This is a genomic window from Terrabacter sp. RAF57, assembly GCF_052113925.1.
In the GTDB taxonomy this organism is placed as follows: Bacteria; Actinomycetota; Actinomycetes; order Actinomycetales; family Dermatophilaceae; genus Terrabacter.
Genome location: NZ_JBFRDT010000004.1, coordinates 57672 through 114131 on the forward strand (window position 1 = coordinate 57672; position 56460 = coordinate 114131).

Here is a 56460-nt window from a genome sequence, read left to right on the forward strand (position 1 = left end):
GTGTCGTGCGCGCAGCGCACTGCCCGGTCGTCGTCGTGCCACCCGCGCTCGGCGGCCGCGGGTCGAGCCCGCTCGGGGCGGCCGCCAGCAGCTTCGGCCGCTCGGTCGAACGCGCCGCCGGCACCGCCGGGCGCCCCGGCTTCCAGCGCCCGCCCTCGACCTGACGCCTTCGTCGCCTCTCACGAGACCGTATGCCGTGTGGCCCGGTCCCGGGACCCGAATCCTCCGCGAATTGCACCGATTCGGGCCCGGGACCCACCGCGCCCTGGTTCGGTTCGTCCGGAACCCGATCAGGGCACGAGCATGACCGGGCAGGTCGCGTCGCGGATGAGCTGGTAGGAAGACTGCTCGGACAGCACGGCAGCGGGCGCCTCTCGGAGTGGCGCACCGACGACGAGCAGTCCGGAATGTCCCGTGGCCTCCGCCAGGGCCGAGACCGGGTCGCCGGTGAGGATCTCGACAGTGACCACAAGCGCGGGGTGCTGTGATGTCAGGGAGGCGATGGCATACGGAATCCTCTGTCTCGCAGCATCACTGACGCCCCCACGTGTGGCCGTGACGAGCCGCAGCGACGCACTGCAGGCGACAGCGATGCGGGCCGCGGCGGACACGATTCGCTCTACGCGCCCAGCGTGCTCCTCCCCGTCCCCGCCGGCGATGGCGCAGACGACCTCGCCGCGCGGATCCGGGATCCGCGCGTCACCGCTCGCGAAGGACGCGAAGCGGCCGAGGTCGTGCAGGACGACGACGGGGCAGTACGCATGGGCGACGACCGCGTAGGAGACGGAGCCGATGAGCGCGGGCGGGCACGTCCCCGGCCGCGGGTCCCCAGCACGACGAGCTCGGCGGACATCGATGCATCGACCAGCGCGGGCGCCGGCCCGCCGACGGCATGGACCGCACGCACCCGCCCTCGGGCAAGCGCTGGGCCGGGCCAGGTCGACGGACCGCCGACGATCGTCCGGGCCACCATCTCCAGCGAGGGGCTCAGCGGGCGCAACGCGTAGCCGCGCCGGCTCGGCACCAGGTCGAGCTCGACGGCATGGATGATCTTCAGGCTGTCGTCGAGAACGCGAGAGACCGCCGCGGCCCAGACCAGGGCACACTGCGAGGCTGGGGACCCGTCGTAGCCCACGACGATCTGGCCGCAGGCTGGTCCGACATCCTGGATGCGAATTCCCTTGACCACCAGTGACGTCGAGTCATCTGCCGCGTCAGCGAATCACCATGACGGGGCACGGCGCGTCGTGGACGACCCGGTGACTGACCGAGCCGAGCAGCATTCCGGTGAAGCCCCCGTGACCGCGAGAACCCATGACGATGAGGCCGGCCCTCACGTCCACGGCGTAGGCCGCGACTGCAGCACCGGCCCCGCCACCGAGGACGGTGGTCTGCACGTCGAGCCCCGGGTGGGCACGTCGCGCGTCCTCCGCGACGTCGCGCAACAGCTGGCCGACGTGGAGGTGCATCTGGTCGATCATCTCCTCGCGACCCAGGATCGTGTCGGTCTCCGGCCACGCCTCGAGGCCACCCACGTTGTCGACGGCGACGATGTGCAGCGACGCCTCCGCGGCCGTGGCGATCTGCACGGCGGTCTCGAGCGCCTTCTGGGAGTTCTTGGAGTCGTCGAAGGCGACGACGACAGGATGCGACGGACCCGCGTGGATCACGGAGGACCCACGGACCACGACCGCGGGGCAGTGGGCGTGGGCCGTGACGGCATACGCCGTCGAGCCCAGCAGGCCACCGGAAACCGCCCCGTGGCCGCGTGACCCGGTGACGACGAGGTCGGCCCTGGACGAGATGCCGACGAGCTCGGCGGCGGCGCCGCCGATGACGCTCAGCGGGTGGACGTCCTTGCGGTCCAGTGTCTTCGTTGCGATGTCGATGGCCTCCGCCAGGACGCCTCGCGACATCTCGTCGTACGCGTGCGCCTGGACTCCGGGGTCGTAGGCGCGGAACGTCGGCGTCATCGTCAGCCCGACGCAGTGCAGCAGCGTCAGCTGGCGGTCGTCACGCTTCGCGGTCTCGACGGCCCAGTCGAGGGCGAGGCGTGCTCCCGGTGACCCGTCGTAGCCCACGACGATGCCGGCATCCATCGTCTCGTCGGTCGACTCGCGGGTCGACTCGTTCGTCGAGCTGACTGCGGCGCTCATCGCTCTCCCCTTCCACGGCGGTCGGGGCCGCATGCTCCGGCCACTCCCATCGTCCCGCGTCGGGCGTGCGTCGGCAGGGAGTTGTGACTGCTCAGACAGGTCGGCGGCGGGCGGCCCCCCCGCCGCCGACCTGGTGTCAGGTGCCGATCAGCACATTCACCGACGTGTTGTCGGTGCAGTCGGGGATCTCGCGGATGGCCCACCGGCCGCGGAGCCCGTTGCCGTCGAAGTTGGACTCGGCGTCCCGCTCCTCCACCTCACCCTCGGACGCCGACCAGCCACGGGTCGAGTAGGCGGTCTGCATGTCGGCGAGCGTCTGCTTGAACGGCTTGGGCGACACCGCGGTGACGACCGTGCGACCGGCGCTGCGGGCCTCGACGCTCGTGACGACGTACCCCTCCGGCACGACCGCGCTCGCGGGGAACGACGCCGGCACCGTCACCGGCTTGGCGTCCTTCGCGCAGACGAGGGCCGCACTGGTCGAGCTAGGCTGCGCCGCCATCGCCGACTCCAGCTCGTCGTTCTCGCAGCCGGCGAGGACGAGCGCCGTGACGAGCGCCCCGGCGGCGAGGGCGACGCGAGGTCCCGACCGCTGGTTGAGCCGTCTCATCTCGTCACCTGGAGCTGACGCTCGTTGTCGGCCTCGTCGGACTCCCGGATGCGTCCGTCCGGGTCGACGACGACGGCGACGACGTGCGTGCCCTTGCCGAGACGGACGCCCGGGAACGTGACGGCCGCCGAGCGGCCGGGCTGGACGTCGACCGGCGACGAGGTGGCGACGTCGACGCCGTCGACGCGGAGTCGCGTCGTGACGGCCCCGGCGGCGGCCTTGCCGGGGTTGGCGACGGTCGTCGACGCGGCATAGAGGCCGCCGGCCTTCGTGACGGACACGGAGGTCGGGGTGATGTTCGGCAGGGCGTCGTAGGCGGCATACAACGTGTTGCCCGCCTGCTGGCGCGCGATGGTCGCATAGGCATCGAAGTTCTGGGCGCCGCCCGACTGCGCGCAGGCACCGGTGCACCCGTCGGCATACCCGACCTCGACCCGGCCGGTCCGGTCGACCGTGACGTCCATGAAGTCGAGGAGGTTGCGGTCGTTGCCACACGTGGTGCCACCCGTGCAGATGGAGCCACGCTGGACGGGGTCGCTGGGCGTCGTGTCGACGGTGACCCAGCTCTTGCCGCCGTCGTACGTCGTCGCGACGTAGAGGTGCCAGTCACCCTTGAAGGTCGTGGCGTCCTGGTAGTTCCCGGCGGTGGTCGTGCCGATGAAGGCGAACGAGGCGCGGTCGTCGTCACCGGCCACGACAGCGGGGAAGACGGTGTTGTGCACCCCGAGGCCCGCGCCGACGTTCTGGTCGTCGGTCCACGTCTTGCCCTTGTCGCGGCTCACGGCGATGCGGGGGGTCCCGTCCGCGGCCTGGTAACCCATGTAGACCGTGCCCTTGGAGCCGATCCCGACGCTGGGGTCGGAGTCGCCCGCGGTGCTGGCCGGGTCCTTGCGGACCGACCACGTCGTGCCGCCGTCCTCGGAGACCGCGACCGCCTGGTTGCCTCCGCACGACTTGTTGGGGACATAGACCGTGCCGTCGTCCGGGGCCACCTTGACGTGACCGTGCAGGCCACCGCAGTCGAGGAGCGAGTACATCGGGATGGCGGGTCCGAAGGTGACCCCGCCGTCATGGCTCGAGGCGCAGTTGGCGTCGGCTATGTCCTGGCTGCAGTAGTAGACGGCGTTCGGGTAGCTCGACGTCGGCAGCGCACCGACGCCGTTCGGCGAGTAGGGACCTCCACCCACGGTCTGGTGGTCGACACCCGAGTTGAGGCCGCCGCCCTGGCTGGGCGACCACGTGGCGCCCTCGTCGTCGGAGTAGCACATGAGCGAGGTCTTGCCGGCGAGCTGGCTCTCGAAGACGCGTCCGGTCGCCCGGTCGGTGAAGCCGATCGGGTCGAGCGACGTCGATCCGCCCGTGGCGCAGCCGTTGGCCGGCTTCGCGGACACGTCGGACCACGTCACCGCGGACGGCGTGACGCTGTCGTCCCATGTCGCCCGGTACGTGTCGTAGAGGGCCTGGTAGAACGTCGAACCGGTCGTGTGGCTGCTGCCGATCGACGGCTCGCCCGCGTCGTGCGCGCGCCCGAACGACTGGGGTGCGCCGTACTGGCTGTAGGTCGGCGGCGTGGCTGCGCTCGGCGCGGGGTTGGCCGGGACGTCGGTCAGGGTCGCCGTGCCCGTGACGGACTCACCGAGCGGGGCATACGGCACGACCCTCACCGTGTAGTCGCCGCTGGTCGGTGCCACGACGAGGGTCTCGGGGTCCGCGCTCGAGGCGGACGACGCCACGACCGAGCCGTTCTGGTCGAGCAGGTAGATGTCGAAGTCGGCAGCAGGATTGGCCCAGCCCACCTTGACCGTCAGCTGGTGGGTGTCCCCGTAGCCGCTCGGGGTCGACACGTGCAGCGCGAAGTCGTCGCAGAGCCCGGGCCCGCACGTCACGTCGCCCGTCGTCCCGGTGACGTTGGGGGCGATGAAGGGGCCGGCGGTCCACCGGACGCTGGTGCTCGTGTCGGTGACGGCTCCCCCGGTCGGTGTGGCGGCGAGCGCGGGGGCGGCCACCCCCAGGGCGGCGACGAGGCCCGCGGCAGCGATGAGCGGGACGGCTCTGCCCCGGGCGCCGGCGCGGAAGCGGGGGCGGGCCCGCGAGGGAATGGTCGGCAGCATGGGTGCAGCTCCTTGATCCGAAGAGGATGACACCCCCGAGGTGTCCGGTCCGAGGACCGTCGAGAGAGGGCACGAGGACCTCGCTCGTCGGGTCCAACGAGTCGGAGGACCGGGCGGCTACGGATGCACGAGTCAAGAATCGGTCAGGAGGGGCTGGGATTCTGCTGGACATCCGCTGGGGACACGGCTCCGGCGGCACGCAGGATGGCATCGGCGGAGATGTCGATGTCGTGCTCGCTGGTCGTGGCGTTGGACACCGAGACGCGGATGAGCCGCTGACCGTGCCAGGTCGTGGCGCCGACCCAGCACGTGCCGTCACGCCGGACGGCATCGACGATCGCGTCCGTGCGACTGGGATCGCCGATGCTGACGAGGACCTGGTTGAGCACGACGTCGTTGTGCACGGTGGCACCGCCGACTGCGAGGCGCTGGGCCATGCGCAGCGCCAAGGCGCAGGATCGGTCGACGAGCTCGGCCACACCCTCGGTGCCGAGCTCGCGCAGGGCGGCCCAGACCGCGAAACCCCTTGCCCGTCTGGATGACTCGGGCGTCAGGTCGCCCAGGACGTGGTCGGACTCCGCGCCCGATCCGGTGAGGTATGCCGCCGCGTACGACATCGTGGCTGCGTGCAGGTCCGCGTCGGCACAGAAGGCGAGTCCGCAGTCATAGGGGACGTTGAGCCACTTGTGGGCGTCCGTGCCCCACGAGTCGGCGAGCTCGACCCCGTCGACGAGATGGGCGGTCCGGGGGCTCGCGGCCGCCCAGAGTCCGAAGGCACCGTCGACGTGGACGTATGCGCCGTGCTCGTGCGCCATCGTCGTTGCGGTCCTGAGGTCGTCGCACGCCCCCGTGTTGACGTTGCCCGCCTGCAGGCAGACGATCACCGGCCGGCTGCCGACGGACTCGAGGGCGATTCGGAGACGGTCGACGTCGATGGCGCCCTGCGGCGTGGCGGCGACGGGCTCGATGCTGCCCGTGCCGAACCCGAGCAGCCGAGCGGCCCGGTCGATCGTGGCATGCCGTTCCTCACTCGCGACGATGGCGATCCTGGGAGCACCGAAGAGACCGTCCCGCGCGACGTCCCACCCGACATCGGCGAGCACCCGCTGCCGTCCGACCGCGAGGCCCACGGTGTTCGCGGCCTGGGCACCGGTGACGAAACCCACCGAGGCGGACTCGGGCACTCCCAAGAGGTGCTTGGCCCAGCCTCCGGCCGCCCGTTCGGCCGCCGCCGCGGCGGGTGAGAGGACCTCGTTGTAGACGCACTGGTCCCAGCCCGCTGCAAGCAGGTCGGCGGCCGTGGCTGCCGCTGACGCTCCCCCGATGACGAAGCCGAAGAAACGTGGACCGACGGTGCCGACGAGGCCTGGGCGCGCGGCGACGATCAGCTCGTCGACGACACGGGTGGGATCGGTTCTCCTCGCTGGTAGCGGGCCGCCGAACGCTGCCGCCAGTGCGGCGCGATCGGCCGAGGGCTGCACCGGCCGGTCTGCGACGGTAGCGCGGTGCCGCGCCCCTTCGGCGGCGGCGTGAGCGAACAGCTGGTGCAGGTCGACATCCATCCCCGCACGTTCCTCCCGGAGGTGCACACGCACAAGGGGGCCGACAGCTGGGGCTGGTCATCGATGGCCGCGGCATGACAGTGCGCATGATCCGGCGATGCCAATTATGCTGCCGGACAACGAGACTGGGCTACTCCACCCCTTGACCAGCGAGTCGAACAGGTGTTCTACTGGGGTATGGACGGCGCGGCGGCAGTGAGGAGTCATCCCTCGACCGACCTTGCCCAGGCTTCCGATGCCGTCGTCGACCTCGACCGTCTCGCGACCCTCTATCGATCGAGGGTCGAGACCCGAGTGCCCGTCCGCCAGCGCGACCTGCCACGTCTCGAGCGCACGCTTCGAAAGCACGTGGCCGAGGCGGTGCTGACGCAGGTTCTGCCGGCGCTCGTCGGCGAGCTGGTCGAGGCCGTCGCCGACGATCTCACGACGGCGCAGGACGGCCAGTCGCGGACGGAGCTCGAGGCGCTGGCCGATGCGGACCTCAGGGTCGTCGAGTCCGTCGAGCGCTGCAAGGCGGTGCTGGACGCGGTCGCCCTGGAGGCCATGGCTCGGCTTCGCTCGACGATCGAGGCGGACGAGCTGGCGCGCTTCGCCGACCTCGACCGGCCGCGTCCTGCGGGCTGGATCGACCCCGACCAGCTGACTGCGATGGAGGTGTGCACGGCCACCGGGCTCGGCACCCACGAGGTGCGGAGTCGGCTCGACCTGGCCACCGCCGGCACTCCTGGGGCTGCCGCCCTCCGCGGTCGCCTGCAGCACGGCGCGCTCACGCTCTACCGCGCGTGCACGATCCAGGCTGAGATCGCCGCACTGCCGTCCGAGTGCGGGCCGGGCATCGTCGACTCCGTGCTCCGGTTCAAGGACGGCGCTCCACCCTCCCCCAGCCTCTTCCGCCAACGGCTCACGCGCGCGTGCCTGACCGCCGACCGCGAGGCCGGCGAGCGCCGACGCGCCGCCCGACGTCGTCGAGGCGCCCACGCGCAGATCGACCACGAGGGCCTCGGCGTGCTCACCGTCGTCAACGACGCCGACAAGATCATCGCCGCGATGGAGCGAGCCGATGCCGTCGCCCGGGCCGCTCGGGCCCAGGGCGACCCGCGCGATCTCGACTCGCTGCGCGCCGACGTCATCACCGACACCCTGATGTTCGGCTGGCCCGCGCCCGTCGGCACCGACCCGTCGATGACCGGCGCGACCGGCGCGACCGGCGCGACTGGCGTTGATGATGACGGATGCCGTGCCGGCAGTGAGTGGTTCACGCATCTGGGCCGTCGGCCGGCGGCGGCGGTGACGCTCGTGGTCCCGTTCACGACGGCCGTCGGGCTCACCGACACCCCCTGCGAGGTCCCGGGCCACGGCTGGGTGACGGCCGACCACGCGCGCCAGATCATGCTCAACGACGGCTCGGTGTGGCGTCGACTGGCCGTCGATGCGGACACCGGCGCTGCCGTGCACCTCGAGACGCAGGCCTACCGGCCGACCCCGGCGATGCGAGCGCATGTCGAGGCCGTCGACGGGACGTGCCGCGCGCCGGGGTGCACCGTGCCGGCCGCTCGGTGCGACCTCGACCACGACGTCCCTTGGCCGCACGGCCCGACCGAGGTCACGAACCTCACGAGCAAGCACCGTCCCCACCACAACCTGCACACGAACGGCCACTGGCTCGTCCGCCGCGAGGGCGACCGGGTTCGCTGGCGCACCAAGGCCGGTCGCACCTACGACACCTACCCAAGGGACTGGCTCGACGGCGTGCGAGACACGTCGCTCGCGCCCCCACCTCGGGATCGGTCGACCCGACATCGCTCGACCGATCCCGAGCCCCACCCTTCTGAACGTGCGGTGATTCTGAACGTGCGGTGGTGCCCTGCCAGACACCCTCACGACGCGGCGGTGAGTGGCTCGGGCAGGCGGAAGACTCCGTCGCCGGTGGCGAGGTAGAAGCCGAGCAGGTCGACCTCGTGGTCGGCGCAGCGGTCGATCGCCAGCTGGTGCCAGGCACGGTCGACGTCGTCGGGCGCCGTCCCTCGCGGTCGGCCCCGACCGATGAGGATGGAGCCGTCGTTGTCGGCCACGAGCGGCAGGAGCATGCCGAGCAGCTGGGCCAGGCCAGTGGCCTCGGCGTCCGGCGGGACGTCGTGGAGCAGGATCGGTTGGATGCCGCGGTCCTCGGCATCGCAGATCATCAGCGCGACGCACCCGGTGGCGCGGTCCGCGTCGCCGATGATGAGGTCGATGACGTCGGCGGCGACGCGACGGTTGGTCAGGGGGATCTCACTCGCCCGAGGGGGCAGGTCCTTGAAGGTCATGCCCGCCATCGTCATCCGGACGCGAGGCAGCCCGTCGAAGTTGTCCCCAGCCCCGGCGCCCGGCGCCGCCTGACACGACTGCGTCACCCGATGCCGAGCCGGTGAGCCACCTGGGCGCCACCGATCTCGCGGATGAAGTCCGGGTCCCCCACGACGACGAGCTCGTCGGTGGCGCGCGACATGCCCACGTAGAGCATCTCGCGGGCGCGCTCGGTCTTCTTCGCGTTGACGCAGAGGACGACCGCGCGGCGTTCGAGTCCCTTGCAGCCGAGGACGTGGCCATAGAAGACATCGTCGTCGTCCCAGAAGGACCGCCAGTATCCGACGTGGCCGTCCGCCTCCTGACGCTCGACCTGTGCCGGGTGCCGTGAGCCCATCGTCAGGAGCGCGACGTGCTGCGGCCGCCATCCCTCCTCGAGGAGCAGGTCGACCTGGTCGTCGGCGCTGCCGATCGCCTCCTCCCGAGGGCAGGCGACGAAGCGGACGTCGGCGCCGACTCCTCCCCGGAGGTGCATCCGCATCGGTGCGAGCGGCCCGAAGGCCCGGGCGATCTGCTGCGTGTTGCGCAGGTTGTGGTCGAGCACGAGTGGGACCAGTGGCACCGGCGGCCGGCCGAAGCGGGCGAAGATCCGCTGGTTCTCGTCGGAGTAGACGTAGAGACCGCCCTCGTCCTCGTCGCGTAGCGCCTTCATGAGGGGGTACCACCAGTGGTCGGCGAAGTCCTGGGCCTCGTCGACGATGACGGCGTCGAACTTCTTGCCGTCCGGAAGTGCTGCAGCGATCTCGGTCATCCGGGCAGCCAGATCTCGCTCCCAGAAGGCTGCGTCGTTGCGGTCGTGCGACGCGGTGTCGATCCCCCACTCGTTGGCGAGGTCCTCGAAGGAACCGACGAAGGCCGGCCGATGGTGCCTCGGCACGCTGGCGAGCTGCCGTTTGAAGTACTGGGAGAGGCCGATCGAGTAGCAGACGAGTGCCACACGCTGCGCCTTGCGATCGCCCTGGCCACGGGTGAGGTCCTTGGCTTGGGTGAGGGCCAGGATCGTCTTGCCGCTGCCGGCGCCACCCCGGATCTCCATCCGCCTGATGAGCCGCGTGACCTGGAGCAGAGCCGCCTGTTCCTGGGTCAGTCGGTCCGACGTTGCCTCCCGCTCGTCCGCGTCAGCGGCGATGTCGGGTACGGGGAAGCTTCTGCCCGTGAGGATCTCGACGATCAGCTCGACGTCCTCGGCAGTGGGGACGCGCTGGTCGTTCTCCTGCAGGGCTGCGACGTCGTGGACCCGGCCAGCGAGGTCGTCGAGGTCTCCGCGGCCACTGATCATCCAGCGCGGGCAGTCCGGGGTGGCGAAGTCGTCCGCGACGTCCGTGAACGGGACGACGACCGCGTGGCCAAACCGGACCCGGCTGCGTCGGTTCTTCCAGCGGGGGTCGGCCTCCACGAAGTCGCGCAGGGCGTACTTGCCGTCGCGGCACTGCTCGACGGGGCGCACCCGGCTCCGGCGCGCACCACCACCGGACCACCAGTGGCCCTGCGCGTCGACGGAGACGCTGCCGCCCTTGACCTCGACGACGACGACGCCCACGTCGGGCATGAGGACGACGACGTCGAGCTCGTGGTCCTTGCGCTGTGAGGTGAGGCGGATGTTGGGCAGCAGCACCGTGCCCTCCGCGACGCCACTCGCCAACCGCTCCCAGACGAGACGCTCCGACTCGTGCGCGAACCGCGCACCCTCCCCCTGTGCCATGCCCGCAGGGTAGCCGTGCTGCGCGACCCGACCTCGTAGTTGCGCAGATCCGTCGAACCGCACCCGCGTCCGCAGCACCGGCGTACGCTCGACAGTTGTGCGAGCGGCGCTCCCACACCAGCGAACATCCGAAAGGTGGCCAGGCTCCGCTCGACACATCCGCGCAGATTCTTCCGGAGGTGCTCATGCGAAAGATCATCGCCATCAGCGGAGCCGCGGCCATCGCCGCAGCGCTGCTGAGTCTGCCAGGAGCCGCGAATGCCGCCCCTTCTGACACCCGCCAGATCACGTCCTCTGGCACGACCAGTATCCGCAGCCTCGGCACCGGCGTCGACGGGCTCCAGCAGCCCGAGCTCAGAGCCGGACCCGACGACGAGCAGGGTGGCGTCCCGTCGACCCGCCCCGACCCGAACTTCAAGCACGGCATCTTCCCCAAGCACCCGCTCGATGCCCCCGTGGTGGCGTCGAGCGCCGTCGCTGCGACGAACCCGGCGGTCCGGGCCAGCATCCAGGGCCTCAACCACCGCGACCAGCGGCTCGCGAATGGCGGCAACCAGTTCTCGCTCGAACCGCCAGACCAGGCCCTCTGTGTCGGCAACGGCTTCACCGTCGAGTCGGTCAACAGCGTGCTCCGCGTCTACGACTCGAACGCCGTGCCGCTGACCGGGGTGCAGGACCTCAACACCTTCTTCGGCTACCCCGCAGCCATCAACCGGACGACCGGCGTCGTCGGGCCCAACGTCATCGACCCGATCTGCCACTACGACCCCGACTTCCAGCGCTTCGTCGTGGCCATCACGACGCTGCACGTGGACGCGAACGGCGACTTCAACGGCAGGAACACCATCGACGTGGCCGTCTCGAACTCGAGCAGCCCGACGGGCACCTGGACCATCTACTCGGTACCGGCCCAGAACGACGGCACCGAGGGCACGCCGAACCACGGCTGCACGACGGACGGCGTCACGCCGGGACCGTGCTTCCAGGACTACCCGCACATCGGTGGGGACGCCAACGGCATCTACATCACGACCAACGAGTACGACCTCTTCGGGCCGAACTTCAACGCAGCCCAGGTCTTCGCGTTCTCGAAGGCGCAGCTCGCCACCCACCCGGCAGCGGTCCGCATGACGCTGGTGCCGAATCTCAACCTGGCCGGCACGCCCGGCTTCACCGTGTGGCCGGCAACCTCACCCGCGGGCCAGTACGAGAGCGCCGCCAACGGCAGCGAGTACCTGCTCAGCTCGGTCGCCGGTGACGGCTCGGAGACGGGCAACCCGACCGGGACCGCCCGGCGCATCGGCCTGTGGGCGCTGACCAACACCGCATCGCTCGACGCCGCCACCCCGGCGCTTGCGGTCACGAACAAGCTGGTCAACAGCGAGACGTACGTCTTCCCGCCGAAGGCCGACCAGAAGGCGGGCGACTTCCCGCTCGGCCAGTGCATCAACGACACGACGATCGCGACCCCGTTCGGTCCCGGGTGTTGGCAGCTCTTCTTCAACCCGCCCGAGCCGGCGCACGACGAGGTCATCTCGCACCTCGACTCCAACGACACCCGCATGCAGCAGACGTGGTTCACCAACGGCGTCCTGTGGGGCTCGGTCGACACCGCGGTGCGGGTCAACGGCGAGCTGCGGGCCGGCATCGCCTGGTTCTCGGTGGAGCCCAAGATCAACGGCGCCGGCAAGGTCGGCGGCAACATCAAGAAGCAGGGCTACCTGGCCCTCGCAGGCAACAACCTGACCTACCCGGCCATCACCATGCTGACCACCGGTCAGGGCGCCATCGCCTTCAGCGTCGTCGGACGGGACCACTTCCCCAGCGCGGCCTACGCTCCGATCTCGTCGAGCGGAACAGTCGGCCCGATCCACATCGTGGCCGAGGGCATCGGCCCGGCGGACGGCTTCACCAGCTACAAGGCCTTCGTCGGCACCCCGATCCGCACCCGCTGGGGGGACTACGGGGCAGCCCTCACCGACGGCCGGTCCATCTGGATCGCCTCGGAGTACATCGCCCAGACCTGCACCCTGGCGCAGTACCTGACTCCCCCGATCGGCAGCTGCGGCGGCACGCGGACCTCTCTCGGCAACTGGTCCACGCGCCTGACGAAGCTCACGCCGTAGCGACCGCCTGACCACGCGGCCACGCACGTGTGCCGCCCAGCCTCGCGAACCCGGCTGGGCGGCATACGTTGTCGGGCATCAGGGTCCGACGTCAGGCGACGCGCTGCTGCGGCGCCGTCTCCTTGGTCTTGCCCGGGTCCTTCTCGACGATGTCGCCGAGGACGTCGTCGATCTTCGTCATGAGCTCGGGCTCGAGCTTCACCCCGGCCGCCTTGACGTTCTCGGCGACCTGCTCGGGACGCGAGGCGCCGACGAGCGCGGCCGCCACGTTGGGGTTCTGGAGCACCCAGGCGACGGCGAGCTGGGCCATGGTCAGACCGGCCTCGTCGGCGATCGGCTTGAGCTTCTGCACGCGGGTCAGCACGTCGTCGTTCATGAAGCGCTTGATCATGTCGGCGCCGCCCTTCTCGTCGGCGGCGCGCGAGCCCTCGGGCGGCTGCTGGCCGGGCTGGTACTTCCCCGTCAGCACGCCTTGGGCGATGGGGCTCCACACGATCTGGCTGACGCCGAGCTCCTCGCACGTCGGCACGACCTCGCCCTCGATGACACGCCACAGCATGGAGTACTGCGGCTGGCTCGAGATGAGCTGGAAGCCGAGCTCCTTCGCGAGAGTGACGCCCTCGCGGATCTGGTCGGCGGTCCACTCGCTGACGCCGATGTAGAGCGCCTTGCCCTGACGCACGACGTCGGCGAAGGCCTGCATCGTCTCCTCGAGCGGCGTCTCGGTGTCGTAGCGGTGGGCCTGGTAGAGGTCGACGTAGTCGGTCTGGAGGCGCTCGAGCGAGCCGTTGATCGACTCCATGATGTGCTTGCGTGAGAGGCCCGTGTCGTTCTTGCCGCCGGGGCCGGTGGGCCAGTAGACCTTCGTGAAGATCTCGAGGCTCTCGCGCCGCTCGCCCTTGAGGGCGTCGCCCAGAACGCTCTCGGCCTTGGTGTTGGCGTAGACGTCCGCCGTGTCGAAGGTGCTGATGCCGGCGTCGAGCGCCGCCCGGACACACTGGGTGGCGACGTCGTTCTCGACCTGCGAGCCGTGGGTCAGCCAGTTGCCGTAGGTGATCTCGGAGATCTTGAGTCCGCTGTTGCCGAGGTATCGAAAGTTCATCCGTCCACCGTATGCCGCCTGCGATGTTGCTCGGACCCCGCTCCCCGGCGAGGGGACGCACGTACGATCGCGAGGTGACGCTTCTCGAGCGCGTCGAGCACCTTCGCGCAGTCGCTGGCTACCTGGACGACGCACGCGCTGGGCACGGGCGACTGGTCTACGTCTCGGGCGAGGCCGGCATCGGCAAGACCACCTTCGTCTCCGCCGCGGCCTCCGAGCTCGAGACCGGCGCACGCGTCGCCATCGGCAGCTGTGACGGATCCGCCACCCCCGCACCTCTCGGTCCGTTGCGCGACATGGTGCCCTCGCTCCCGGCGGGCCTGTGGCCGGAGGAGGCGAGTCGGCAGGACGTCTTCACGCGCCTCGTCGACACCCTCCGAGACGCGCCCCCGGACCGGCCCTACCTGCTCGTCATCGAGGATGCGCACTGGGCCGACGAAGCCACCCTGGACCTCCTGCGCCACGTGGCTCGGCGCGTCCACGGCTGCCATGCCCTCGTGCTCGTCACCTACCGCCCCGAGGACGCGGGTGCCGGCAGCGCTTTGCGAATCCTCCTGGGGGACACGGCATCCGCCAGTGGGACCCGGCGGATCGACCTGCCGCCGCTCAGCCCACGGGCCGTGGCGACCCTCGTCGCCGAACGCTCGCGCGACCGGCTGTCTCAGACCGGGATCGACGTGGAGCGACTGCACGACGTCACGGGCGGCAACGCGTTCTTCGTCACTGAAGTGCTCTCCGGTGACACGGTCGGCGTGCCCCCGACGGTGCGCGACGCGGTGCTCGCCCGCGTCGCTCGTCTCCACGAGTCGTCACAGCGAGCCCTCGAGGTGGTCGCGCTGACCGGGTCGAGAGCCGAGACCGACCTGCTCGAAGGACTCCTGAGCGAGGGTCTGGCCGTCCTCGACGAGCCGCTCGCCCGGGGACTGGTCGTCATGTCGGGCCGGGAGGTGACGTTCCGTCACGAGCTGGGCAGGCTCGCCGTCGCCGACGAGGTTCCTGCCGGACGACGGCTCCACATCCACCGCCGGCTCCTCGCGGCGCTCGAGAGTCGCGGGGCCGACCCGGCACGGATGGCGCACCACGCCGACGCCRCCGGGGACAGCCGGGCCGTGCTGGCCCATGCGCCCGAGGCCGGCGCGCGGGCCGCTCGCCTCGGCGCCCACCGGGAAGCCGTCGACCAGTACCGCCGCGCCCTGCAGCACGCGGACTCCCTGCCTGACACGGAGGTGCCCGCCCACCGCCGGGCCGACCTGCTCTGGGCCCTCGGCTACGAGCTCTATCTCACCGACCGCATCGAGGGCGCCATCGAGGCGGTCGACGCGGCCCGCCGGATCTGGGACGCCGACGACGACGCCACGCGGGTCGGCGACGCGTGGCGGTGCCTGTCACGGCTCAGCTGGTTCGCGGGGCGCAAGGCCGAGGCCGAGACGCAGGCCGCTGTCGCCGTCGACGTGCTCGAGGGGAGCTCGACCTTCGAGCTGGCTCTGGCCTACAGCAACCTCGCGCAGCTCCGCATGCTGGCCACCGACCTGGCCGGCACCCGGGAGTGGGCGCACCGCACGCTGGACCTCGCCGACTCCCTCGACGACCTGGCGCAGCAGACCGAGGTGCGCGTGCACGCCCTCAACAACCTCGGCACGATCGAGATCGCGGCCGGTGACTTCGCCTCCGGGGCCGCCATGCTCAGCGACAGCCTCCAGCAGGCACGCGCCGCCGACCTCCACGAGCACGCGGCTCGCGCCTACTGCAACCTCGCGTCGAGCGCCGTGCTGCAGCGGCGGCACGAGGACGCACGGCGCTACCTCCTCGAGGGCATCGAGTACTGCTCAGAGCGCGATCTCGACTCGTGGACCCTCTATCTCGAGGGGTGGGAGTCACAGTTGCACCTCGACCGGGGGGACCTCGGCGCGGCGCGCGCCCGGGCCGAGTCCCTGCTCCGCCATCCCGACATCGCGAGCGTCGGCGAGATCGAGCCGCTCGTCACCCTCGCCCACGTGCGCGCTCGCGTGGGTGAGCCCGGCGGCGACGAGCTGATGGCGCGGGCGTGGTCTCTGGCCTCGGGGATGCGCGAGCTGCAGCGGGTGGCTCCGGTCGTTGCCGTGCGCTGCGAGGCCGCCTGGCTCGCGGGCGACCTCGGCGCCGCCGCCCGTGTGGCGGCAGAGGCCTGGCCGCTCGCGGTCTCGGCCGACTGCCCGTGGAATCGCGGCGCCGTCGCGCGGTGGCTCGTCGGCGACGGCATCGAGGCGCTCGGCGAGCCTGACGGGTCGGTTACCGACCTCGAGCTGGGCGGCCCACTCGCTCCGCCTTTCGCCGCGGAGGTTGCCGGTGCCTGGCGTGAGGCCGCTGACATCTGGAGGTCCCTCGGATGCCCGTTCGACCAGGGGCTCGCACTGGCGCGCAGCGGCGACCGCGAGGCCCTCACGGAGTCGATCGCGGTCTTCGAGCGGGTCGGTGCCCACGCTGCGGCGGCGCGATCGCGCGCCGAGCTGCGCACCCGTGGCTGGCCCGCGCCTCGTGCCCCGAGAGCCACCACCCGCGAGCACCCCTCAGGCCTGACCCCGCGCGAGACCGAGGTGATGGAGCTGTTGACGCAGGGCTACTCGGACGCCGGGATCGCCGAGCGCCTCGTCATCTCGCGGCGCACCGCCGAGCACCACGTCTCGTCGGTCCTGACCAAGCTCGGGCTCGAGAGCCGGCGCGAGCTGCTCAAGATGGGTGGAGCGAACGGGGTGCGTGGGTAGTCGGCACCCATGACCTGCGGTTCGGCGGGAGCGACGCTGGAGACACCCAGCTCTCCCATCCCGAAAGGACCACGAGCATGCCGCTCTTCATGGACGTCCACTCCCTCGGCGACGGGGTCACGATGGACGCGGTCGCCCAGGCACACCGGGCCGACCTCGCCACGCAGGACCCCCACGGCGTCAACTACCTGCGCTACTGGGTCGACGAGCGCCGGGGCCAGATCTTCTGCCTCGTCGAGGCTCCCGACGCCGAGGCTGCCAACACCGTGCACCGCGACGCCCACGGGCTCGTCGCCGACGCCATCTACGAGGTTCAGGAGGGCGTCTGACCGCCCCATCCGCCCCACCCGCACCACTGCCGACCGCCTGACGCCCAGCCGCATGCCGCCACCCGAGGTGACGGCATACGGCCACGTCGTCCTGCGCCCACGCGGTCGCCCACCTGTCATCCCCGGTCGTCCCGCACCGTCCCAGCCGATGGAACCGCACGGTTGGCTCGCGCGTTGGGCGGGTAGACACCAGTCATCACCTCGACGGAATCTTCATGTTCACTTGAACGTTGATCCAGACGAGGCACGCGTGGACAGACGGTCCACGCACGACCCGAAGGGGGTGCACGATGAGGCGAAGGAAGTACGAGGAGTTCGAAGAGGACAACGGAACCGTGCTGCGCTACGCCCGCCACGACAACGGTGGCGGTTTCGTCGAGTCGCACGCCCACGTCGACCCTGCGGCCTACGTCGCCGAGAACGCCTACGTCGACCGCGGAGCGGTCGTCGGCGCGGGAGCCCGCATCGCGAGCGGCGCCTGGATCGACCGCGGCGCGGTCGTCCACGCCGGAGCCAGCATCGGCACCACGGCACACGTGGCCGCCGGCGCCGTCGTCGGGCGCGATGCCCGGATCGGCGCACGCGTCAAGATCGGCGCCAACGCCCACGTCTGGGACGGCGCGCGCGTCGACAGCGACGACGTCATCTCCGAGGGCTCTGTCGTCCGCGCCGGCTCCCAGCACCGCCGCGCCGCCTGACGCCGGGTCCGGTCAGCGGGTGCCGGCCACCCGGGACACCGCTGCGGCGACCGCCGGCGCGACGCTCGCGTCGAAGACGCTGGGGATGATGAAGCTCGGGTTGATCTCGCCCGGCTCGACCGAGTCGGCGATGGCGGTCGCCGCGGCGACCATCATGGCGTCCGTGATGTCGGAGACGCCGGCGTCGAGCAGCCCGCGGAAGAAGCCCGGGAAGACGAGGACGTTGTTGATCTGGTTCGGGTGGTCGGAGCGGCCGGTCGCGACGACGGCGGCGTGCTCGCTCGCGGCGATCGGGTCGACCTCCGGCACGGGGTTGGCGAGGGCGAAGACGATCGCGTCGGGAGCCATGGTCGCGATGTCGTCACCCGTCAGAAGGTCCGGCGCCGAGACGCCGATGAAGACATCCGCACCGACGAGGACCTCCTTGAGGGTGCCGCTCTGGTGACCGGTGTTCGTGTGGTCGGCGATCCACTGGCGGAAGGGCTCCATGCCCTCGTTGCCGTTGTGGACGGCACCCGTGCGACCGCAGGCGACGATGTTGCGGGCACCCTGGGTCAGCAGGAGACGGATGATCGCGTGACCCGCGGCACCGACGCCGGACACGACGATGTGCACATCGTCGATGGACTTGTTGACGACGCGCAGGGCGTTCTTGAGCGCGGCGAGGACGACGATCGCGGTGCCGTGCTGGTCATCGTGGAAGACGGGGATGTCGAGGAGGTCACGCAGGCGTGACTCGATCTCGAAACATCTTGGGGCAGAGATGTCCTCGAGGTTGATGCCGCCGTAGACAGGGGCGATCGCGCGCACGATCTCGACGATCGCATCGGGGTCCTGGGTGTCCAGGCAGACCGGCCAGGCGTCGACTCCCCCGAACTGCTTGAAGAGCGCGGCCTTGCCCTCCATCACCGGGAGGGCCGCGAGCGGGCCGATGTTGCCCAGCCCCAGGACGGCCGAGCCGTCGGTGACGACGGCGACGGTGTTGCGCTTGATCGTGAGACGGCGGGCGTCCTCCGGGTGCTCGACGATCGCCTGACAGATGCGGGCGACTCCGGGCGTGTACGCGCGTGACAGGTCGTCGCGGTGCTTGAGGGGCACCTTCGGGTTCACCTCGATCTTGCCGCCGAGGTGGAGCAGGAACGTCTGGTCGCTGACCTTGCGGACGACCGCCCCCGGGATCGCGGCGATCGCCTCGGTGATGAGGTGACCGTGCGCCTCGTCCCGCGTGTCGCACGTGACGTCGACGACGAGCCGGTCGGTGCGGCTCTCGGCGACGTCGAGCGCCGTGAGGGCTCCGCCGGTGGACGAGACGGCGGTGGTGAGAGCCGACGTCGCGTTCGCGGCGGCCGGCACCTCGACCCGGACGGTGATCGAGTACCCAGGACTCGGGATGGCCATGACAGTCCTCTCGCGTGGAGCAACGGTGCCCGACCCGTTCATCCTCCACCCGCGACGGTCGGCCCGCTCGGATGCCGACCGTCTCGTCAGGAATGTCGCCGGCATGCCGCAGAGGTCGTGGCCGGCGCATCCGTTTCGTGACCGGCCCGGACGCGCGCCCCTTGGTTCACTGCCGACCCGAACGGGCCAGGGCCACGAGCTCTCGCATCCCGGCATCCGGCAGGTACGCGCGGCTCAGGGCCAGCCCGATGCGCGGGAGCGCGGCCTCGTCCGGGAAGACGAGATAGAGCGGTTCGTGCCTCGGTTGGAACTTCGACTTGAAGGCATGCAGGGACCTGAAGCCGTAGTACGGCTCCAAGGACTCGCCGAGTCGGTCGAGGAAGACGTCGAGCGTGCCCCGGTCCAGGGACTCGTCTCCTGCAGAGGGCCGAGTCCGGGCCAACGGCGCACCCGAGAGGGAGACGAGGGCGCAGCCCTCCTCCTTGAAGGCGAGACAGGCCGAGGCGATGAGGAACTCCATGGAGTAGCGGAAGCCTCCGGGCAGGCGCCGCATGACGTCCAGCGTCCAGCCGGCGGGGTCCCCACCCCCGCTCGCGTGGAACGGCATCCACGACGTGACCCCGTGGACCGTGGCGTCAGCGTCGATCGCCAGGCCGACTCGGACGTGAGGGTCGAGGGCTTCATCCACGCCACCGAGGGTGAAGCCCATCTCGGGCAGCCCCTTGTCCTCGACCCATTCGGACGAGATCGCCTTGACCTGCATCTGTATGCCGCGGGGCATGTCCCTGAGTGGGCCGAGCCGGAAGCCGATGCCGAGCTTGGCCGCCTGGTTCAGGGCGGTGCGCACGTCCTGCCATGCCTTGCCGACGAAGTCCAGCGTGGGCAGGTCGACCCAGGCCTCTTCCGCCACCTGGAGGGAGTGCCATCCCTGCGCGCGCGCATGTCGAGAGGCTTCTCCCGTCACGGTGAAGAGGCACGGCACCAACCCCTGGGCGTGCACGGCGTTCGCGAAGGCGCCGAGCAGCATGGACCGGTCCTCCTCGGCCGAGGCCACGGGGTCGCACAACCCGACCGCGACGCCGGCGTGCACGCGGTACGCGACGTATCCCGACACGGAGGCCGGCGTGAACCAGCGGTTCTCCGGCCAGGTCGTCATCCACGCGAGACGGTTGACCGTGCCCTGCTGCCGCAGCAGGTGCGTGGCCCGTGAGCGCTGGTCGTCGTCGGCGGGAGCGACGATGCTGCCGCTGGTGCGGCGAGCGCGGCGGGGCGACGGGTTGCGGAACGCATGGCGACCCACGAGGCACACGGACAGGCCGAGCCCGTTGCCGAAGAGCTCCCAGCCCGCAGCGAGGAGTCCCTGCTCGCCCACCGCCATCATGTACCCGAGGTTCAGGACCTGGATGACCATGACGACGAGCAGGAGCCCCACGGCCCAGCGCCAGGCCAGTCGTCGCCCCTTGTAGAGCGACCGGGCGAGCCACAGCCAGAGGACGATCTGGAGGACGCCGAGCAGCAGGTCCGTGTCGGCGAGCTCCGCGGCGCGGGCCTCCGGGCTCATGGTGACCGCGAACGGGCCGTCCTCGGTGGTGAAGGGGCGTAGCGCGACCTCGACCGCGGCGATGACGAAGAAGCCGGACGCGAGCAGGCGGAAGTCTCGTCGCGTCAGGTGGCGGAAGGTGAGCGACGGCGCGCCGCCCATGAGAGTCGGTCCGAGGAGCAGGCCGAAACCCACCCCCAGCACGTGCTCGAGGTCCGCGAGTGCGCCCATGTGGATGACGAAGAGCACGACGTAGGCGCCGAGCAACGCCCGGACCCGGCCACGCCACGGGGGTGACAGCGTGACCGACGCTGCGGCCGCCGCGCCGAGGAAACCGGCGGACGGCCCCGCGTCACGCACTGCTGCGAGGTGCGTCGTCCACGCGTAGCCGTGGTCACGGGTCAGCCACAGCAGACCGGCGGCACCCAGGACGGCCACGACGTGGCAGGACACGAGCGCCACCGCGTAGCGGAGCGAGCCCAGGCGCCACTCCGCGAAGCCCCCGAACACGATGAGCCCCAGCAGGATCGGGACGTACTGGAACGGGCGCGCCGCGAAGAAGGCACCGGTCAGCACGGTGGACCAGGAGCCCTGCTCGAACGCGGGCAGTCCGTAGCTCACGGAGTCGTTCAGCGGCCGATCGAGGAGCGGGTCCCAGAGGGACCGGGTCCACACCGACAGCGCGAGGGTGGCGACGACGAGAATGCTCGTCAGCGGTAGGCGACTCGTCACCGTCCAGAGACGGGACATGCCTTCGATTGTCCTGCCAACCACCCCTCGCGTCGAGGACGTGCTGGATGTCCGACGAGCCCGGCGGACGCCGCCGACACCGCAGACGCCTCCGCCGCGGCCGACGCGGCCGACGCCTCAGCGGGATGCCTGCGTCAGGGCGAGGAACTCCGCCCGCGAGCGTGAGTCGTCCCGGAGGGCGCCGAGCAGGCTCGAGGTGATGGTCGTGGTGCCCGGGGCCTGCACGCCGCGCAGCGTCATGCAGAGGTGCTCGGCCTCGACGACCACGCCGACCCCGACCGGGCTGAGCTGGGCGCACAGCCAGTCGGCGACCTGGACGGTCAGTCGCTCCTGCACCTGGGGACGCGACGAGAAGTGCTCGAGCACCCGAGCCAGCTTTGACAGACCGAGGATGCGCCCGCCCGGGAGGTAGCCGATGTGCGCGGTCCCGACGAACGGGAGCATGTGGTGCTCGCAGAGGGACCGCACCGGGATGCCCCTCGCGACGATCAGCTCGTCGTAGCCGCCGTCGTTGGGGAACGTCGTCATCTGGAACGGTCGTGGGCTCATCAGCTCGGCGAGCGATGCGGCCATGCGTTCCGGTGTGCGCGCCAGTGACTCGTTGTCCAGGTCGATTCCCAGTGCCTCCAGCAGGATTCGGGCTCCGGAGGTCGCATGCGCCAGGTCCGGTTCGGTGACGGCACCGGTTCCCGCCCAGTGCCTTCGGGCGCGATCACGACGTCCAGCCTGTTCCGGTGACGGGCTCATGCGCTCGTTCCTTCCCGGGCGCGGAGCCCGTCATGGTCGTGGAGGGCCAGGACGCCCGCGTCGCCCCGGGGACGGGACGAGGCCGAACGCAACCAACGGCGGGTGCTCTCGTGGGCCCGCGCCACGAGAGCGGTCGTCTGGCTGAAGTCGGCGGGTGACACCGACAGGGGGCACAGCGGGGGCAGGACGTGCAGCCGCGCACCGCCGTCGTAGCCGCGGACCTGCGCCATGAGCTGGCGGTGCAGCAGCAGGCTCAGCGCCGTCAGGACCGAGCCGAGCGCGGTCGTCGGACCTGCTCCCGCGCACGGGTAGCCGGCGGGCAGCAGATAGATGTCCGTGACGCCGTGCGCCGCCGTGTGGGCCAGCACGTCCAGCTCGCCGATGGCGCCGTCGACGAGGGTCCTGCCCGCACGCACCACGGGTGGGAGCAGTCCCGGGACGGCAGCGCTGGCCCGGACGGCGCTGACGGCTGCACCCGTGCCCATCACGATGCCCTGACCGGTCACGAGATCGGTGGCCGTGACCTCGACCGGGACCCGTGCGTCGTCGAGGCCGTCGTAGCCGAGGTTGCTCTGCAGGAGGCGCTCGAGGCCGGTGCCGGCGAACAGCGACGATTGGGTCCCGCGTGCGGCCCCGAGCCACCGAAGCGGGTCCGGGGCGAAGATGTCCTGGCGACGCATCCGTTGCCAGAGGCCCACGAGGGCCTCCAGTCTGTCCCGCGTGCTCCCGGGTCCGGCGAGGTAGGCCGCGTTGACGGCGCCGACGGACGTGCCGACGAGCAGGTCGGGCTCGATCTTGCAGTCGCGCAGGGCCAGGAGCATCCCGACCTGCACCGCGCCGAGGCTCCCGCCCCCGGTCAGCACGAACGCCGTGCTCATGGTCAGCCCCGCCGGACCGGCCACAGCACGGGGCGCGGGTCGAAGCGCGTGGCGAGCCGCTGGAGGGCGACGGCCGCCGACAGCAGGCCGAGGTCGCGCAGGGCCACGTCGTAGAAGCCGGGGAGGAGCAGCAGGTTGAGGATGATGCCGCCGAGCCACGCGGCCACGACGATGGCGCCGAGACGCGGGTGGAGGGCGACGACGAGGCCAGCCACCACCTCGACGACGCCGACGGCATACATCGCCTGGTGCGGTGTGACCGGCAGCGGCCGGGACAGCACGGGGGCCAGGTACTGGTCCCAGTGCACGAGGAGGTTGGTGAACTTGTCGAGACCGAAGACGACCGGGGCGACGACGAAGGCCGCGCGCAGCACGGCATACGCCTGGTAGGTGGGGTCACTCCTGTCCGGACGTGCGGGGTGCTCGACCCGGCGGGTGGTGCTGGGACTGCCGATGGTGACCATGCGTGTCCTCCTGGACTGGTGGCTCGGTGCCCTCCGGGCTGCTCCGCGACATCGAGGCGGCCGGGTGGGACGCTGACGGGGTGTTAGTGCGTCCACGCGTCATCGGTCTTACCGCGCTGTCCCCGACCGGTAAGACCGGCGACGCTGCACACCGCCAACAGGGCATGACCCCGCACCAGACCCACACCCCGGCCACCGCGGTCCCCTGCCAGTCCGCCGGACCACCGCTCGACGTCGTCGAGTGGCGCAGGTGCCGGCTACGCGAGGCGGGCTTCCCGGCCCTGCTCGCTCGTGACCTGGCCCGGCAGCGGGTCGACCTGCACGCGCTGCTCGAGCTCGTGGACGCCGGCTGCCCGCCGGATCTCGCGGCACGCATCCTGTCCCCGCTCGACGGCCTCGACGGCCTCGATGCGCCGCAGGTGGGCCGATGACCGCCGTGAGCAGGGACGAGCAGCGCTCGAACACCTCGGTGTCGTCACCACCGTCGGATGTCCCGGGCCCGATGGACTGGGTGGCGGCGCTCACCGGTGGAGGACCCGAACAGGCCTCGGCCCTGCGAGAGCTGCATGCGCTGATGCTCCGGGCCGCCGCGCACCAGGTGTGGCGCATGCGTCCCGCGCTGCCCGATCCTTCCCCGTCGGCGGTCGACGTCATCGTCAACCAGGCGGCCGACGAGGCCATGACAGCGCTGCTGGCCAAGCTGCACACCTTCGAGGGGCGGAGCCGCTTCACGACGTGGGCCTTCAAGTTCGCCATCCTCCAGGCGGCGACCGAGGTCCGGCGGCTGCAGTGGCAGCACCGTGAGGTGGAGCTCCGTGACCTCGACGTGCCGAGCGCGCCGCGGCACGAGGACCCCGAGCTGTATGCGGAGGGAAACGACCTCGCGGCGGCCGTGGCCGCTGCGATGCGTGGCGTTCTCTCGCCCTACCAGCGGCGCATCGCGATCGCCCTCCTCGTCGACGGCATCCCGATCGACGTTCTTGCCGAGCGCCTGGGCACCAACCGAGGAGCCCTCTACAAGACGCTGCACGACCTACGGGTCCGCCTGCGGACGGAGCTCACCACGAACGGCTACCTGCCCGTCCACCCGGCAAACCCACCGAATCCGGCCCCCTCCGACGCCAGCTCACGCATCTCCCCCACCCCCACGGCAGGCACTCCATGAGCACCACACCTCGCCCCGACTCGGCCGCCCTGACACCACGCAACGTCAGCGCGCTGCTGCAGGACACGACCCCTTGGCTCTCGTGCGACGAGTGCTTCGATCGGGTGGACAGCTACGCCGAGGCGCTGGTGCACGACCCCACCTACCGGGACGAGGCGATGGCCGCCCACCTGCGAGGGTGCGCAGCCTGCGACGAGGAGGCCGAGTCGCTGCTGCGGCTGCTCGACGGCCAGTGAGGCTCGGGCCCAGCACCGCCACCCGGCAGGCGACCACGTCTCGGGTCCGGTGTGGACCCGCCCAACCGGTGAGCACGAGGGCAGCAGTCGTCGGGCTCAGCATCCCGTGCGCTGCCGTGCCGACGCTGGTCAGGGCGATGGCAGCCCCCGCGGGGAGCCACTGGGCGACCTCGGGGAGGGCGCTGGCGAGGATGCCGACCTCGATGATCATGACCCAGGTGATCGCCCCGACGATGGCAGCGACCGTGTTGCGGGTCAGTGCCCCGAGTGCGACGCCGACGAGGCCGTAGAGGGCGGAGGCCACCGTGGCGCCGATCCAGAGCTGGGCCACGTCGATCGGCAGCGAGTGCACCCCGCGGGCGCCGTAGATGATCACGGCCTCCGCGTAGGCGATGCCGAAGGTGCCGGCGCCCAGGAGTGCTCCGAGCCCGAGGACGGTGACGGCCTTGGCCGCGAGCACCCGGGCCCGGCGGGGCTCGCCGAGGAAGGTCTGCATGATGGTGCGGTGTCGGTACTCGCCAGCGACGACGAGCACCCCGATGGCCAGCATCACCATCGAGGTGAGCGCCGACACGGAGAGCGTGTGGTTGACGTGGTCCGTCGACCCGAAGGCCGGTCCCCCGGGACTGGGGACGAGTGCGTTGGCGGCGACGGAGGCCATTCCGAGCACGAGGGTGATGCCGAGGCTCACCCACGCAGCGGGGGTGGTGCGAAGCTTGTAGAGCTCAAGGGAGACAAGGGTTCTCATGACCAGACTTCCTGGGTGTCGGTGGAGTGGATGAGGTCGTGGAAGACCGACTCGAGGTCGGTGTCGTCGGTGACGATGTCGCGGACCGGGCCGGCGGCGGCGAGGGTGCCACGGTGGATCACGACGAGGTCGTCAGCGACCGCCGCGACCTCGCTGAGCAGGTGGCTCGACAGGAAGACGGTGCCGCCGGCATCCGCGAAGGACCGCAGGAAGCGGCGCATCTCGCGGATGCCGTCCGGGTCGAGGCCGTTGAGCGGCTCGTCGAGGACGAGCACTGACGGGTCGCCCACGAGCGCCGAGGCCAGGGCGAGCCGCTGACGCATGCCGAGCGAGAAGCCACCGACCCGGCGACCGGCCGCGGCCCCGAGACCGAAGCGGTGGAGGAGATCGTCTGCCGTGTCGGTGGGAACCCCCGCCTGCCTCGCGGTCAGGCGGATGTGGTTGCGGGCAGAGCGGTTCGGGTGGAATCCCTGGTCCAGGACCGCGCCGACGACGCGAGTCGGATGGGGCAGGTCGGCGTAGCGGACGCCGTCGATCGTCGCTTCCCCGCTGGTCGGGTCGGCGAGACCGAGCATGATCCGCATGCTCGTCGTCTTCCCTGCCCCGTTGACGCCGAGGAACGCGGTGACTCGGCCGGGAAGGGCTGTCGCCGTGAAGCCGTCGAGGACGGTGACGGGACCGTAGTGCTTCGTGAGCTGGTGGAACGAGAGTGTTGGCATGGTGCTGAGCTCCTGTGTCGGGCCGGTTTGGCTGAGACCAACGATCCGGCTCCACGGGGTCCTGGGTCGTCGGCCGTGCGGCCGAGCCTCCGCGTGCGCCTGGGGGTGGGGTCATCGGTCGCCCACGAGACGGCATACCTCCGGGGGCGTACGCCCCGAAGCCGATCCCACGGAGGCCCGCGCTCCCTACCCTTCAGGTATGGACACGCGTTGGCGGCGACGCCCGCGGCGGCTGGACCCACGGGTCGCCGACGCTCTCGTCGCGCTCGGCCTCTTCGTCCTGCTCGTCCTGTCGTTCGGCGTGGCCGTCCGCGCAGGGCAGCGGCCGGTGGACGCGTGGGCCTGGGTGCTGGGCATCCTCATGACGGCGCCGTACGCCGTGCACCGCCGAGCCCCGTGGCTCGCCCTCACCGTGACGCTCGTGGCCCTGGTGGCCTTCTCGCTGCTGCACTACGCCCCCTACCCCGGGGTCAGCGCCTTCGCTCTGCTGTTCGGACTCGCGCTGCACGGTCGACGCCGCGACTCGCTCCTGGCGCTCGGCGCGACCGTGGGGGCCTTCTGTCTGGCCATCGCCGCCCAACCCGCAGGCGTGGTCTCCCCGAGCGACGTCATCTCGACCCTGCTCGCGACAGCGGTCGCGTGGCTGGCCGGCGACAACCTGCGCCAGCGACGCCTCCGGTGGGCGGCGATCGAAGAGCGAGCCCGCCTGCTCGAGCGCGAGCGGGAGGACCGGGACCGCGCGGCCGTGACGGCGGAGCGGCTTCGGATCGCCCGCGAGCTGCACGACGTCGTGGCTCATTCGATGTCGGTGATCGCGGTCCAGGCGGGTGTCGGGAGCCACGTCATCGCCACCGACCCGACGGCAGCTCGAGACGCCCTGGCGGTCATCGAGTCGACCAGCCGTGGTGCGCTCACCGAGATGCGTCGGATGCTCGGGGTGCTCCGCCAGGACGGTGAGACCGCGATGCACCCCATGCCCGGGCTCGCCGACATCCCTCGGCTCGTGGCCGAGACGCGCCGGACCGGTGTCGGGGTCACCGTCAGCTCGACCGGCGACGGGGCGAGCCTGCCCGCCGGCCTGGACCTCGCGGCATACCGCGTCGTGCAGGAGGCGCTGACGAACGTCCTCAAGCACGGCGGACCCGTCGCTCACGTCCACATCGCCTGCTCAGAGGAGACGGTCGACCTCGAGGTGCTCGACGAGGGACCAGCCAGGCGTCCGCGCCGTGGGGACGTCCCGGAGTCGGACGTCGGTGTCGCCCCGGGCGCCGGCCAGGGACTGGTGGGCATGCGGGAGCGGGTGGAGCTCTACGGCGGGAGCTTCGAGGCCGGCCCGAGGCCCGGAGGCGGGTTCCGGGTGCACGCCACGCTGCCGTATGCGGTGCAGACGCCGTGAGTGCGCCGGTGCGCGTCGTCGTGGTGGACGACCAGGCCCTCGTGCGAGGAGCGTTCTGCGTGCTGGTGGGCTCCGCGCCCGACCTCGAGGTCGTGGGTGAGGGCGAGAACGGTGCCGAGGCGGTCGCGCTCGCGCGCGAGCTCGAGCCGGACGTCGTGCTCATGGACATCCGGATGCCGGTGATGGACGGACTCGCGGCGACAGGCGCCATCGCCGCCCTCGGCCTGTCCACACGCGTGCTCGTCCTGACGACCTTCGACCTCGACGAGTACGTCTTCGGAGCCCTGCGCGCGGGAGCCAGCGGCTTCCTGCTGAAGGACACGCCGCCGGCCCAGCTGCTCGACGGGATCCGAGTCATCGCGCGTGGTGAGTCGCTGCTGGCGCCCACGGTGACGCGCCTGCTCATCGAGGAGTTCGTCCGGCGAGAGCCGGCCGACGTGGTCGGACGACCCGACCCGCCCGCGACCCTGGATGCGCTGACGGAGCGCGAGCGGGAGGTTCTCCTGCTCGTCGCCAGGGGCCTGTCCAACCACGAGATCGGCACCGAGCTCTTCGTGACCCCGGCGACGGCCAAGACCCACGTGAGCCGGCTCCTCATGAAGCTCGGAGCCCGAGACCGCACCCAGCTCGTCGTGATGGCCTACGAGAGCGGGCTCGTGGAGCCGCACGCCCCCTGAACCCGGCCCCACGCGAGCCACGGCTCCGGTAGCCATGCCGGGTCAGGCCATGTCATCGAGGCAGGCCGACCGACATCGTCATGCCCGACGGAGTGGTCAGTCCCGGGAGCGCATTCGGGGCGGACAACAGCAGCAGGCCGAGGACGAGCAGGAGCGCGGCCGTCGCGTACGTGACGACGCGCCGCCACGGGAGCAGCTTCTCGAGGGCGATGATGCCCGCGACGAGAGCCATCCACGTGAGGCTCATGACACCCAGCGCGAAGAGGGAAGCCATCAGCGCCCAGCAGCATCCGACACACCAGGCCCCGTTGCGAACCCCCATCCTCAGGGCCCCGCTCATGCCACCGCGCCACGAGCCAAGAAGCGCACCAAGGGGGCTGCGGCACGCGCCGAGACACACGTCCTTGAGGGGGGTGAGCTCGTACACGGCGGCGACCACCAGAGTGACGCCCGCGACGGCCCGCCCGGCGTTGTCCCACGCGAGTGCATCCCCGAAGATGGCACCGACGATCACCCCGATGGCGTACGCGATGACCCCCGCGACGGCCCAGGTCAGCAGGTACCCCGCGGCGAACATCCAGGGTGACAGCGGCGCACTGGTCCTGGTGAGACGGGAGTACAAGGCGACCGTGGGTGCCACGGAAGGCAACATCATCGCCGCCATCATGACCACCCAGATGCCCAGGAACCAGCCGAGGTTGCCCAGACTCGTCCACGGTCCGGCATCCATCCCGCGCATCTCACGCGCAGTCAGCAGCCAGCCGAGCGCGGCGAGGGCGAAGAGCGCGACAACCAGACCCATGCGCGTGCGCATCGCGGCGATCGCCGGACCCGGACCCGCCGCGTCACCCCCCGGCTCGGCCGGCGCGCGCATCGAGGTCAGGCGGCCCAGGCGAACGTGGACGTCGACAGGCCCGTCTTGCCCTCGTACGAGATCCCGAACGCGTTGATGCGGGTGCGGCGTGCCTCGGCCATCGTCAGGTCGGAACCGACCGGGTGGAACATTCCGTGGAAACGCACCGGCTCTCCTGTCTCGACGCCGAACGGGACGATGTCCTCGATCTCGAAGTCGATCGAGTCCCCCACCCGCACACGGTGCAGCAGCCCGTCGTCCGAGATGTCGATGGTGGCGCGCTCGACCCCCACGACCTCCCCCACCAAGGGCGCCAGAGCACCCATCGGCCCACCCAGCTGGCCGCCGAAGACCTTGACCAGCTGGTCGAACTGCTCGTCGCTGGCGTCATCATCGACGTAGACCCCGAGCCGCCAGTTGCCCTGGGTCATCACCTTCGGGGTGTCGGCGATCAGCACGACCCTCCGCCCGCTGATGTCAGTGCCCTCGACCTGGCCCTCGCTGATGGAGAAGGCGAGGGTCACCCGACAGAAGTCGTAGGTTGCGCCGTGATCGAGGGAGAGGTTGCACGGACACATCAGCTCGCACGAACAGGTCTCCACGTAGCTACCGGTCAGATTCCACGCCATCGTCGAACCCCTTCCTCGTGCCCTCCAGTTTTTCCCCAACGGCGATGCGCGTCAACGAAACTGAGGGGCCATTTCCCCGTTCGGCGCGATCTGCTGCGCCCCCACCAGCCCGACGTGTCCCCGGGGAGGTCCGGGGCCTGCGTCCCCGTGACCTTGTTTGGGAGACTTCGACTCGTTTGTCGCCGGGGGCCGGCGGCGACGGGCCGCGGCAGGTGCTCCGGATCCGTGTACGACGGACTGGACCCGGGCTCCCGGTTCAGTTCCGGCTGCGCTTGCCGCTCGATTTGCTGAACAGCCGCGGCCCGGCCTCCAAGGGAGGCCGGGCCGGGGTCGCTGGCCGCTCGTGGTCGGACCAGCTACGTCAGCTGCATCATCAGCTGCAGCCGCTGGTGCTTCCGCAACCCTCGCAGACGTAGCAGGAGCCGGCCGGGCGCATCTTCGTGCCGCACGTCATGCAGATCGGCGCGTCGGCGGTGATGCCGCCGAACTTCTCGAGCAGCTCGGCCGAGCTGTGCACGTCGCTGGAGATCTCGCGGGCGGAGGCAGCGCCCGCACCGGACTTCACCTCGGCGGCCGCGGCCGGAGACTCGGCGTGGGCCTCCTCGGCCTTGTGCTCGGCCTTCTTGGAGACCGGGGCCGACTGCTGGAGCGACTCGAGCTCGTCCTCGAGGTCCTCGTCGGACTCGTCGGACTCGAGGGCCTCGTAGGAGCCGGTCTCGACCTGGCGCGCCCGCTCCGACGCCGTGTGGATGCCCATGAAGGAGCGGGTGTCGAAGTCGAGGTAGTCCAGCGCGAGGCGGCGGAAGACGTAGTCCATGATCGACTGCGCCATGCGCACGTCCGGGTCGTCCGTCAGGCCGGCCGGCTCGAAGCGGAGGTTCGTGAACTTCTCCACGAACGTCTCGAGCGGCACGCCGTACTGGAGACCGATGGACACGGCGATCGAGAAGGCGTCCATCACGCCGGCCAGGGTGGAGCCCTGCTTGCCGAACTTGAGGAAGATCTCGCCGAGCTGCTGGTCGTCGTACGTGCCGGCCGTGAGGTAGCCCTCGGCCCCACCGACGGCGAACGACGTCGTCTGCGAGGTGCGGCGCTTGGGCAGGCGGCGACGGACCGGGCGGTACTCGATGACCTTCTCGACCTTGACCTCGGCGGCAGCAGCCTCGGCGGCGGCCTTGTTGTCCTTGGCCGTCGAGCCACCGTCGGACAGCGGCTGACCGACCTTGCAGTTGTCGCGGTAGATGGCGAGCGCCTTGATGCCGAGCTTCCAGCCCTGCATGTAGACGTCCTGGATCTCCTCGACCGTCGCCGTCTCCGGCAGGTTGACCGTCTTGGAGATGGCACCGGAGAGGAACGGCTGCGTCGCGGCCATCATGCGCACGTGGCCCATGGCCGAGATCGAGCGCGCACCCATGGCGGTGTCGAAGACCTCGTAGTGCTCGGGCTTGAGGCCGGGGGCGTCGATGACGTGACCCTTGTCGGCGATGTACTCGACGATCGCCTCGACCGTCTCGCCGGTGTAGCCCATCTTGCGCAGCGCCCGCGGGATCGTCAGGTTGACGATCTGCATCGAGCCGCCACCGACGAGCTTCTTGAACTTCACGAGCGAGAAGTCCGGCTCGATGCCGGTCGTGTCGCAGTCCATCATGAAGCCGATGGTGCCGGTCGGGGCCAGCACCGACGCCTGGGCGTTGCGGTAGCCGTGCTTCTCACCGAGCTTGACGACGTCGTCCCACGCCTTCGTCGCGAGCTTGTGGACGTCGGAGTCCATCGCGTCGAGCGTCTTGATGTTGTCGTTGGCGGCCTGGTGCTTGCGCATGACCCGCTTGTGGGCGTCCGCGTTGCGGGCGTAGCCGGCGTAGGCGCCGACGACCGAGGCCATCTCGGCGGAACGCTTGTAGGCGGCACCCGTGAGCAGCGAGGTGATTGAGGCGGCGAGCGCGCGGCCACCCTCGGAGTCGTAGCCGTGGCCGGTTGCCATGAGGAGCGCACCGAGGTTGGCGTAGCCGATGCCGAGCTGGCGGTAGTTGCGCGTCGTCTCGCCGATCGGCTCGGTCGGGAAGTCCGCGAAGCAGATCGAGATGTCCATCGCCGTGATGACGAGCTCGACGACCTTCTGGAAGGTGACGGCGTCGAACGTGTCGTCGTCGCGCAGGAACTTCAGCAGGTTGAGCGAGGCGAGGTTGCACGAGCTGTTGTCGAGCGACATGTACTCGGAGCACGGGTTTGACGCGGTGATGCGGCCCGTCTCGGGGTTGGTGTGCCACGCGTTGATCGTGTCGTCGTACTGGATGCCCGGGTCGGCGCACTCCCACGCGGCCTTGGCGATCTTGCCGAAGAGCTCACGGGCGTCGACGGTGTCGATGACGGAGCCGTCGCTGCGCGAGCGCAGCCCGAACTCCGTGCCGTCCTCGACAGCCTTCATGAACTCGTCGTTGACGCGGACCGAGTTGTTGGCGTTCTGGTACTGGACGGAGACGATGTCCTTGCCGCCGAGGTCCATGTCGAAGCCGGCGTCGCGCAGGGCGCGGATCTTGTCCTCCTCGCGCGCCTTCGTCTCGACGAACTCCTCGATGTCGGGGTGGTCGACGTCGAGGACGACCATCTTGGCCGCACGACGCGTCGCGCCGCCCGACTTGATGGTGCCGGCGGACGCGTCGGCGCCGCGCATGAAGGAGACGGGACCGGAGGCCGTGCCCCCGGAGGAGAGCAGCTCCTTGGAGGAGCGGATGCGGGAGAGGTTGAGGCCGGCGCCGGAGCCGCCCTGGAAGATCTTCCCCTCCTCCTTGTACCAGTTGAGGATCGAGTCCATCGAGTCGTCGACGGCGAGGATGAAGCAGGCCGAGACCTGCTGCGGGCTCTTGGTGCCGACGTTGAACCACACGGGCGAGTTGAACGAGAAGACCTGGTGCAGCAGGGCGTGGGTCAGCTCGTGCTCGAAGATCTCGGCGTCGTCGGGCGAGGCGAAGTAGCCGTTGCTCTTGCCGGCGGCGACGTAGGTCAGCACGACGCGGTCGATGAGCTGCTTGAGCGAGACCTCACGGGCGGCGGTGCCGACGGCGCCGCGGAAGTACTTGGTGGTGACGATGGTGCTGGCGTTGACCGACCAGAAGTCGGGGAACTCGACCCCGCGCTGCTCGAAGATCGTCTCGCCCGTCTTCCAGTTCTGCTGGACGACGTCGCGCTTCTCCCACGTGACCTCGTCGTACGGGTGCACACCGGGCGTGGTGTAGATGCGCTCGATCTTGACGCCCTTGGCGCCTGCCTTCGAGCGTGAGCTGCGGTTACCGATCTCCGTCATGTCGTGCGGCCTCCCTGACCGAATCTGCTGCTGGTTTCAAGTGTTGCGTGGGGCACCGACAGGGCGGGTGTCCCGGACGTGCTGTGGAGGGTGGTTACCGCTGGACGTCGAGCCGGGACGGAGCCGTGGGCTCCTCCCCCAGCGCGTCGTGCTCGGCTCGAAGGAGCGCGATGGCTCCCTCGAAGTCCTCGAGGCTCTCCCAGGCCTGGTAGACGCTGGCGAACCTGAGGTACGCGACCTCGTCGAGCTCGCGGAGCGGTTCGAGGACGGCCATGCCGACCTCGTGCGCCTCGATCTCGGCGTTTCCCTGCGACCGGATCGCCTCCTCGACCTTCTGGGCGAGAAGGGCCAGGTCGTCCTCGCTGACGGGCCGCCCCTGGCATGACTTGCGCACGCCTGAGAGGACCTTGGCCCGGCTGAACGGCTCGGAGGCCCCCGACCGCTTGATCACGTTGAGGCTCGAGGTCTCGAGCGTCGTGAAGCGGCGGTTGCACTCGGGGCACTGGCGCCGACGCCTGATGCAGGCGCCGTCGTCGGTGGTGCGCGAGTCGATGACCCGCGAGTCGGTGTGGCGACAGAACGGACAGTGCACGTCTGGTCACCTTCCCTTCCCCGAGACCCAGTCGTTCAACGGTTCCAAGCCGTCCCGTATGCCGTCCCGAGCCCGTCCCAACCCCCGCCCGGTGTTCGTGGGACCGGTCGGGGCTGGGGATGACGTGGGGATGACCTGTGCGTAACCCCCGTTTGCCTGGGGACTACATGTGGACGTCTTACATCTGCGTAACTACTAGATGTAGGGGTAACTGTAGGCATGGTGTGACCCCGATCGCAAGCACGTGAGCGAGGTCCGGCGCGGCGCGTCCCTGACCTGCACAAACGTCACTCCAGTCCCAGGCGTCCCGGCGTGTCGCGAAGCATCCATCCCCAACATCTAGGGGTGGCCCGCGCCACCCACTCCCCCATCTACGGGTCCACGAGGGTATGCCGCCCGGCCGCGACCGCGACGATCGGGCCCCTCCGGGCACCCGGGCCGTCAGAGCCGGCCCGGTGCGCGGGGTCGGGTGGCGCCGCCGGTCAGCGGGCCGCGGCCTCGCCGAGCTGCACCTCGAGCTGGCGCACGCGGGTGACGAGCCCCTTCAGCAGCAGGACGGCGGTGTGCGGGTGCTGGTCGATGAGGTCGGTGAACGCGGCGGGCGAGAGCCGGAAGGCACTGAGTCCCTCGGGGCCACTCGTGACCGTGGCCGTGCGCCCCGACCCGTCGATGAGCGACATCTCACCGAAGTAGTCACCCTTCGACAGCGAGCCGACTCCTCGGCCGTCGACGTCGACGTCGGCCGTCCCCTCGAGCAGCATCACCATGCCGGCGCCGCGGTCGCCCTGCTTGACGACGGGGACGCCGGGGCCCACCTTCACCGTGGATCCGCGCGCGATCACCTCTTCGACGAGTTCGTCGGGCAGCTCGCAGAAGAGCTCGACGGCGCAGAGCGAGTCCTTCAGGCTCATGAAGTGCCTCCCACCTCGTGGCCCACTCGCGGGCCGGCCCTTCGACGGTAGCCCTCCTCGGAGCGCGCGGGTAGGCATTCGACGAAGACGAGGAGGGACGTTCCGGGGGCCGTGCACGCGCCCGTCGCTCAGCGCAGCCGCGCGACGCCGGGCTGGGTCGCGAACCACAGGCAGAGCACCGACATCGGCGGTGCCTCACCGATCAGGGACGGGTCGGTGGCGGGTGGGGACGCCCCGCCCCTCGCCGGCCCGGGGCCGGCCCTCACGGCTTCACCGGTCCGCTCGGCAAGACGCGCGCCGAGACCCGGACCGGCAGACGCTCGGCGTCAGGGTGGACCTCCACGTCGGCGCGGCACTCGTCGCTCTCGACGACGAGCGCAGTGAGCCGACGGCTCAGCTCGCCCATCTGGTCGACAGTGGCGGTTGCCCGGGTCTCGGTCGCCACCGACGCGTGCCGCACCTCGGCCGGTGCCGACTCGCCCTCCGCGAGCCACCGCTGGACCGCGCGCACGTGGTGCCGAAGTTCTCGGCCTCGGCCGTCGAGGCGATCCGCCGCGCGACGGTCCCCTCGCCGTTGTCGGTCGTGTCCCACGAGAGCTGTCCGGGACGACTGCGCTACCAGCTCTCCCGGATGCCCCGGGCCAGCTCGGGCGCCGGCTCGACGAAGCCGTAACGGTGCAGCGTGCCGAGGTGGTGGCTCACCGATCCGACCGCCAGGCCGGTGCGCCGTGCCAGCTGACCGACGGTCGCGGGGCCCTCGACGGCCAGCAGCTCGCACAGCCAGCGGCGGGTCGGATGGTGGACGGCGGTGAGCACGTCGAGCAGGGCGTTCCCCGTCTCGCTGCCGAGCGTGTCGGTGGAGGCGGGACGTGACGCGTCAGGCCCGGGTGCTTGCCCCGCACGCCGTCATGACAGAGGCTTCCTATCGTGACAAACCGGACATCATCAGCGGACGTCCTCGACCCGGCCCAGCGACGCGAGGACGCGCTGGCGGGCTATGACGTGCTCGGCAACGCTCCCGAGCGCGAGCTGCAGGCCCTCGTCGACATCGCGGCGCAGGTGTGCGCCGTCCCCCGGGCTGCGATCAACCTCATCACCGCGACCCACCAGCAGCAGATCGCCACCACCGGCTTCGCCGCCGCCATCTGTGCCCGCGAGGACTCGATGTGCGCAGCAGTGCTCGAGCACACCGACCGCGTCGTCGTGCCCGATGCCAGCCTCGACGCCCGGTTCCGCGAGAACCCTTTCGTGACGGGCATCCTCGGGACCGTCCGTTTCTATGCGTCAGCGCCACTGACCACGCCGGACGGCGTCATCATCGGTCGCCTGTGCGTCTTCGACTCCCAGCCACGCGCGCTCGACGAAGCACAGGAGGAGGCCCTCGTCGCCATCGCCGAGCGCGTCGTCGACGTCCTCGAGCTGCGCCTGCGCACCCGCGAGCTGGAGGACTCGCTCGCGGCCCTCACCGAGACGAGGGACGAGCTCCACCGGTCGAACGAGGYCCTGTCGGTCTTCGCCGGACAGGTGAGCCACGACCTGCGCACGCCGCTCACCGCGATCATGGCGAGCACCGAGATGCTCGGTCAGCAGCCCGCGGTCGCCGAGGACGAGTGGTCCGAACGCCTCGTCGCCACGGCCTTTCGCTCCGCCACGCGGATGGCCGGGATGATCGAGCAGATCCTCGCCCACGCCCGCGTCGGAGCCGAGCTGCACCGCAGCGACACCGACCTCGACGACGTGCTCTCCTCGGTGCTCGAGGACCTCGACCCGACGCTCACCGCCCGGTCGGCGACCGTCACGACAGGGGCGCTGCCGACCCTGCCCGCAGACGGGCAGCAGCTCTACTCGGTGCTGCTCAACCTCGTGTCCAACGCGGTGAAGTACGCCCGCCCCGGCATCGCGCCCGTCGTCGAGATCTCGGCGGTGCGGGTCGACGGCTCGTGGCGTCTCTCGGTGCGCGACAACGGGATCGGCATCTCGGCCGCCGACCGTGAGCGGGTCTTCGGCCTCTTCAACCGCGTCGAGACGTCCGTCGACGGCAGCGGCATCGGCCTGGCCACGGTCAAGCGCATCATCGAGGCCCACGGTGGGTCGATCGGGATCAGCTCGGTGGACGGTCCGGGGACGGACGTGTGGTTCGAGCTGCCGGCCGAGCTCCCCCGTCAGGACGAGCACGACGGTCCCCGCCGCGACTGACCGGACGTCGCGCCCGYGCGAGGACGACGAGCGCGACGACGAACGCTGTCGGTGCCCTGACATCCATGAGCAGCACCTGCACGACCGTGGCGACGTAGGCCCCGAGGGCGGAACCGTCGTCGAGAGCGTCCCCGACGGAGAAGGCTCCTGAGCTCTCGGCGCTCACGAGCAGGGCCGCTCCGGCGACGGTCGCCGCCTCGGCCAGAGCCGCGAAGGCGGCCCACCGCAACCGCGGTACGACGGACCCGGTCGTCCACGTCGGGCACGTCAGGCGCGTCGGGCCTGTCGGGCGCGTCGGAAGGAGGGGACCGCCCGTATCGTCGACCTCCACGCCTGCGTCGACGAGTGGTTGCATCCCGGGCCGGGACAGCGCCACCGCCAGGACGACGCCGAAGGCGACGACGCCCAGCAGCGCGCTGGGTGACAACGCGTCCAGGGCACCGTCGCCGGCAGCCGTCCCGCCGTCGGTGATCCAGCCGACCGCGACGTAGGGCAGCGCCTGGAGCACCGCGAGCCACCCACACGCCCACGCGACGAGGCGGTCGCGTCGGGCGGACCCGACCAGACCGTCGAACGGACGGGTCGGGCCGTCGTCGAACGAGGTCACGGGACGAGCCTCGGCCAGCGCAGGGGGTCGGTCCCAAGGCTCGGTCCGGTCGTCGTGCACGCCCTCTCGTCGACGCCCTGGAAGACCCGCAGGTCGGGACGACCGGCCGCCACTGCGACGAGGTTGCGCGCACTGTCGGTGCCGGCCCGGAGGTAGTCGGAGTGACCGGCGGAGGTGCGACGGACGTCGACGAAGTCCGATCGCGGGTGGAGCCAGTGGTTGCAGCCGGTCCCGGTCTGCTTGAGCGCGAAGGTCGAGAGCCGGCTCGCGCCCACGACGTCCGCCGGCGCCGTGCCGTGCACCATCCAGCCGTAGGCGAACACGTCGTCCCCGACCGCGCCGAGGACGTTGAGGGAGCCGGGTTTGAGGGCGGTGTGCGCCACGTCCGAGAACGGCAGGCCGGGCGCACCGAAGACGGCGACATCGTCGATCGCACTCGTGCGGAGCGAGGCCTGGCCGGCGAGAGTGCCGCCGTAGGAGTGGGCCCAGACCGTCTGGTGAGCCGGACGGTGACGGGAGGCCTCGACACCGGTCACGAAGTCGGCCAGCGCGCCGGCGTTGTCGCGGGCGAGCTTGCCGTTGAGGACGTTCCGGTCGACCGACGTGACGATCTCGTGGACCTGCGGCGCGTCGTAGCCCATCCACGTCACGAGTGCGACGTCCTCACCACGCGCCACCGCCTTGGCCTCCGAACGCATCCGCACGAAGGTGTCGTCGTAGCGCCGGAGATCGGCCCCGACCATGGTCGACAGGCCGCCGACGAACGTGACGACGTGCTCGGCCCGGTCGACGTCGCCGATCGCGACGACCGCCTTGACGTCGGGTCCGTTCGCGTCGACGAGGAGCAGACGTCGGGGTCCACCGTCGCGACGCCCGAGCACGTCGCGCACCGCCTGCAGGGCCGCCACGTGCTCGGCCGAACGGGTGCGCTCGGCGGCATTGCTCGCAGACGCCGCCCGCTGCGCCTCCTGCTCGCGGGTCCAGGCAGCCTGCTCCGCTCGGCCGAGCAGGACGAGGTTGGCCTCGTGGCGAGCGGCGGCCGGCACCCCGTCGCGAGGACCCACCCAGTCCGGACGCTCACGGATGGCGCGGCGTCGCTCCTCGTCGGTCAGGGACCGCCACCAGGCGGCGGAGGCGAACACCTGACCGCCGACCCCGGCACTCGTCGAGGGCCCCGCCGGCGGAGGTGGCAGCTGCGGGTCCAGCTGCCCGGCAGTCCCCGGAGACGCCGTCGCGCCACGGGCAGCGGTCAGCAGCCCTCTCCACAGCTCGTCGTCGGTCTGGCTCGCGGCCTGTCGGGCCCGCGCCAGACAGGCGTGCACCTCGACCCTCAACAGCTCGTCGAGCCGTGCCCGGTGCGCCTCGCCTGCAGGGTCACCGAGCGACGCGCGGACGGGAAGGAAGAGCCGACCCTCGCCGTCGACCCAGGCGCCCTCGTCGGCGGCTCGACGGTCGGCGCGACCGACGAGCTCGAGCGCCGACTGCAGACGTGCCGCGGCGTGCCCGACCGCGTGACCGGTCACCGCGATGCTCCCCGCGAGCCGTCCGAGGCCGGCGACGACGAGGCCGTAGCGGTCGGCGGCCGCCGAGGAGGCCGCGCCCGACCAGCGCGGCGCGGCGGCGCGACGCCACAGCACGAGCTCCGCGAGTCCGAGGACCCGGAGGCGGTGCTCCTCGAGGCGCCGGCCCACCTCGAGCAGGGACTGCGGCCGGCAGGCCCGGACATCGGCGACGGTCATGGTCAGCGGAGCACCGGCACCCGCCACACCAGGTCTCATCGGGTGCCGCCGGATGACGACGACCGCAGGGCCTGCCGAGACGCGTGCTCGACGGCGTCATAGGTGTCGGCGGCCGTGGCGAGGCAGCGGCCCAGCTCGCGCAGCTCCCAGCGGGTCCCGGCCAGCCGCGCCTCCCACGCCGCAGCGACCTGGCCGAGGCCGCCGGCGACACGACCACCGGGGATCGCCCCACCGAGTGGCCGCAGCTCGTCGGCGATCCTCAGCCGCCGCACCCGCGCCAGCACCTCGCCGACCGAGGCGGCGTCCTCGCGCAGCGCGTCGGTGTCCACGTCGTAGCGCATCCCCTGCTCCCTTCCGAGGACAGCCACGCTAGGCAAGGCGCCCGAGGACTCGAGCCCGTCATCCACAGGGGTCGGGAACGGCAGCTGCGGGCACAGCAGGACGCCGCACCCCGGTCAGGGATGCGGCGTCCGGGGCAGGAACGGCGGGGTCGAAGCGCCGCTACCGCCAGCCGCTGAAGGTGGAGCCAACGCGGCGGATCGGAAGGGCCGGGACGGGCGCAGCCGGACACACGGCATACGTCCTCGGCCGGCCCAGGAGGCCCCGGGTCAGCGACCCGGGACGACGAGCTGCTGGCCGGCGTGGACCGAGCTGGTGCTGAGCGCGTTGGCGATCTGCAACTCGACGACACCCTCGGCCGTGGTGAGCTCAGGCAGCTCGCGGGCGGCGATGCCCGACAGGGTCTGGCCGGACCGGACCGTGATCGTGCGCGGCTCGCCCGTGGCCGACGCGAGCTGACCGGCGAGTCCGACGCCGAGGAGGGAGACGACGCCCGCGACGAGGAGCGTCACGACGAGGCGACCGAAACGCGTCAGGCGCATCGGCGGCCTCGCGGCACGCGCCGCACGAGCGGCCTCCGGCCCGGTGGGGACGAGGACGAGACGGGGCCGACCGGTCGGCTGCGACCGCGCGGGCTCCTCGGTGTGCGGCTGACGAACGGCCTCGAGGACGATGGCGCTCATGGTGACCTCCCCTTGCTCCTGATCTGGCGAACACGTGTTCGATAGAACGTCTGTACGAGTTGTAGCACGTATGTTCGATGAAGTCGAGACACGCATCGAACAGGTGTTTGGCAACTGTGTTCGAACTGCGTAGTCTTTCCTCACACCACAGACCTCACCAGCCACCACTGACACTGGCCCCACACCCAGCGTCACGACGCGGACTGACGAGCCGACGAAGGGGACACCATGGGCGTGACCGAGCTTCCCGATCGCGAGACCGGCGACGGTCTCACCGTCCGCCAGCGGCGGGTGCTCGAGGTCATCCGCAACTCCGTCGACCGGCGCGGCTACCCGCCGAGCATGCGCGAGATCGGCGACGCCGTCGGCCTCGCCAGCCCTTCGAGCGTCTCCCACCAGCTCAACGCCCTCGTCGCCAAGGGCTACCTGCGACGCGACCCGAACCGGCCGCGGGCCCTCGAGGTCGTCTCTCCCGACGCGAAGGCCGAGGAGCTCGGCTACCGCGGAGGCGACCCGACCGTGCCACGTCCACGGGGCGACCACTACGACACCGAGACCGACTCGGGCGACGCGCGCCCCGAGGCCTCCTATGTCCCGGTGCTCGGCCAGATCGCCGCCGGCGTGCCGATCACGGCCGAGGAGGTCGTCGAGGACGTCTTCCCGCTGCCCAAGCAGCTCGTGGGCGAGGGCGATCTCTTCCTACTCAAGGTCACCGGCGACTCGATGGTCGAGGCCGCCATCTGCGACGGCGACTGGGTCGTCGTGCGCCAGCAGCAGCACGCCGAGAACGGCGACGTCGTGGCCGCGATGCTCGACAACGAGGCGACGGTCAAGACGTTCAAGCGCACCGACGGGCACGTGTGGCTCATGCCGCACAACCCTGACTTCTCGCCCATCGACGGCGACCACGCGACGATCCTCGGCAAGGTCACGGCGGTCCTGCGCCGGCTCTGACGACGCGCCGCTCCCCCACCCGACGACGGATGCCGTCGGCGCCCCTCGCGCCGGCGGCATCGTCGCGTCCGGGAGGCGTATCGGACGCGACGGCGCGAGACTCTGACTCGTGAGTCCTGCGAAGGAGACCGCCATGGCACCCGGCCGCACCCGCGACGTCGTCTTCACCTACCGCTACCTGCGCGGCGCAATGATCGCCCTGCTCCTCATGCTGCTCCTCTCGGTGGGCTACCAGTGGTGGTGGGAGACCGACCACTCGTGCTGGCTCGGCTCGATCAGCGCGTACTACTACACGCCGGCGCGGACCGTCTTCGTCGGCTCGCTGTGCGCGCTCGGGGCCAGCCTCATCGCCTACAAGGGGCACTCGCCCGAGGAGGACGTGCTGCTCAACTTCTCGGGCTTCATGGCCTTCGTCGTCGCCATGGTCCCGACGGTGCCGGACGGGCGGTGCGGGCCGAACGCGTACACCCAGACCCCGGCCGAGATCGCCGCGGCCGTGCGCAACAACATCTGGTCTCTCGTCGTCGTCGCCGTCCTCGCGGCCCTCGTGGCCGCCTGGCTCAAGCGCGGCGCGATGACGCGCGCCCCGTCCGACCGGCCTACGGTGCGCTCGATGGTCGTCTCGGCCGTCTGCGGTCTGGTGCTGCTCGCGGAGCTCACCCTCTTCCTCGTGCTGCGCGACCGGTTCATCGCGCTGAGCCACGGCATCGCCGCGGGCACCATGGTGGCCGGGGTGATCGCCGTCATGGTCTTCAGCGCCCTGCGCGCCGAGGAGCGCCACCAAGGCACCACCGGTGGCACCGGCGCGAGCGGAACGCTCTACAAGCGCATCTACATCGCGATCGCGGTCGCCCTGGCCTTCGCCCTGGGGGCGACGGTGCTGACGGCCCTGACGGTGCGCGGCTTCGACCACCTGATCCTCATCGCCGAGGTCATCATCATCGTGCTCTTCGCCGCCTACTGGGGCGTGCAGACCAAGGAGCTGTGGGACCTGCGCGAGGCCGATGGCGCCGAGGCGCGTTCGGCTCGGTCCGTGGCCGAATAGCCTTCAGGACAGCGGCGGTTCGTCACCGAGAGCACCGAGCCACCACGTGCCGGCGTCGCCGTGCTCGACCGCCTCCTCCGGCGTCAGGGTCGCGGTGACCCGGAGCCACGACTCGGCGCGCCCGAGCCGCCCGAGCCGCAGCGCGGACGGCAGGGCCGAGCGCAGTGCAGCGACCGGGACGACGTCGCCCCAGACCTCGAGCGCGGCGTCCGCCACCCGCCTCAGCCGAGGGTCGTCCGGGGTGGCGCCGAAGCGGTGGAGCAGCACGTTGAGCGGGACGAAGAGCGCGGACAGCGGGTGGGCGAGCACGGCGTCACCGAAGTCGAAGAAGCGCATCCCGTGCGCCGTCGCGAAGACGTTGCTGGCGTGGAGGTCGTTGTGCACGAGGCTCTCCCGCAGGCCGAGACTCCCCACGTCGTCGGCCCACGCCGTGACCGCCGGCAGCAGCGCACGCAACCGGTGCGCGACGTCGTCGGCCATGCGGCGCGGGTCGTCCGGGGCCAGGGCCGTCAGGGACGCGACCCTCGCCTCGACGTAGGCCGCCGACTCGGCCGGAGGCAGGGCCGTGATGCCCGCGCCGAGGAGGTCCGCCTCGTGGCCGACGAGCTCGCGCTGGAGGTGCATCGCCTCGGCGGCGACCCGGCACCAGGCGTCGACGTCGTCGTCCGCGACCGTCAGGGCGAAGACCGGTCCTTGGTCGGGCACGAGGTGCAGGCCGCGCTCGACGTCGGCCGCGACGACCGGGACGACCCGGTGCGGCGACAGGCGGTCGAGCACGACGAGCAGGGCCGCTTCGAACGACTGGTGCGCGCAGTTCTGCTTGGCCCAGTAGGTGGCGCCGTCGGATGTGACACCGCGCCACACCGTCGACCAGGGGCGTTGGTGCACCGCGTCGAGCGACACGAGGTCGATGCCGAGACCGCCCAGGACTCCACCGACCCACTCGCGCAGCTCGGCCTCGAACGCGCCGGACGTCCAGCGGACGGACGAGCCGTCCCCGGACTCCGGGAGGGCGGCATACCAAGGCAGTTCAGTGCCCGAGGGCATCGCGCAGCTCCGTCAGCGTCGGGCCGAGAGGCGCGTGGAGGCGCAGCGTCGCCTCGGCGTCGCCGCGCGTCGCCGACCGCGTGACGATCGCGACGGGCACGTCGCGCTGGTGCGCGCGACGGACGAAGCGGTAGCCGCTCATGACCGACAGCGACGACCCGAGCACGAGGACGGCGCCGGCACCCTCGACGAGCGAGAAGCACTGCTCCACGAGCGCCTTGGGCACCGACTCACCGAAGAAGACGACGTCGGGCTTGACGGTGTCGTGGCCGCAGACGAGGCAGCGCGGGGCGTGGAAGGACTCGACGAGCGCGTCGGCGAGCACGACGTCACCGTCGGGCCGCACCTGCTCACCCCACTGCGAGCCCACCACGTGCGCCGCCTCCTCGAAGCGGTCCATGAAGCCGGGGTTGGCCTCGGTCATCCTCTCGTGCAGACCGATTCGCGAGGTGTACTCGCCGCACGTGAGACAGACAGCACGGTCGAGGGACCCGTGCAGCTCGATGACGTCCGTCGCCCCCGCAGCCTGGTGCAGGCCGTCGACGTTCTGGGTGATGATCGGCCCGACGTAGCCCGCACGTTGCAGGTCGGTGACGACGCGGTGCCCCTCGTTGGGGGCGGCGGCGTTGAAGCGCTGCCAGCCGATGTAGCTGCGGGCCCAGTAACGCCGACGGGCCTCGCTCGACCCCGCGAACTCGCCGTACGTCATCGGCTCGACCCGACGGGTCCCGTCGGGCCCGCGATAGTCGGGGATGCCCGACTCGGTCGAGAGCCCCGCACCGGAGAGCACGACGACGCCGCCGCCACTGACGAGGTCGACGAGGTCGTCGAAGGTGCCGAGGTCGTGCGTCTGGAGCGGCAGGGTGCGCGAGGTGGAGAGCCGGGTCGTCGCCGGGGTGACCGCGGCGGCCGTCGACTGCGGGGGTATGCCGTTCGGCTGCTGCACCCGGCAAGCCTACGTGCCGCTCCGGCACCATTCTCGACCGATCGGCTACAGCAGGATTCCATAATCATCGGTTATGATGAGCACATGATCGATGCTGCCGGCCTGCGGGTCATGAAGGCCATTGCCGACGAGGGAAGCTTCACGAGCGCTGCCAACGCGCTGGGCTTCACGCAACCGGCCATCTCGCAGATGGTCCGCCGGCTCGAGCAGCGCACCGGGACCGTCCTCGTCGAGCGCTACGGCCGCCAGGTCCGCCTCACCGAGGCCGGTCAGGTACTCGCCCGACACGCGGTCGGCGTCCTCGCCGCCCTCGACGCGGCCGAGGAGGAGATCACCGCGATCGCCGGCCTGCGCGCCGGACGGGTTCGCCTCCAGGCCTTCCCCAGCTCGTCTGCCACGCTGGTGCCCCGGACGCTCGCCATCCTCAAGGCCCGCCACCCCGACATCACCGTCACCTTCACCGAGGCCGAGCCGCCGGAGTCGCTCGCGGCCCTGCGCAACGGCGACTGCGACGTCGCGGTCGCCTTCGCCTACGAGGGTGRCGACCTCGGTGAGCTCGAGGAGGACCTCTCGCTCCTCGTGACCCGCCGGCTCATGGACGACGAGGTGCGTCTCGTCGTCCCCGGCACACACCCGCACGCCGGCGACGCGGCCGCCTCCCTCGCCGACTTCTCGGGCGAGGAGTGGATCGCCGGCTGCCCCCGCTGTCGCGGCCACCTCCTGTCGCTCGCCGACACCGCCGGCTTCCGGCCCAACGTGGCGTTCGAGACCGAGGACTACGTCGCCCAGCTCGGGCTCGTCACGGCCGGGCTGGGCGTGGCCCTCGTGCCCGACCTCATCCTCAACGCCGCCAAGCACGACGAGGTCGCGACCCTGCCGCTCTCCCCCGCGTCGCGCCGCCAGATCCTCGCCGTGACGACTCCCGACCTGCAGCGCGTGCCTGCCGTCGCCGCTGCCCTCGACGCACTGTGCGAGGCCGCCGGCGCCGACCCGAAGGCCTCCACCGCCGAGCTCGTCGGCGCCAAGACCTGACGGGTGGCTCGCCGCGCGAGGGCGCGCCACGGGCGCTCGGCCCCCACGCGGCATACGGTGGGCCTCATGGGTGACCGCGAGCGCATCTCGTACCTGGCCGTGCCCGAGCGCGACGACGTCCCGGAGGGCGTGAGCCGCCTCTGGGACAAGGCACAGGAGACCGTCGGCTTCGTGCCCAACGTCTTCCGCGCCCAGGCGGTCAACGGCGAACAGTTCCTCGCGTGGTGGGGCTACTTCAACCTCCTCGTCAACAAGGAGGGGCACCTGAGCAACGCCGACCGCGAGCTGCTGGCCGTCGTCGTCAGCAGCGTCAACCGGTGCACGTACTGCGAGGTGAGCCACGGCGCAGCCCTCCGGGAGCACACCGGAGACCCCGTGACCGCCGACCTCGTCGCCTCGAACTGGCGGCAGGCAGGGCTTGCCCGCCGTGAGTATGCGATGGCCTCCTACGCCGAGAAGCTGACTCTCCATCCCGCCGAGGTCACCGAGGCCGACCTCGCCCCGCTGCGAGCCGTGGGACTCGACGACCACCAGGTGGTCGAGCTCGTCCAGGTCGTCGGGATGTTCAACCTCACCAACCGGGTGTCGACGGCGCTGGGGCTCGTGCCGAACTCGGAGTACCACTCGAGCGGCAGAGCGACCTCATGAGCCGGGTGGCGCTCGCCGCTCCGGGTCCGGCGGCCCTGCAGGCCGGGCTCGAGGTGGCAGCCGAGGGCGGTAACGCCGTCGATGCGGCCATCGCCGCGTCCCTGGCGGCCATGAGCACCGAGCCCGGGGTCGTCAGTCTGATGGGTGGCGCCTTCGTCAACGTGTGGCTCGCCGGCGACGACCCTGTCGTCATCGACGGCAACGTCGAGATGCCCGGCCGGGGACTGGACCGGTCGGCCTTCGGCCACGGCGTCCGGCAGGTCCCCACCGACTACGGCGGCGGGGTGACGATCGGTGCGGGACACGCTGCGGTCGCGAACTCCGGTGCCGTGCAGGCACTCTCAGCCGCCAGGGACCGCTTCGGGAAGGTGCCGTGGCGGCGGCTCGTGGAGCCGTCGGCCCGGACCTGTCGCGACGGGTACCGGGTCGGCGCGGCCGCCGCCCTCTACCTCGGCATCGTCCGCGACACGCTCTTCGGCCACGACCCCGAGGCCCACGCCCTCGTGACAGGAGCCGACGGCGGACCGCTCGAGCCGGGCGAGACCTCCCTCAACGTCGACCTCGCCGATATCTTGGACCTCCTTGCGGCACAAGGGGCCTCGCTCTTCACGACCGGCGCCGTCGGACGCGTTCTCGTCGAGGACATGGCCGCGAACGGTGGGTTGATCACGATGGCCGACCTCACGGCATACGAGGCCGTGGAGCGTGCACCCACGATGCGGACCGTCGGCTCCTGGCACATCGCCCTCAACCCGCCGCCCTCCGTGGGCGGCCCGATGCTCGCGGCCATGCTCGGCCAGCTGGCGCGGCACGAGGACTGGACGTGGGCCGAGGTCATCGAGATCCAGCGCCGGGTCCTCGCCTACCGCCTCTCCGTCCACGACAGGTCCCTCGACCTCGACGCCGACGGCCATGCCCTCCTCGAGGCGGTGGAGCGACACGGGCTGGCGGGGCTTCCCACCTCGGCCTCCACTGCTCACGTCTCCGCCGTGGACGAGGACGGGAACGCGTGTGCCATCACGATGTCGTGCGGATACGGCGCCGGCATGGTGATCCCCGGCACCGGCATCCTGCTCAACAACGCCCTGGGCGAGCCGGAGCTCAACCGGCTCGGCATCCACGCCGTGTCCCCCGGCACGCGGCTCGCCTCGAACATGGCCCCGACCACCGGCCGCAGCTCCTCGGGCACCGCGCTCGCCGTCGGCTCACCCGGGGCGGACCGGATCACGACGGCGCTCATGCAGGTGCTCGGACGCGGACTCCTTCGCGGCGACGACCTCCAGCACTCGATCGACGCCCCGCGCTTGCACGTGCGGTTCATGGACGATGGGTCCCCACGCGTCGAGCACGAGCCGTCGGACGACATCGCGGCCGCGATCGAGGCGAGCGGATTCCCGTCGCACCGCTTCCCAGGGCCGCACATGTACTTCGGTGGGGTGGGCGCAGCGGTGCTGGGTCCGGACGGGCTGGTAGCCGCCGGGGACGCGAGACGGGACGGGTCGGTGGGGGTCTCCTCCTGACCGGGTGCGGTCGCCATCGCCACCAAACTCGGTGCGGACGTGGGCGTGCCGTGCGATCCTCGTCGCACCCGGACGGTCGGARGGCCGACGGAGACTCGGGGGGCACGGCCATGCAGCGACGCCGACGAACCAGCTGGCTCCGCAGGCTGCCTCGCTGGGTGTCGTCGTCATGCAGGCGACCTATCGCACCTCGGCCCGCGAGTGGGGCGTCGTCGGGAAGCGACGGGCCTGCCGCCGGATCTCGTGACCGTGCGCCTCGGAGCTGCCGACACCCTCATCGGGTCGGCCGCCGTCGACACCACGGGCGCATGGTCCGTGCGCGTCCCCCGACGGCTCCTGGGGGCAGGCGCGGGACGCGAGGACGGGATCCGGGTATCTCCATGACGGTGCGCCGTGCCGCCCCATCCGTCGCGCGGCCGGCACCGAATCATCTTGAGTCGACCCCCAACGAGAGGCCACCCCGATGACCATGACCGACGACCGCCCCGACGCTCCCGCCCCCTCCGCGGCGTCCTCCCGACCGAACGGCATCGCCGCCCGGCTGGCGGCCGTCGTCGAGCCCCTCTTCGGCGGCCAGCTGCCCGTGCGCCTCAAGGCGTGGGACGGCACTGTCGCCGGACCCGCCGACGCCCCGACCGTCGTCCTGCGCGATCCCGCGGCGCTGCGCCGCCTCGTGCGCCACCCCGGCGAGCTCGGTCTCGCCCAGGCGTACGTCACGGGCGAGCTCGACGTCGAGGGTGACCTGCTCGACGGCTTCCGTCGCGTGTGGTCGACGGCCCGTACGCTCGCGGGCGGCCGTCCCTCGGCCGGCACCGTGGCTTCCGTCGCCACGAACGGCATCAGGACGGCGTTCGACCTCGGCGTCGTGGGGCTGCCGCCCGAGCCGCCCGCCTCGCAGGCCCGGCTCCGCGGGCGCCTGCACACCCAGACCCGCGACCGCAGCGCCATCGAGCACCACTACAACCTCTCCAACGAGTTCTACTCGCTCATCCTCGACCCGCACATGGCCTACTCGTGCGGCTACTGGACGAGCACCGAGCCCGGCTACACCGTCGAGGACTCGCAGCGCGACAAGCTCGACCTCGTGTGCCGCAAGCTCGGCATCGAGCCCGGCAGCCGGCACCTCGACATCGGCTGCGGCTGGGGCTCCCTCTCGCTGCACGCCGCCGAGACGTTCGGCGCCCACGTCGTCGGCGTGACGATCTCGAGCGAGCAGAAGGCCTTCATCGACGAGCGGATCCGCGAGCGCGGCCTGCAGGATCGCGTCGAGATCCGGCTCCAGGACTACCGCGAGGTGCCGGACGGCCCCTTCGACACCGTCTCCTCGATCGAGATGGGCGAGCACGTCGGGCAGAAGAACTACCCGGCGTTCACGGGGCAGATCCACCGCCTGCTGCGGCCGGGCGGTCGCGCGCTGATCCAGCAGATGTCGCGCACGACGCGCCCCGGCGGCGGTCCCTTCATCGAGGCCTTCATCGCGCCCGACATGCACATGCGTCCGGTCGGCGAGACGGTCGACCTCATCGAGCAGGCCGGTCTCGAGGTCCGCGACGTGCACGCCTTGCGCGAGCACTACGTGTGGACCGTCAAGGCCTGGTACGACACGTTCGAGGCCAACTGGGACCAGGTCGTGGCCATGGTCGGCGAGGAGGTCGGCCGTGTCTGGCGTCTCTACCTCGTCGGCGGCGCGCTCGCCTTCGAGGAGGGCCGCATGGGCGTCGACCAGATCCTCGCCGTGAAGCCGACGGCCGACGGCCGCAGCGGTATGCCGCCCGTCCGGGCCTGGTGACCACCGTGACGTCAGTCTGGACGTCCGTCGCTCCCGTCGTGGCTCCGGCGGCCGACGCCGCCGGCTTCGACGGCGGCGCCTTCGGGCGCACGCTGCTGTTCACGGCGCTCGCCGTCGTGGTCGTTCTCGGCATCACGTTCGCCGTGGCGCTGCGCGTCGGCAAGCAGGCCGTCATCGACGTGACCTGGGGGCTCGGGTTCGCGGCCATCGCCCTCACGGCGTTCGTGACGAGCGGCGGCCACGGTGACGCGCTGCGGCGCTGGCTGGCGCTGGTGCTCACGGTCGTGTGGGGGCTTCGCCTGGCCGCGCACATCTTCAGCCGGTCACGGGGCAAGGGTGAGGACCCGCGCTACGAGGCGATGCTCAAGCGTGCCGACGGCAACCCGAACGCCTACGCGCTGCTGCACATCTACCTCCCGCAGGGCGTCATCATGTGGTTCGTCTCGCTGCCGGTCCAGATCGCGATGTTCGTCGAGGGTGGCATCGGCTGGGTGCTGTGGCTGGGCGTCGTCGTCTGGGCCATCGGCTTCTTCTTCGAGTCGGTCGGCGACCTGCAGCTGACACGCTTCCGCAACGACCCCGCCAACAAGGGCACGGTGCTCGACACCGGCCTCTGGCGCTACACGCGGCACCCGAACTACTTCGGCGACGCGAGCGTCTGGACCGGGCTGTTCCTCGTCGCGGCAAGCGCCTGGCCCGGCGTGCTGACGATCCTGTCGCCGGCCGTCATGGTGTGGAACCTCTACGGCGGCACAGGCAAGAAGCTGCTCGAGAAGGACATCGGCGACCGCCGCCCCGACTACGCCGACTACGTGCGCCGGACGAGCGGCTTCTTCCCGTGGCCGCCGAAGCCCGCAGACCCGTCGGTGAAGCACGGCTGAGCAGGCACCATGACCATCGGTGCTAGGGGCGGGATGATGGACGGCATGCGCCCGCCCCTCGCCGACGTCCTCGACCTCGAGCCGCACCCGGAGGGCGGGTGGTTCCGGCAGACGTGGTTCTCCCCCGACACCGTGACGCTTCCGGACGGTCGCGTGCGAGCGACCGCCACCCTCATCCACTTCCTCCTGCCCGCCGGCGAGTCCTCGGCCTGGCACCGGGTCGCCTCCGACGAGGTGTGGCTCGCCCACACCGGCTCGGTCGTGCTCGAGCTGGGCGGCACCGGAGCACAGCCGCCCTCCGAGGGTGGCGCCGACCCGGTCGTGCTCGGTCTCGACCTCATGGCGGGTCAGGTGGCTCAGGTGGTCGTCCCCGCGAACGTCTGGCAGCGCACCGTGCCGGGTGATGACGACGCGCTCGTCAGCTGCCTCGTGTCGCCCGGCTTCGACTTCGCCGACTTCGAGCTCGCGCCGGGGGCCGCGCACGACTGACGGGCCCTCACCCGGAAACCGCGCGGACCTCGTCCCCGTCTGTGACGACTGCGACGTCACCCTCGAGGTCGGTGCGATGCACGTGGAAACCCCTGTCCTGCAAGGCTTCCATCGTGGCGGGCGCAGGGTGGCCGTAGTCGTTGCCGGCGCCGACGCTGATGAGCGCGAGCCGTCCGTCGACGTGGTCGAGGATGCGGTCGTCGCGGTTGCTCGACCCGTGGTGGGCCACCTTGAGCACGTCGACGCGGCCCCAGCGCTGCGGGTCGAGCTGTGACTCGTGGAGCACCTGCCCGGCGGCCTCGCGCTCGATGTCACCTGCCAGCAGCACGGTGACGCCGTGGACGTGCATCGTCATCACGACCGAGCCGTTGTTGGGCACGGAGCCCGCGTCGATGCGGCGCGCGGGCCACCAGACGTCGGCAGTCACCGCCCCGACGGCAAGGCGCTCTCCGGCCCGCAGCTCGCCCAGAGGTATGCGTCGGGCGGCGGCGAGCCGGGCGACGCGGGCTGCCTCGGCGGGCGGGTCGAGCACGGGCGAGGCCCGGATCTCGGCGACCGGCCTCTCGAGCACCGCGGCCAGTCCGCCGACGTGGTCGGCGTGGTAGTGGGTCAGCACGACGAGGTCGACGGCCGTCGCGCCGATGCGCTCGAGGCAGGCCCGCATCGGCTCCGGGCCGGGACCGGTGTCCACGACGACGACGTGTCCGCCGCCGTTGTCGACGACGAGCCCGTCGCCCTGACCGACGTCGCAGGCGATGAGGGCCCATCCGGGTGGGGGCCAGGCGATCGGCGCGGTCGGCGCCGCGAAGCCCGTCGCGAGCACGACGACGGCGACGGCCACCGTGGGGCGGTGTCTCGTGCGGAACCACGCCCACGGCGCCCCGGCGACGACGCCGACGGTGAGGACGGCGAGCAGGATCGCCGCGCCGGCCGAGTCGCCCCAGGCGATGCTGCCGAAGGGCAGGTCGGCGCACCACCGCGCCACGGCAGCGATGGCCTGGGCCGGTAGCGCCGCGACCCACGCGAGCCCCGCCGCACCCGCGACCCAGACGACCGAGACGAGCGCGACGACGACGCCGACGACGGTCGTCGGCGCGACGAAGGGCGCAGCGAGGAGGTTGGCGAGCACGGCGACGACCGAGACACTCCCCTGCAGAGGCACGACGACCGGCGCACAGACGGCTTGCGCCGCGACCGGGATCGCGAGGACGGGACCCAAGGGCTTGAGGAGTCTCGGGAGCCCCCGGGAGATGACGCGCCCCCACGGCCGGGCGAGGACCAGCAGCCCGAGGGTGGCGATGCTCGACAGGGCGAAACCGTAGGAGCGGGACAGCCACGGGTCCCACACGAGCAGCACGACGATCGCACCGGCGAGCGCCGGGATGCCCGCCCGGCGCCGCGACGTCGAGAGTGCGAGCAGCCCGACGAGCCCCATGACGGCGGCGCGCACGACGCTGGGCTCGGGGCGGGCGAGGACGACGAAGCCGAGCAGGCCCAGCGCAGCCGCCGCCGGGCGCCAACGTCGCCGGACTCCGACCAGCCCGCAGAGCCACACCACCGCGGCGAGCACGAACGTGACGTTGCTGCCGGACACCGCGCTGAGGTGGCTGAGACCCGTCTCGAGCATCGCCGCGGTGAGGTCGGGGGGCGTCTGTGAGGTGTCGCCGACGACGAGCGCCGGGACGAGCCCGCGCGCGTCGGGCCAGAGGTCGGCGGTGGCGGCTCGGAAACGCCCACGCACCGCATCGGCCGCCGCGAAGACCCCACCGGCGGACCCGACGACCTCGACGGCGCCCTTGGGGGTCGCCACCGCGACGACGTCGTCGCCGGGCTCGGCCGGTCCGAGCCGCAGGACGGCCTCGACCTCGTCGTGCCACCGCAGTGTCGACCACTGCGTGCCTCGTCCGATGACGAGCACGGGAGCGGTCACCGTCGTGGTGCGACCTCGCCCCGCGACCTGGGTCACGTCGAGGCGCACGACGCTGACGACGGCGGCATCGGGACGGTCCGCCGCCCCGGCGCCGGTCCCGCCACCGACCGCTCGTGGCTCGGCGGCCACCGTGGCCCTCACCGTGACCACGGCTCGCTCGGCGGCCAGTCCCTCGACCGGACCTGCGGTCCGCACGGCCCGGTGGCCGACGCCGGCGCCGAGCAGGAGGGAGAGGACGGCGCAGACGGCTGCCACGCCGCGCAGAGCAGGCGGCCCGAACTCCATGGCACTCGCGCGCACGCCCCCACCGCGACGCGGCAGCCGCACGAGCCGCGGTAGGCACGCGGTGACCCCGCGCCCAGCCGCGGTGGCAGCAAGGACACCTCCCGCGATGGCGGCCAGGGCCACCGCGGCGACGAGCCAGATCGGGGCGAGGAGTCCCCAGAAAGCCAGGGCAGGCCACACCACCACCACGGGCACCAGGAGCCGCAGGTCGAGGCGCCGCGACGTGCGGGGCCGGACTCGCCGCACCGTCTCGCGCCCGGTCAGCACGACGAGCGATGGGCCCCGCGGCGCCTGCTCGCGCTCCCTCGGGGGGTCCGACGCCCGCGGCGTCACAGCGTCACTTTGGGGCGCAGCTGGGCCATGAGCTTGTCGCCGATGCCGCTCACCTCGCCGAGCTCGTCGACCGAGGTGAAGCGACCGTGCTCGGTGCGCCAGTCGATGATCCGCTGGGCGAGCACCGGCCCGACGCCGGGCAGCGTGTCGAGTGCTGCCGCGTCGGCCGCGTTGAGGCTCACCGGGCCGTTCGAGCCACCGGACGAGCCCGACGTGCCTGCGCCACCGGCGCCACCGGCGCCGCTGCTTCCCGCGCCCCCAGCCCCTCCGGCTCCCGGACCTACGGCCGGCGACTCCCCCGGCCTCGGCACCCGGATCTGCTCGCCGTCGACGACGAGCCGCGCGAGGTTGAGGGCCGCGACGTCCGCGCCCGTCCGGGTGCCCCCGGCTGCCGTGAGGGCATCGGCCACGCGGGCTCCGGGACGGAGCCGCACGAGGCCCGGACGCACGACCTGCCCGACGACGTGCACGACGAGCTCCGCGCCGGACGTCGGGCCACCCGACGGCGCACCCGACGCAGCGCCTGACACCGCGCCCGACACTGCGCCCGACACAGCGCCAGTCGACGGGTCCGTCGTCGCCCGGGCCGCTGCCGTCGCCGTCCCACCCACGACCTGGACCGATCTCGACGGTCCGGGCGCGACGTCCGGAGCGGAGGCCGAGCGTTCGGCCCACAGGACGCGCAACACGAAGACGCAACCGACGGCCACGACGAGGGCGAGCATCGAGACGACGGCCGCGCTGCTCACCCCGCGCCGCCCCGTGCGCAGCTCGTCCGGGACCGTGAGGACGCCCGGCCGCCGCGCCCGACGAAGGTCGGCGTCGAGCCGCTCCACCTCGTCGTCGTCCGTGGCCCTCTGGGTCAGCCTCCGCACTGCCGACGCCACCGGGTTCTCGCCGACGGCCGCGCCCGGAGCGCGAGGCACCCAGCCGCCGACCTCCTCGCCCTCCGCCGGAGCAGCGCGGGCACCGTCATCCCCCGGCCCGACACGACCGGTGTCCGCGCCGAGGATCCGGGCCACCCGCTCGAGGTCCGGCGGTCTCTGGGCGGGTCGGAACGGCATACCCCGACGCTAGGAAGCCCGCCGCCCACCCGCCCGCCCTCGGGCACCCGCTGGGGACAACCCGACCCGCACTGGAGGGGGTGTGGACGGCCACGGCCCGAGACGGCCCGCGCGTCGATTCACGCCCTCGTGTCCGGCTGGTCCAGACTGCTCCAATGGCTCGGCACATCATGACCCTCACCTGCGACGACCGACCCGGCATCGTGGCGGCCGTCTCCGCGGCGCTGCTCGCCGTCTCGGCCAACATCGTCGAGAACCAGCAGTACTCCGACGAGGACACCGACCTCTTCTTCATGCGCACCGTCTTCGACGCCGAGGCGCACGAGGTCGAGCAGGTCCTGGCCGCGATCCGTGAGAGCCCGGCCATCGCGCACCAACACCTCGCGGCCCGGCCCGAGGACGAGCACTGCCGCACCGTCATCCTCGTCAGCAAGTTCGACCACTGCCTGCTCGACCTGCTCTACCGCTGGAAGTCCGGCGACCTGCCCATCGACATCGTCGGGGTCGTCAGCAACCACGAGGACTGCCGCGGGCTCGTCGAGTACTACGGCCTGCCGTTCACCGTCATCCCCGTCACGAAGGACACCAAGGCCGACGCCGAGGCCGAGCTGCTCCGTCTCGTCGAGACCGAGGACGTCGGGCTCGTCGTGCTCGCGCGCTACATGCAGATCCTCAGCGACGGCCTGTGCCGCGCGCTCGAGGGCCGGGCCATCAACATCCACCACTCGTTCCTGCCGGGCTTCAAGGGCGCCAAGCCCTACCACCAGGCGCACGACCGGGGCGTCAAGCTCATCGGTGCCTCGGCCCACTACGTGACGGCCGACCTCGACGAGGGCCCGATCATCGAGCAGGACGTCGTCCGCGTCACGCATGCCGAGTCCCCCGAGAGGCTCGTCGCCATCGGCCGCGACGTCGAGCGTCGGGTGCTCTCGCGCGCGGTCCGCGACCACGCCGAGTCCCGCGTCTTCCTCTCGGGCCGCCGCACCATCGTCTTCTGAGCCGCCACCACAGCGTGCGTATGCCGTGTGCCCTCACAGGCTGACCGCGCTCTGTCGCGCTCGGCGCTCGACGCCGAGCGGGCGCCGTCCGGTCGGTAGCGTGCTCTCATGAGTGGGTCCGCGTTCGTCGTCGGTCAGCCGCACTTCGGTCGGTTCACCCGAACGCCGGAGGAGAACGAGGACGCCCTCGAGGCGGCCCGCACCGACCTCACGTCCGCCGTCGAGGCAGCGCCCGGCGACGGCGCGGGCAGCGCGGTGCTCGACGCCGCCGTCGACCTCGCCGAGGCGCTCACCATCGCCGGGCTGGAGCAGGAGGCCGTCGCGCTGGCTCGCCCGGCGGTCCACGTCGCCCGGGACACCGGCCGCGGCGAGACGCTGCGCTGGGCGCTCCTCGTGCTCGCGACGGCCGAGCACTACGCCGACGAGGTCTCCGCTGCCGAGGCGCACTTCCGTGAGGCGCTCGAGCTCGCTCGCACGTCAGGCGACCGGGTCCTCGAGCACTACACGCTGCACCACCTGGGTCGGTTCCTCGTCGACACGGGGCGCACCGACGAGGCCCTCACGTGCTTCGAGGCGTGCCTCGTGATCCGCGAGGAGCAGGGCGAGCTCCGGGCCGAGACGACCCGCGCCGCCCTCGCCGCCCTGACGGGCCCTGACCTCATGTCGAGCGAGAGGATCGAGTCGAAGTAGTCGTTCGCCGGCAGGCGCGGCAGCAGACCTAGCGCGGCGTGAGCGCCGAGCAGGCCCCCGGCACAGGTTGCCCGCCCAGTCGGGGGACGTGGACCCGGTTCCCGTCGACGTCGGGAGTGCCCGAGACGTCGCGGCCGGTCGTCAGCTCCCACTTCTTCGTCAGTCCCCGACCGTCGCCACGGAACGTCGACTCGCAGACTCGTGAGAAGCAGCGGTCGAAGTGGGACGAAGCCGCTCAGGGCAGGTGCCGCTGACGCCACCAGCCGACGACGTTGTTCTTGTGACGGGCCAGGACGAGCAGCCCGATCGCCATGAGCCACAAGCCGGTCCACACATCGCCAGGCGCGTGACCCGTCCAGATGAGGACGGCGACCGCGAGCATCGCGAGGGCGCCGAAGATCGATCCGGCCGCGACCCAGCGGGTCAGCGCGACGGCGACGGCGAAGACCACGACGACGATGAGTGCCACCCACGGGTGCACCCCGAGGATCGCCCCGAGCGTCGTCGCGACACCCTTGCCACCGCGTCCCTTGAGGAAGGGTGACCAGATGTGTCCGAGCACCGCGGCGATGCCGACGGCGTATGCCGCGTGGGCGCCGAAGAGGTGGCCGGCGACGAACGTCGGGACGAGACCCTTGAGGACGTCGAGCACGCCGACGACGACACCCCACTTGCGCCCGAGAACCCGGCCGGCGTTCGTCGCGCCCGGGTTGCCCGACCCGGACGAGGCGAGGTCGTGGCCGAGGAGGCGGGCGATC

General features: G+C 71.5%; 53 protein-coding genes (2 of these 53 running past the window's edge). 21 read left to right on the top strand and 32 right to left on the bottom strand.

Going from position 1 to position 56460, the window contains the following annotated elements:
- A protein-coding gene (locus AB4Y83_RS07420; RefSeq protein WP_442296451.1) for a universal stress protein crosses the window boundary here: on the top strand, nt 1–164 show its final stretch. The gene continues 391 nt to the left of window position 1, outside the view; the window shows 164 of its 555 coding nt (coding positions 392–555); its start codon lies beyond the left edge, outside the window; the stop codon is at nt 162–164.
- A 126-nt stretch (nt 165–290) separates the two neighbouring features.
- Here the strand turns inward: AB4Y83_RS07420 and AB4Y83_RS07425 are convergent, their stop codons facing one another.
- The 6 genes from AB4Y83_RS07425 to AB4Y83_RS07450 all read right to left on the bottom strand — a co-directional run bounded on the left by AB4Y83_RS07425 (nt 291) and on the right by AB4Y83_RS07450 (nt 6439).
- Complete coding sequence (locus AB4Y83_RS07425) at nt 291–470, bottom strand: hypothetical protein (protein ID WP_442296452.1); 180 nt, start codon at nt 468–470, stop codon at nt 291–293.
- 149 nt (nt 471–619) lie between these two features.
- Nucleotides 620–1189, bottom strand: coding sequence for a universal stress protein (locus AB4Y83_RS07430; RefSeq protein ID WP_442296453.1), 570 nt, complete (start codon nt 1187–1189; stop codon nt 620–622).
- A 25-nt stretch (nt 1190–1214) separates the two neighbouring features.
- Nucleotides 1215–2156, bottom strand: a complete 942-nt coding sequence (locus tag AB4Y83_RS07435) for a universal stress protein (RefSeq protein ID WP_442275480.1) — start codon at nt 2154–2156, stop codon at nt 1215–1217.
- A gap of 136 nt (nt 2157–2292) precedes the next feature.
- Entirely contained in the window at nt 2293–2766 is a 474-nt protein-coding gene (locus AB4Y83_RS07440; RefSeq protein WP_442296454.1) for a hypothetical protein, read from the bottom strand.
- Complete coding sequence (locus tag AB4Y83_RS07445) at nt 2763–4877, bottom strand: CARDB domain-containing protein (RefSeq protein ID WP_442296455.1); 2115 nt, start codon at nt 4875–4877, stop codon at nt 2763–2765. The genes AB4Y83_RS07440 and AB4Y83_RS07445 overlap by 4 nt, the downstream gene beginning before the upstream one ends.
- A 143-nt stretch (nt 4878–5020) precedes the next feature.
- Nucleotides 5021–6439, bottom strand: a complete 1419-nt coding sequence (locus tag AB4Y83_RS07450) for a pyridoxal phosphate-dependent decarboxylase family protein (protein ID WP_442296456.1) — start codon at nt 6437–6439, stop codon at nt 5021–5023.
- Between the two features lie 162 nt (nt 6440–6601).
- Between AB4Y83_RS07450 and AB4Y83_RS07455 the strand changes: the two genes are divergently transcribed.
- Nucleotides 6602–8377 carry an HNH endonuclease signature motif containing protein gene (locus tag AB4Y83_RS07455; protein ID WP_442296457.1) on the top strand — a complete coding sequence of 592 codons (1776 nt, stop codon included), beginning with the start codon at nt 6602–6604 and terminating at the stop codon, nt 8375–8377.
- On the opposite strand, the gene AB4Y83_RS07460 is transcribed toward AB4Y83_RS07455, so the two are convergent.
- Together AB4Y83_RS07460 and AB4Y83_RS07465 are read right to left on the bottom strand one after the other, a co-directional pair.
- Entirely contained in the window at nt 8317–8745 is a 429-nt protein-coding gene (locus AB4Y83_RS07460) for a hypothetical protein (RefSeq protein WP_442296458.1), read from the bottom strand. The two genes, AB4Y83_RS07455 and AB4Y83_RS07460, sit on opposite strands and share 61 nt — an antisense overlap.
- Nucleotides 8746–8828: 83 nt before the next feature.
- Nucleotides 8829–10487 carry an NERD domain-containing protein gene (locus tag AB4Y83_RS07465; protein WP_442296459.1) on the bottom strand — a complete coding sequence of 553 codons (1659 nt, stop codon included), beginning with the start codon at nt 10485–10487 and terminating at the stop codon, nt 8829–8831.
- Between the two features lie 185 nt (nt 10488–10672).
- On the opposite strand from AB4Y83_RS07465, the gene AB4Y83_RS07470 reads away from it, so the two are divergent.
- A complete protein-coding gene (locus AB4Y83_RS07470) occupies nt 10673–12613 on the top strand; it encodes a hypothetical protein (RefSeq protein ID WP_442296460.1) in 1941 nt (646 codons plus the stop codon).
- A 91-nt stretch (nt 12614–12704) separates the two neighbouring features.
- Here the strand turns inward: AB4Y83_RS07470 and AB4Y83_RS07475 are convergent, their stop codons facing one another.
- Nucleotides 12705–13715 carry an aldo/keto reductase family protein gene (locus AB4Y83_RS07475; RefSeq protein ID WP_442275488.1) on the bottom strand — a complete coding sequence of 337 codons (1011 nt, stop codon included), beginning with the start codon at nt 13713–13715 and terminating at the stop codon, nt 12705–12707.
- A gap of 74 nt (nt 13716–13789) precedes the next feature.
- On the opposite strand from AB4Y83_RS07475, the gene AB4Y83_RS07480 reads away from it, so the two are divergent.
- From AB4Y83_RS07480 to AB4Y83_RS07490, 3 genes are all read left to right on the top strand, one after another.
- The gene (locus AB4Y83_RS07480; RefSeq protein ID WP_442296461.1) at nt 13790–16456 is read left to right on the top strand and encodes an ATP-binding protein; all 2667 of its coding nucleotides are present in this window, start codon (nt 13790–13792) and stop codon (nt 16454–16456) included.
- Between the two features lie 77 nt (nt 16457–16533).
- Complete coding sequence (locus AB4Y83_RS07485) at nt 16534–16785, top strand: DUF4242 domain-containing protein (RefSeq protein ID WP_442275490.1); 252 nt, start codon at nt 16534–16536, stop codon at nt 16783–16785.
- A gap of 290 nt (nt 16786–17075) precedes the next feature.
- Nucleotides 17076–17483, top strand: coding sequence for a transferase (locus tag AB4Y83_RS07490; RefSeq protein WP_442275491.1), 408 nt, complete (start codon nt 17076–17078; stop codon nt 17481–17483).
- Nucleotides 17484–17495: 12 nt separating this feature from the next.
- Here the strand turns inward: AB4Y83_RS07490 and AB4Y83_RS07495 are convergent, their stop codons facing one another.
- The 5 genes from AB4Y83_RS07495 to AB4Y83_RS07515 form a co-directional block, all read right to left on the bottom strand.
- Nucleotides 17496–18881 carry an NAD-dependent malic enzyme gene (locus AB4Y83_RS07495; RefSeq protein ID WP_056776090.1) on the bottom strand — a complete coding sequence of 462 codons (1386 nt, stop codon included), beginning with the start codon at nt 18879–18881 and terminating at the stop codon, nt 17496–17498.
- A gap of 166 nt (nt 18882–19047) precedes the next feature.
- Nucleotides 19048–21171, bottom strand: coding sequence for a bifunctional lysylphosphatidylglycerol flippase/synthetase MprF (locus AB4Y83_RS07500; RefSeq protein ID WP_442296462.1), 2124 nt, complete (start codon nt 21169–21171; stop codon nt 19048–19050).
- A gap of 117 nt (nt 21172–21288) precedes the next feature.
- Entirely contained in the window at nt 21289–21834 is a 546-nt protein-coding gene (folE, locus tag AB4Y83_RS07505) for a GTP cyclohydrolase I (protein WP_442296594.1), read from the bottom strand.
- Between the two features lie 80 nt (nt 21835–21914).
- Complete coding sequence (locus AB4Y83_RS07510) at nt 21915–22796, bottom strand: patatin-like phospholipase family protein (protein WP_442296463.1); 882 nt, start codon at nt 22794–22796, stop codon at nt 21915–21917.
- 2 nt (nt 22797–22798) lie between these two features.
- Complete coding sequence (locus AB4Y83_RS07515) at nt 22799–23260, bottom strand: hypothetical protein (protein ID WP_442296464.1); 462 nt, start codon at nt 23258–23260, stop codon at nt 22799–22801.
- Nucleotides 23261–23262: 2 nt separating this feature from the next.
- Between AB4Y83_RS07515 and AB4Y83_RS07520 the strand changes: the two genes are divergently transcribed.
- Together AB4Y83_RS07520 and AB4Y83_RS07525 are read left to right on the top strand one after the other, a co-directional pair.
- Entirely contained in the window at nt 23263–23691 is a 429-nt protein-coding gene (locus AB4Y83_RS07520) for a hypothetical protein (RefSeq protein WP_442296465.1), read from the top strand.
- Complete coding sequence (locus tag AB4Y83_RS07525) at nt 23688–24425, top strand: RNA polymerase sigma factor (RefSeq protein WP_442296466.1); 738 nt, start codon at nt 23688–23690, stop codon at nt 24423–24425. Before AB4Y83_RS07520 ends, AB4Y83_RS07525 begins: the two co-directional genes overlap by 4 nt.
- A gap of 45 nt (nt 24426–24470) precedes the next feature.
- Here AB4Y83_RS07525 and AB4Y83_RS07530 read toward each other — a convergent pair whose 3' ends face one another.
- Together AB4Y83_RS07530 and AB4Y83_RS07535 are read right to left on the bottom strand one after the other, a co-directional pair.
- A complete protein-coding gene (locus tag AB4Y83_RS07530; RefSeq protein WP_442296467.1) occupies nt 24471–25409 on the bottom strand; it encodes an ABC transporter permease in 939 nt (312 codons plus the stop codon).
- The gene (locus AB4Y83_RS07535) at nt 25406–26128 is read right to left on the bottom strand and encodes an ABC transporter ATP-binding protein (protein ID WP_056776077.1); all 723 of its coding nucleotides are present in this window, start codon (nt 26126–26128) and stop codon (nt 25406–25408) included. Before AB4Y83_RS07535 ends, AB4Y83_RS07530 begins: the two co-directional genes overlap by 4 nt.
- Nucleotides 26129–26327: 199 nt before the next feature.
- Here AB4Y83_RS07535 and AB4Y83_RS07540 point away from each other — a divergent pair, with 199 nt between their 5' ends.
- Both AB4Y83_RS07540 and AB4Y83_RS07545 read left to right on the top strand, forming a co-directional pair.
- Nucleotides 26328–27524, top strand: coding sequence for a sensor histidine kinase (locus tag AB4Y83_RS07540; protein ID WP_442275499.1), 1197 nt, complete (start codon nt 26328–26330; stop codon nt 27522–27524).
- Nucleotides 27521–28201 (top strand): response regulator, encoded by a 681-nt coding sequence (locus AB4Y83_RS07545; protein WP_442296468.1) that lies wholly within the window; start codon nt 27521–27523, stop codon nt 28199–28201. Before AB4Y83_RS07540 ends, AB4Y83_RS07545 begins: the two co-directional genes overlap by 4 nt.
- 52 nt (nt 28202–28253) lie before the next feature.
- On the opposite strand, the gene AB4Y83_RS07550 is transcribed toward AB4Y83_RS07545, so the two are convergent.
- The 7 genes from AB4Y83_RS07550 to AB4Y83_RS07580 form a co-directional block, all read right to left on the bottom strand.
- On the bottom strand, nt 28254–29075 hold the full coding sequence (locus AB4Y83_RS07550; protein WP_442296469.1) for a DUF2182 domain-containing protein: 822 nt from the start codon (nt 29073–29075) through the stop codon (nt 28254–28256).
- A 5-nt stretch (nt 29076–29080) separates the two neighbouring features.
- Nucleotides 29081–29683 (bottom strand): DUF1326 domain-containing protein, encoded by a 603-nt coding sequence (locus tag AB4Y83_RS07555; RefSeq protein ID WP_442275502.1) that lies wholly within the window; start codon nt 29681–29683, stop codon nt 29081–29083.
- A 373-nt stretch (nt 29684–30056) separates the two neighbouring features.
- The gene (locus tag AB4Y83_RS07560; RefSeq protein WP_442275503.1) at nt 30057–32984 is read right to left on the bottom strand and encodes a vitamin B12-dependent ribonucleotide reductase; all 2928 of its coding nucleotides are present in this window, start codon (nt 32982–32984) and stop codon (nt 30057–30059) included.
- A 94-nt stretch (nt 32985–33078) separates the two neighbouring features.
- On the bottom strand, nt 33079–33576 hold the full coding sequence (gene nrdR / locus AB4Y83_RS07565; RefSeq protein WP_056776057.1) for a transcriptional regulator NrdR: 498 nt from the start codon (nt 33574–33576) through the stop codon (nt 33079–33081).
- A gap of 482 nt (nt 33577–34058) precedes the next feature.
- Nucleotides 34059–34487 (bottom strand): Crp/Fnr family transcriptional regulator, encoded by a 429-nt coding sequence (locus AB4Y83_RS07570; RefSeq protein ID WP_442275504.1) that lies wholly within the window; start codon nt 34485–34487, stop codon nt 34059–34061.
- A 262-nt stretch (nt 34488–34749) separates the two neighbouring features.
- Nucleotides 34750–34998 (bottom strand): hypothetical protein, encoded by a 249-nt coding sequence (locus AB4Y83_RS07575; protein ID WP_442296470.1) that lies wholly within the window; start codon nt 34996–34998, stop codon nt 34750–34752.
- 104 nt (nt 34999–35102) lie between these two features.
- On the bottom strand, nt 35103–35303 hold the full coding sequence (locus AB4Y83_RS07580; protein WP_442296471.1) for an ArsR/SmtB family transcription factor: 201 nt from the start codon (nt 35301–35303) through the stop codon (nt 35103–35105).
- 111 nt (nt 35304–35414) lie between these two features.
- Between AB4Y83_RS07580 and AB4Y83_RS07585 the strand changes: the two genes are divergently transcribed.
- Nucleotides 35415–36683 carry a sensor histidine kinase gene (locus tag AB4Y83_RS07585; protein ID WP_442296472.1) on the top strand — a complete coding sequence of 423 codons (1269 nt, stop codon included), beginning with the start codon at nt 35415–35417 and terminating at the stop codon, nt 36681–36683.
- On the opposite strand, the gene AB4Y83_RS07590 is transcribed toward AB4Y83_RS07585, so the two are convergent.
- From AB4Y83_RS07590 to AB4Y83_RS07605, 4 genes are all read right to left on the bottom strand, one after another.
- Entirely contained in the window at nt 36589–37290 is a 702-nt protein-coding gene (locus AB4Y83_RS07590) for a hypothetical protein (protein ID WP_442275508.1), read from the bottom strand. The genes AB4Y83_RS07585 and AB4Y83_RS07590 overlap by 95 nt on opposite strands.
- On the bottom strand, nt 37287–39029 hold the full coding sequence (locus AB4Y83_RS07595) for an alpha/beta hydrolase (protein WP_442275509.1): 1743 nt from the start codon (nt 39027–39029) through the stop codon (nt 37287–37289). The genes AB4Y83_RS07590 and AB4Y83_RS07595 overlap by 4 nt, the downstream gene beginning before the upstream one ends.
- 35 nt (nt 39030–39064) lie before the next feature.
- Nucleotides 39065–39370: a hypothetical protein gene (locus tag AB4Y83_RS07600; protein ID WP_442275510.1), complete on the bottom strand. Its 306-nt coding sequence runs from the start codon at nt 39368–39370 to the stop codon at nt 39065–39067.
- 267 nt (nt 39371–39637) lie between these two features.
- A complete protein-coding gene (locus AB4Y83_RS07605) occupies nt 39638–40051 on the bottom strand; it encodes a LysM peptidoglycan-binding domain-containing protein (protein WP_442275511.1) in 414 nt (137 codons plus the stop codon).
- Nucleotides 40052–40279: 228 nt separating this feature from the next.
- Here AB4Y83_RS07605 and lexA point away from each other — a divergent pair, with 228 nt between their 5' ends.
- Both lexA and AB4Y83_RS07615 read left to right on the top strand, forming a co-directional pair.
- Nucleotides 40280–41005 carry a transcriptional repressor LexA gene (gene lexA, locus AB4Y83_RS07610; protein WP_256795411.1) on the top strand — a complete coding sequence of 242 codons (726 nt, stop codon included), beginning with the start codon at nt 40280–40282 and terminating at the stop codon, nt 41003–41005.
- Nucleotides 41006–41114: 109 nt separating this feature from the next.
- The gene (locus AB4Y83_RS07615) at nt 41115–42050 is read left to right on the top strand and encodes a hypothetical protein (protein WP_442296473.1); all 936 of its coding nucleotides are present in this window, start codon (nt 41115–41117) and stop codon (nt 42048–42050) included.
- Between the two features lie 3 nt (nt 42051–42053).
- Here AB4Y83_RS07615 and AB4Y83_RS07620 read toward each other — a convergent pair whose 3' ends face one another.
- Together AB4Y83_RS07620 and AB4Y83_RS07625 are read right to left on the bottom strand one after the other, a co-directional pair.
- Entirely contained in the window at nt 42054–43097 is a 1044-nt protein-coding gene (locus AB4Y83_RS07620; protein WP_442296474.1) for a phosphotransferase, read from the bottom strand.
- Entirely contained in the window at nt 43081–44043 is a 963-nt protein-coding gene (locus tag AB4Y83_RS07625) for a Sir2 family NAD-dependent protein deacetylase (protein WP_442296475.1), read from the bottom strand. The genes AB4Y83_RS07620 and AB4Y83_RS07625 overlap by 17 nt, the downstream gene beginning before the upstream one ends.
- An 84-nt stretch (nt 44044–44127) precedes the next feature.
- Here AB4Y83_RS07625 and AB4Y83_RS07630 point away from each other — a divergent pair, with 84 nt between their 5' ends.
- From AB4Y83_RS07630 to AB4Y83_RS07655, 6 genes are all read left to right on the top strand, one after another.
- Nucleotides 44128–45075, top strand: coding sequence for a LysR family transcriptional regulator (locus AB4Y83_RS07630; RefSeq protein WP_442296476.1), 948 nt, complete (start codon nt 44128–44130; stop codon nt 45073–45075).
- A 66-nt stretch (nt 45076–45141) separates the two neighbouring features.
- On the top strand, nt 45142–45723 hold the full coding sequence (locus tag AB4Y83_RS07635) for a peroxidase-related enzyme (protein WP_442296477.1): 582 nt from the start codon (nt 45142–45144) through the stop codon (nt 45721–45723).
- Nucleotides 45720–47243 carry a gamma-glutamyltransferase gene (locus AB4Y83_RS07640; RefSeq protein WP_442275517.1) on the top strand — a complete coding sequence of 508 codons (1524 nt, stop codon included), beginning with the start codon at nt 45720–45722 and terminating at the stop codon, nt 47241–47243. Before AB4Y83_RS07635 ends, AB4Y83_RS07640 begins: the two co-directional genes overlap by 4 nt.
- Nucleotides 47244–47706: 463 nt before the next feature.
- On the top strand, nt 47707–49032 hold the full coding sequence (locus AB4Y83_RS07645) for a class I SAM-dependent methyltransferase (protein WP_442296478.1): 1326 nt from the start codon (nt 47707–47709) through the stop codon (nt 49030–49032).
- 5 nt (nt 49033–49037) lie between these two features.
- A complete protein-coding gene (locus AB4Y83_RS07650) occupies nt 49038–49913 on the top strand; it encodes a DUF1295 domain-containing protein (RefSeq protein WP_442296479.1) in 876 nt (291 codons plus the stop codon).
- A gap of 9 nt (nt 49914–49922) precedes the next feature.
- Nucleotides 49923–50402 (top strand): cupin domain-containing protein, encoded by a 480-nt coding sequence (locus AB4Y83_RS07655; RefSeq protein WP_442296480.1) that lies wholly within the window; start codon nt 49923–49925, stop codon nt 50400–50402.
- Between the two features lie 7 nt (nt 50403–50409).
- On the opposite strand, the gene AB4Y83_RS07660 is transcribed toward AB4Y83_RS07655, so the two are convergent.
- A complete protein-coding gene (locus AB4Y83_RS07660; RefSeq protein ID WP_442275521.1) occupies nt 50410–52950 on the bottom strand; it encodes a ComEC/Rec2 family competence protein in 2541 nt (846 codons plus the stop codon).
- A complete protein-coding gene (locus tag AB4Y83_RS07665; RefSeq protein WP_442275522.1) occupies nt 52947–54014 on the bottom strand; it encodes a helix-hairpin-helix domain-containing protein in 1068 nt (355 codons plus the stop codon). Before AB4Y83_RS07665 ends, AB4Y83_RS07660 begins: the two co-directional genes overlap by 4 nt.
- 155 nt (nt 54015–54169) lie before the next feature.
- Here AB4Y83_RS07665 and purU point away from each other — a divergent pair, with 155 nt between their 5' ends.
- Nucleotides 54170–55012 (top strand): formyltetrahydrofolate deformylase, encoded by an 843-nt coding sequence (purU, locus tag AB4Y83_RS07670; RefSeq protein WP_442296481.1) that lies wholly within the window; start codon nt 54170–54172, stop codon nt 55010–55012.
- Between the two features lie 108 nt (nt 55013–55120).
- Nucleotides 55121–55702: a tetratricopeptide repeat protein gene (locus AB4Y83_RS07675; protein ID WP_442296482.1), complete on the top strand. Its 582-nt coding sequence runs from the start codon at nt 55121–55123 to the stop codon at nt 55700–55702.
- A 235-nt stretch (nt 55703–55937) separates the two neighbouring features.
- Here AB4Y83_RS07675 and plsY read toward each other — a convergent pair whose 3' ends face one another.
- Nucleotides 55938–56460: the 3' portion of a glycerol-3-phosphate 1-O-acyltransferase PlsY gene (gene plsY / locus AB4Y83_RS07680; RefSeq protein WP_442275524.1), read on the bottom strand. 80 nt of this gene lie beyond the right edge of the window; the window shows 523 of its 603 coding nt (coding positions 81–603); the start codon falls outside the window, past its right edge — the gene reads right to left on this strand; its stop codon occupies nt 55938–55940.

What these genes read in the sequence shown, in the direction of transcription:
- AB4Y83_RS07470 (WP_442296460.1), top strand. Translation starts at nt 10,673, where the DNA reads ATGCGAAAGATCATCGCCATCAGCGGAGCCGCGGCCATCGCCGCAGCG.
- AB4Y83_RS07635 (WP_442296477.1), top strand. Translation starts at nt 45,142, where the DNA reads ATGGGTGACCGCGAGCGCATCTCGTACCTGGCCGTGCCCGAGCGCGAC.
- AB4Y83_RS07550 (WP_442296469.1), bottom strand. Translation starts at nt 29,075, where the DNA reads ATGCGCGCGCCGGCCGAGCCGGGGGGTGACGCGGCGGGTCCGGGTCCG.
- AB4Y83_RS07540 (WP_442275499.1), top strand. Translation starts at nt 26,328, where the DNA reads ATGGACACGCGTTGGCGGCGACGCCCGCGGCGGCTGGACCCACGGGTC.
- purU (WP_442296481.1), top strand. Translation starts at nt 54,170, where the DNA reads ATGGCTCGGCACATCATGACCCTCACCTGCGACGACCGACCCGGCATC.
- AB4Y83_RS07440 (WP_442296454.1), bottom strand. Translation starts at nt 2,766, where the DNA reads ATGAGACGGCTCAACCAGCGGTCGGGACCTCGCGTCGCCCTCGCCGCC.
- AB4Y83_RS07510 (WP_442296463.1), bottom strand. Translation starts at nt 22,796, where the DNA reads ATGAGCACGGCGTTCGTGCTGACCGGGGGCGGGAGCCTCGGCGCGGTG.
- AB4Y83_RS07605 (WP_442275511.1), bottom strand. Translation starts at nt 40,051, where the DNA reads ATGAGCGCCATCGTCCTCGAGGCCGTTCGTCAGCCGCACACCGAGGAG.
- AB4Y83_RS07675 (WP_442296482.1), top strand. Translation starts at nt 55,121, where the DNA reads ATGAGTGGGTCCGCGTTCGTCGTCGGTCAGCCGCACTTCGGTCGGTTC.
- AB4Y83_RS07495 (WP_056776090.1), bottom strand. Translation starts at nt 18,881, where the DNA reads ATGGCCATCCCGAGTCCTGGGTACTCGATCACCGTCCGGGTCGAGGTG.
- AB4Y83_RS07490 (WP_442275491.1), top strand. Translation starts at nt 17,076, where the DNA reads ATGAGGCGAAGGAAGTACGAGGAGTTCGAAGAGGACAACGGAACCGTG.
- AB4Y83_RS07465 (WP_442296459.1), bottom strand. Translation starts at nt 10,487, where the DNA reads ATGGCACAGGGGGAGGGTGCGCGGTTCGCGCACGAGTCGGAGCGTCTC.
- AB4Y83_RS07645 (WP_442296478.1), top strand. Translation starts at nt 47,707, where the DNA reads ATGACCATGACCGACGACCGCCCCGACGCTCCCGCCCCCTCCGCGGCG.
- AB4Y83_RS07460 (WP_442296458.1), bottom strand. Translation starts at nt 8,745, where the DNA reads ATGACCTTCAAGGACCTGCCCCCTCGGGCGAGTGAGATCCCCCTGACC.
- AB4Y83_RS07655 (WP_442296480.1), top strand. Translation starts at nt 49,923, where the DNA reads ATGACCATCGGTGCTAGGGGCGGGATGATGGACGGCATGCGCCCGCCC.
- AB4Y83_RS07640 (WP_442275517.1), top strand. Translation starts at nt 45,720, where the DNA reads ATGAGCCGGGTGGCGCTCGCCGCTCCGGGTCCGGCGGCCCTGCAGGCC.
- AB4Y83_RS07435 (WP_442275480.1), bottom strand. Translation starts at nt 2,156, where the DNA reads ATGAGCGCCGCAGTCAGCTCGACGAACGAGTCGACCCGCGAGTCGACC.
- AB4Y83_RS07485 (WP_442275490.1), top strand. Translation starts at nt 16,534, where the DNA reads ATGCCGCTCTTCATGGACGTCCACTCCCTCGGCGACGGGGTCACGATG.
- AB4Y83_RS07560 (WP_442275503.1), bottom strand. Translation starts at nt 32,984, where the DNA reads ATGACGGAGATCGGTAACCGCAGCTCACGCTCGAAGGCAGGCGCCAAG.
- AB4Y83_RS07450 (WP_442296456.1), bottom strand. Translation starts at nt 6,439, where the DNA reads ATGGATGTCGACCTGCACCAGCTGTTCGCTCACGCCGCCGCCGAAGGG.
- AB4Y83_RS07525 (WP_442296466.1), top strand. Translation starts at nt 23,688, where the DNA reads ATGACCGCCGTGAGCAGGGACGAGCAGCGCTCGAACACCTCGGTGTCG.
- AB4Y83_RS07620 (WP_442296474.1), bottom strand. Translation starts at nt 43,097, where the DNA reads ATGCCCTCGGGCACTGAACTGCCTTGGTATGCCGCCCTCCCGGAGTCC.
- AB4Y83_RS07445 (WP_442296455.1), bottom strand. Translation starts at nt 4,877, where the DNA reads ATGCTGCCGACCATTCCCTCGCGGGCCCGCCCCCGCTTCCGCGCCGGC.
- AB4Y83_RS07595 (WP_442275509.1), bottom strand. Translation starts at nt 39,029, where the DNA reads ATGACCGTCGCCGATGTCCGGGCCTGCCGGCCGCAGTCCCTGCTCGAG.
- AB4Y83_RS07555 (WP_442275502.1), bottom strand. Translation starts at nt 29,683, where the DNA reads ATGGCGTGGAATCTGACCGGTAGCTACGTGGAGACCTGTTCGTGCGAG.
- AB4Y83_RS07530 (WP_442296467.1), bottom strand. Translation starts at nt 25,409, where the DNA reads ATGAGAACCCTTGTCTCCCTTGAGCTCTACAAGCTTCGCACCACCCCC.
- AB4Y83_RS07570 (WP_442275504.1), bottom strand. Translation starts at nt 34,487, where the DNA reads ATGAGCCTGAAGGACTCGCTCTGCGCCGTCGAGCTCTTCTGCGAGCTG.
- AB4Y83_RS07600 (WP_442275510.1), bottom strand. Translation starts at nt 39,370, where the DNA reads ATGCGCTACGACGTGGACACCGACGCGCTGCGCGAGGACGCCGCCTCG.
- AB4Y83_RS07500 (WP_442296462.1), bottom strand. Translation starts at nt 21,171, where the DNA reads ATGTCCCGTCTCTGGACGGTGACGAGTCGCCTACCGCTGACGAGCATT.
- AB4Y83_RS07535 (WP_056776077.1), bottom strand. Translation starts at nt 26,128, where the DNA reads ATGCCAACACTCTCGTTCCACCAGCTCACGAAGCACTACGGTCCCGTC.
- lexA (WP_256795411.1), top strand. Translation starts at nt 40,280, where the DNA reads ATGGGCGTGACCGAGCTTCCCGATCGCGAGACCGGCGACGGTCTCACC.
- AB4Y83_RS07665 (WP_442275522.1), bottom strand. Translation starts at nt 54,014, where the DNA reads ATGCCGTTCCGACCCGCCCAGAGACCGCCGGACCTCGAGCGGGTGGCC.
- AB4Y83_RS07475 (WP_442275488.1), bottom strand. Translation starts at nt 13,715, where the DNA reads ATGAACTTTCGATACCTCGGCAACAGCGGACTCAAGATCTCCGAGATC.
- AB4Y83_RS07515 (WP_442296464.1), bottom strand. Translation starts at nt 23,260, where the DNA reads ATGGTCACCATCGGCAGTCCCAGCACCACCCGCCGGGTCGAGCACCCC.